At 71.9% G+C, this 41,936-nt stretch carries 37 protein-coding genes; 27 read left to right on the forward strand and 10 right to left on the reverse strand.

Annotated elements, in window-relative coordinates; genetic code table 11:
• From QM638_RS19900 to QM638_RS19940, 9 genes are all read left to right on the forward strand, one after another.
• Positions 1–2,050: transglutaminase family protein (locus QM638_RS19900; RefSeq protein ID WP_415144867.1), on the forward strand; the 2,050-nt coding region annotated here is incomplete at its 5' end.
• Positions 2,047–4,635, forward strand: coding sequence for a circularly permuted type 2 ATP-grasp protein (locus QM638_RS19905; protein WP_415144869.1), 2,589 nt, complete (start codon positions 2,047–2,049; stop codon positions 4,633–4,635). The genes QM638_RS19900 and QM638_RS19905, both read left to right, overlap by 4 nt.
• The gene (locus QM638_RS19910; protein ID WP_415144871.1) at positions 4,632–5,552 is read left to right on the forward strand and encodes a transglutaminase family protein; all 921 of its coding nucleotides are present in this window, start codon (positions 4,632–4,634) and stop codon (positions 5,550–5,552) included. Before QM638_RS19905 ends, QM638_RS19910 begins: the two co-directional genes overlap by 4 nt.
• Positions 5,546–6,058 carry a hypothetical protein gene (locus QM638_RS19915; RefSeq protein WP_415144872.1) on the forward strand — a complete coding sequence of 171 codons (513 nt, stop codon included), beginning with the start codon at positions 5,546–5,548 and terminating at the stop codon, positions 6,056–6,058. The genes QM638_RS19910 and QM638_RS19915 overlap by 7 nt, the downstream gene beginning before the upstream one ends.
• A 22-nt stretch (positions 6,059–6,080) precedes the next feature.
• Positions 6,081–7,079, forward strand: a complete 999-nt coding sequence (locus QM638_RS19920; protein WP_415144874.1) for a putative zinc-binding metallopeptidase — start codon at positions 6,081–6,083, stop codon at positions 7,077–7,079.
• A gap of 46 nt (positions 7,080–7,125) precedes the next feature.
• A complete protein-coding gene (locus QM638_RS19925) occupies positions 7,126–8,088 on the forward strand; it encodes a glutathione S-transferase family protein (protein WP_415144876.1) in 963 nt (320 codons plus the stop codon).
• 132 nt (positions 8,089–8,220) lie between these two features.
• Complete coding sequence (gene pdhA, locus QM638_RS19930; protein ID WP_415144877.1) at positions 8,221–9,354, forward strand: pyruvate dehydrogenase (acetyl-transferring) E1 component subunit alpha; 1,134 nt, start codon at positions 8,221–8,223, stop codon at positions 9,352–9,354.
• A complete protein-coding gene (locus QM638_RS19935; protein ID WP_415144879.1) occupies positions 9,354–10,367 on the forward strand; it encodes an alpha-ketoacid dehydrogenase subunit beta in 1,014 nt (337 codons plus the stop codon). Before pdhA ends, QM638_RS19935 begins: the two co-directional genes overlap by 1 nt.
• Positions 10,361–11,722 (forward strand): dihydrolipoamide acetyltransferase family protein, encoded by a 1,362-nt coding sequence (locus QM638_RS19940; protein ID WP_415144881.1) that lies wholly within the window; start codon positions 10,361–10,363, stop codon positions 11,720–11,722. The genes QM638_RS19935 and QM638_RS19940 overlap by 7 nt, the downstream gene beginning before the upstream one ends.
• Before the next feature lie 9 nt (positions 11,723–11,731).
• Here QM638_RS19940 and QM638_RS19945 read toward each other — a convergent pair whose 3' ends face one another.
• On the reverse strand, positions 11,732–12,466 hold the full coding sequence (locus QM638_RS19945) for an IclR family transcriptional regulator (protein WP_415144883.1): 735 nt from the start codon (positions 12,464–12,466) through the stop codon (positions 11,732–11,734).
• A 301-nt stretch (positions 12,467–12,767) separates the two neighbouring features.
• On the opposite strand from QM638_RS19945, the gene QM638_RS19950 reads away from it, so the two are divergent.
• The 11 genes from QM638_RS19950 (at position 12,768) to QM638_RS20000 (ending at position 24,811) form a co-directional block, all read left to right on the forward strand.
• On the forward strand, positions 12,768–14,084 hold the full coding sequence (locus QM638_RS19950) for an LLM class flavin-dependent oxidoreductase (protein ID WP_415144885.1): 1,317 nt from the start codon (positions 12,768–12,770) through the stop codon (positions 14,082–14,084).
• Between the two features lie 74 nt (positions 14,085–14,158).
• A complete protein-coding gene (locus tag QM638_RS19955; protein ID WP_415144887.1) occupies positions 14,159–15,742 on the forward strand; it encodes an ABC transporter substrate-binding protein in 1,584 nt (527 codons plus the stop codon).
• Positions 15,742–16,785 (forward strand): ABC transporter permease, encoded by a 1,044-nt coding sequence (locus tag QM638_RS19960; protein WP_415144889.1) that lies wholly within the window; start codon positions 15,742–15,744, stop codon positions 16,783–16,785. The genes QM638_RS19955 and QM638_RS19960 overlap by 1 nt, the downstream gene beginning before the upstream one ends.
• Complete coding sequence (locus QM638_RS19965; protein ID WP_415144891.1) at positions 16,782–17,720, forward strand: ABC transporter permease; 939 nt, start codon at positions 16,782–16,784, stop codon at positions 17,718–17,720. Before QM638_RS19960 ends, QM638_RS19965 begins: the two co-directional genes overlap by 4 nt.
• A complete protein-coding gene (locus tag QM638_RS19970) occupies positions 17,704–18,828 on the forward strand; it encodes an ABC transporter ATP-binding protein (protein WP_415144893.1) in 1,125 nt (374 codons plus the stop codon). The genes QM638_RS19965 and QM638_RS19970 overlap by 17 nt, the downstream gene beginning before the upstream one ends.
• Positions 18,825–19,901: an ABC transporter ATP-binding protein gene (locus tag QM638_RS19975; RefSeq protein WP_415144895.1), complete on the forward strand. Its 1,077-nt coding sequence runs from the start codon at positions 18,825–18,827 to the stop codon at positions 19,899–19,901. Before QM638_RS19970 ends, QM638_RS19975 begins: the two co-directional genes overlap by 4 nt.
• Positions 19,898–21,022: an LLM class flavin-dependent oxidoreductase gene (locus tag QM638_RS19980; protein WP_415144897.1), complete on the forward strand. Its 1,125-nt coding sequence runs from the start codon at positions 19,898–19,900 to the stop codon at positions 21,020–21,022. The genes QM638_RS19975 and QM638_RS19980 overlap by 4 nt, the downstream gene beginning before the upstream one ends.
• A gap of 43 nt (positions 21,023–21,065) precedes the next feature.
• The gene (locus QM638_RS19985) at positions 21,066–22,229 is read left to right on the forward strand and encodes an LLM class flavin-dependent oxidoreductase (protein WP_415144899.1); all 1,164 of its coding nucleotides are present in this window, start codon (positions 21,066–21,068) and stop codon (positions 22,227–22,229) included.
• Positions 22,222–23,457 carry a CaiB/BaiF CoA transferase family protein gene (locus QM638_RS19990; protein WP_415144901.1) on the forward strand — a complete coding sequence of 412 codons (1,236 nt, stop codon included), beginning with the start codon at positions 22,222–22,224 and terminating at the stop codon, positions 23,455–23,457. Before QM638_RS19985 ends, QM638_RS19990 begins: the two co-directional genes overlap by 8 nt.
• On the forward strand, positions 23,454–24,221 hold the full coding sequence (locus QM638_RS19995) for an enoyl-CoA hydratase/isomerase family protein (RefSeq protein WP_415144903.1): 768 nt from the start codon (positions 23,454–23,456) through the stop codon (positions 24,219–24,221). The genes QM638_RS19990 and QM638_RS19995 overlap by 4 nt, the downstream gene beginning before the upstream one ends.
• Entirely contained in the window at positions 24,218–24,811 is a 594-nt protein-coding gene (locus QM638_RS20000) for a hypothetical protein (protein WP_415144905.1), read from the forward strand. The genes QM638_RS19995 and QM638_RS20000 overlap by 4 nt, the downstream gene beginning before the upstream one ends.
• A gap of 50 nt (positions 24,812–24,861) precedes the next feature.
• Here QM638_RS20000 and QM638_RS20005 read toward each other — a convergent pair whose 3' ends face one another.
• Complete coding sequence (locus QM638_RS20005) at positions 24,862–25,476, reverse strand: HdeD family acid-resistance protein (RefSeq protein WP_415144906.1); 615 nt, start codon at positions 25,474–25,476, stop codon at positions 24,862–24,864.
• Positions 25,477–25,536: 60 nt separating this feature from the next.
• Positions 25,537–26,100 (reverse strand): RNA polymerase sigma factor, encoded by a 564-nt coding sequence (locus QM638_RS20010; RefSeq protein ID WP_415144908.1) that lies wholly within the window; start codon positions 26,098–26,100, stop codon positions 25,537–25,539.
• A gap of 58 nt (positions 26,101–26,158) precedes the next feature.
• Here QM638_RS20010 and QM638_RS20015 point away from each other — a divergent pair, with 58 nt between their 5' ends.
• Positions 26,159–27,778 carry a serine/threonine-protein kinase gene (locus tag QM638_RS20015; RefSeq protein WP_415144935.1) on the forward strand — a complete coding sequence of 540 codons (1,620 nt, stop codon included), beginning with the start codon at positions 26,159–26,161 and terminating at the stop codon, positions 27,776–27,778.
• A 48-nt stretch (positions 27,779–27,826) separates the two neighbouring features.
• Here the strand turns inward: QM638_RS20015 and QM638_RS20020 are convergent, their stop codons facing one another.
• On the reverse strand, positions 27,827–28,513 hold the full coding sequence (locus tag QM638_RS20020) for a hypothetical protein (RefSeq protein ID WP_415144910.1): 687 nt from the start codon (positions 28,511–28,513) through the stop codon (positions 27,827–27,829).
• Between the two features lie 121 nt (positions 28,514–28,634).
• Between QM638_RS20020 and QM638_RS20025 the strand changes: the two genes are divergently transcribed.
• Positions 28,635–29,630: a cation diffusion facilitator family transporter gene (locus QM638_RS20025; RefSeq protein WP_415144912.1), complete on the forward strand. Its 996-nt coding sequence runs from the start codon at positions 28,635–28,637 to the stop codon at positions 29,628–29,630.
• Between the two features lie 52 nt (positions 29,631–29,682).
• Here the strand turns inward: QM638_RS20025 and QM638_RS20030 are convergent, their stop codons facing one another.
• Positions 29,683–30,846 carry a PucR family transcriptional regulator gene (locus QM638_RS20030; protein ID WP_415144914.1) on the reverse strand — a complete coding sequence of 388 codons (1,164 nt, stop codon included), beginning with the start codon at positions 30,844–30,846 and terminating at the stop codon, positions 29,683–29,685.
• A gap of 94 nt (positions 30,847–30,940) precedes the next feature.
• On the opposite strand from QM638_RS20030, the gene QM638_RS20035 reads away from it, so the two are divergent.
• Together QM638_RS20035 and QM638_RS20040 are read left to right on the forward strand one after the other, a co-directional pair.
• Positions 30,941–32,104, forward strand: a complete 1,164-nt coding sequence (locus tag QM638_RS20035) for a ferredoxin reductase (RefSeq protein ID WP_415144915.1) — start codon at positions 30,941–30,943, stop codon at positions 32,102–32,104.
• 21 nt (positions 32,105–32,125) lie between these two features.
• Entirely contained in the window at positions 32,126–33,352 is a 1,227-nt protein-coding gene (locus tag QM638_RS20040) for a fatty acid desaturase family protein (RefSeq protein WP_415144917.1), read from the forward strand.
• Positions 33,353–33,487: 135 nt separating this feature from the next.
• On the opposite strand, the gene pgm is transcribed toward QM638_RS20040, so the two are convergent.
• Positions 33,488–35,152, reverse strand: coding sequence for a phosphoglucomutase (alpha-D-glucose-1,6-bisphosphate-dependent) (gene pgm, locus QM638_RS20045; protein WP_415144919.1), 1,665 nt, complete (start codon positions 35,150–35,152; stop codon positions 33,488–33,490).
• 37 nt (positions 35,153–35,189) lie between these two features.
• Here pgm and QM638_RS20050 point away from each other — a divergent pair, with 37 nt between their 5' ends.
• Positions 35,190–35,984 carry a crotonase/enoyl-CoA hydratase family protein gene (locus QM638_RS20050; protein ID WP_415144921.1) on the forward strand — a complete coding sequence of 265 codons (795 nt, stop codon included), beginning with the start codon at positions 35,190–35,192 and terminating at the stop codon, positions 35,982–35,984.
• Positions 35,985–36,086: 102 nt separating this feature from the next.
• On the opposite strand, the gene QM638_RS20055 is transcribed toward QM638_RS20050, so the two are convergent.
• Together QM638_RS20055 and QM638_RS20060 are read right to left on the reverse strand one after the other, a co-directional pair.
• Complete coding sequence (locus QM638_RS20055) at positions 36,087–37,013, reverse strand: oxidoreductase (protein ID WP_415144923.1); 927 nt, start codon at positions 37,011–37,013, stop codon at positions 36,087–36,089.
• Positions 37,014–37,050: 37 nt separating this feature from the next.
• Entirely contained in the window at positions 37,051–37,662 is a 612-nt protein-coding gene (locus tag QM638_RS20060) for a LysE/ArgO family amino acid transporter (protein WP_415144925.1), read from the reverse strand.
• An 80-nt stretch (positions 37,663–37,742) separates the two neighbouring features.
• Between QM638_RS20060 and QM638_RS20065 the strand changes: the two genes are divergently transcribed.
• Positions 37,743–38,615, forward strand: coding sequence for a LysR family transcriptional regulator ArgP (locus QM638_RS20065; RefSeq protein WP_415144927.1), 873 nt, complete (start codon positions 37,743–37,745; stop codon positions 38,613–38,615).
• 58 nt (positions 38,616–38,673) lie between these two features.
• Here the strand turns inward: QM638_RS20065 and QM638_RS20070 are convergent, their stop codons facing one another.
• The gene (locus QM638_RS20070) at positions 38,674–40,530 is read right to left on the reverse strand and encodes an acyl-CoA dehydrogenase (protein WP_415144929.1); all 1,857 of its coding nucleotides are present in this window, start codon (positions 40,528–40,530) and stop codon (positions 38,674–38,676) included.
• Between the two features lie 136 nt (positions 40,531–40,666).
• Positions 40,667–41,239 carry a TetR-like C-terminal domain-containing protein gene (locus QM638_RS20075; protein WP_415144931.1) on the reverse strand — a complete coding sequence of 191 codons (573 nt, stop codon included), beginning with the start codon at positions 41,237–41,239 and terminating at the stop codon, positions 40,667–40,669.
• Positions 41,240–41,300: 61 nt separating this feature from the next.
• Here QM638_RS20075 and QM638_RS20080 point away from each other — a divergent pair, with 61 nt between their 5' ends.
• On the forward strand, positions 41,301–41,795 hold the full coding sequence (locus QM638_RS20080) for an FBP domain-containing protein (protein ID WP_415144933.1): 495 nt from the start codon (positions 41,301–41,303) through the stop codon (positions 41,793–41,795).
• Positions 41,796–41,936: the final 141 nt, after the last annotated feature.

Raw genomic sequence — 41,936 nt, forward strand, 5'->3', positions numbered from 1 at the left:
CGCAGATCCCTGCGCGCCGGACCCGGCGGCCGGCTCGCGGCGGGTCGGGGTGGCCGCCGAGCGGGTGGCCGCCGAGATCGCCCGCCTGCTCGGACTGCCGACCGAGCAGGTGCTGGCGGCGTACGAGGACCCGCTGATCGCCGTCGCCGACGACGTACGACGACCGTACGGTCCACCGCCGGCCGACGGTGTCGCCGAGCTGGACGACGCGACGGCGGTCGCCGCCCTGGACGCTGGCGTGGACACCCCTACCGGCTGGGTGATCCCGATCAGCACCGCCGACGGCAGCTGGACCAGTGCGCGGTGGCGGTTCCGCCGTGGCCGGCTGGTGCTCACCGGCGGCACCAGTGCCGTCGGGTTGCGACTCCCGCTGGACAGCATCGCCTGGGTCGACCCGGAGCACCCGGGCGAGCCCTCCTACCTGGACGCCTCGGCGCCCTTGGTGGCGACCGTCCCGCAGGTGCGGGTGGTCGCCCCCGACGAGGCGGCCACCACCGCGCTCGCGGTCGAGGCCCGCGACGGCCTGGTGCACGTCTTCCTGCCGCCCACCGACCGGCTGGAGGACTACGCCGCGCTGCTCGGCGTCATCGAGGGGGCGGCGGCGCAGGTCGGCACCGGTGTGGTGCTGGAGGGCTACGGCCCGCCGCCGGACGCCCGGCTCACCCAGCTGGTGGTCACCCCCGACCCGGGGGTCATCGAGGTCAACGTCCAGCCGACCGGCAGCTGGGCCGAGCAACGCGACCTGACCACCACGCTGTACGCCGAGGCCCGCCGCTGCCGGCTCGCCTGCGAGAAGTTCGACCTCGACGGCCGGCACACCGGCACCGGTGGCGGCAACCATCTCACCCTCGGCGGTCCGACCCCGGCGCAGAGCCCGATCCTGCGCCGGCCGGACCTGCTGGCCAGCCTGGTCGCCTACTGGCAGCGACACCCCTCGCTCTCCTACCTCTTCTCCGGTCGTTTCATCGGCCCGACCAGCCAGGCGCCGCGGTTCGACGAGGGCCGGCCCGAGGCGGTCTACGAGATGGAGATCGCGCTCGCCCAGATCCGCCGGCTCACCCGGGAGCAGGCCGAGCACGACCTGGAGCCGCGGCCGTGGCTGGTCGACCGGGCGCTGCGACACCTGCTCACCGACCTGACCGGCAACACCCACCGGGCCGAGTTCTGCATCGACAAGCTGTACAGCCCCGACTCCTCCCGTGGCCGCCTGGGCCTGCTGGAGCTGCGCGGCTTCGAGATGCCGCCGCACCCGCAGATGGCGCTGTTGCAGGCGCTGCTGGTGCGCAGCCTGGTGGCGATGTTCGCCGAGCGGCCCTACCACGCTCCGCTGGTGCGCTGGGGTACGGCGCTGCACGAGGACTTCCTGGTGCCGCACGGCTGCCTGCGCGACATCGCCGAGGTGGTCGACGACCTGCAGGCCTTCGGGGTCGACTTCGATCCCGGCTGGCTCGCGCCGTACGCCGAGTTCCGCTTCCCCCGGATCGGGCGGACGGCGATCGGCCGGACCGGCGTCGAGCTCGAGCTGCGGCAGGCGATCGAGCCGTGGCACGTGCTCGGTGAGGAGGCCACCGCCGGTGGCACGGCGCGCTACGTGGACTCCAGCGTCGAGCGGATCCAGGTCTCGGTTCGGGGGTTGGACCCCCATCGGCAGCTGGTGACGTGTCAGGGTGTCCCTGTGCCACTGACCACCGCGACGCCGGGCTCTCCCGACGGGGAGCTCTACGCCGGCGTGCGCTACAAGGCCTGGGCACCGTGGTCGAGCCTGCACCCGAGCATCGACGTCCAGGCGCCGCTCCACTTCGACGTGGTCGACCTCGCCGACGAGGTCAGCCTGGGCGGGGCGACGTACCACGTGGTCCACCCGGGCGGCCGCTCCTACGACCATCCGCCGGTGAACGCCTCGGAGGCCGAGGCGCGCCGGGCCAGCCGGTTCGAGCCCCGCGGGCACACCCCCGGCCGGCTCGACGTGGCCGCGATGCGCTCGGCCGCGGCGCGGGCGGCCAGCGCCGACTATCCGCACACCCTCGACCTGCGTCGGCTGGTGACGTGAGCCTGCTGCGCGAGTACGCGATCTCCCAGGCCCAGGGCGAGCTGGGTGGCACCGGGACGCCGAGGTACGACGAGGTGGTCGGCCCCGACGGCACCCTTCGCGCTGCCTGGAAGCCGCTGGCCGAGGTCGCGGTGGGCCTGGACGCGACCGCGCTACGCCGGGTGGACGGAGACATCGCGCGTTTCCTCGCCGACGACGGGGTCACCTATGCGCGCCCCGGTGCCCGGCCGGGGCCATGGCGGCTGGACCCGGTGCCGCTGATCATCGACGCGGTCTCCTGGCGGCACCTGGAGGTCGGCCTGGCCCAGCGCGGCGAGCTGCTCAACGCGGTTCTCGCCGATCTGTACTCCGACCAGCGACTGCTCGCCGAGGGGATCATCCCGGCGCCGGTCGTCTTCGGTCACGCCGGGTTCAACCGGATGGTGGCCCGGGCCAGCGCCGTCGACCCGCGGCCGCTGGTGCTGGCCGCGACCGACCTGGGCCGAGGTGCGGACGGCGAGTGGCACGTCCTCGCCGACCGGGCGCAGGCGCCCTCGGGGATGGGCTACGCGATGGAGAACCGCCGGGTCATCTCCCGGGTGATGCCGGAGCTCTATCGCGAGGCCGGGTTGCACCGCATCGAGCCCTACTTCTGGGCGCTGCGCTCCGCGCTGTTGCAGTCGGCGCCCGGCGACCAGGCCGACCCGCGGGTGGTGGTGCTCTCGCCCGGCACGCACTCCGAGACCGCCTATGACCAGGCGTTCATCGCCTCCACCCTCGGCTTCCCGCTGGTCCAGGGATCCGACCTCACCGTCAAGGACGGCTGGGTCTACCTGCGCACCCCCACCCATCGTGCCCAGCGCACCCGCCTGGAGCGGGTGGACGTGATCCTGCGTCGGGTCGACGCCAGCTGGAGCGACCCGCTGGAGCTGCGCGGCGAGAGCCAGCTCGGGGTGGCCGGCCTGGTCGAGGCCGTCCGCCGTGGACGGGTGCGGGTGGTCAACGGCCTCGGCGCGGGAGTGCTGGAGAACCCCGCCCTGATGCCGTATCTGCCGGCCGCCTGCGAGGCGCTGCTCGGCGAGCCGCTGCGGCTGCCGCAGCTCGAGACCTGGTGGTGCGGCGATCGCCGGGACGACCGGTTGGCGTGGGTGCTCGACAGCCTCGACGACCTGCAGGTGCGCACCCTCGACGGCCCGTCCGACGGGCTCGCCGGACTCGGCCGCGACGAGCTGCGCGCCCGGCTGATCGCCGAGCCGCATCGCTACGTCGCCCAGCGACGCGTGCCGCTGTCCCAATCGCCGACCTGGAGCCGGCGCGACGGGGTGGTCCCACGGCCGCTCACGCTGCGCACCTTCACCCTGCGCTACGGCTCGGCCTACCGCCCGATGGTCGGTGGTCTGGCCAGCGTCCTGGACGGGGCGCCCGGGCGCACGCCGCAGCCCCGAGCCAAGGACGTCTGGGTGCTCAAGGAGTCCCCGAACGCGCCGGACCAGGGGCTGGCCGACGTACTGCCGCTGACCAATGCGCGCTCCGCGACGGTGTTGGTGCCGCGGGCGCTGGCGGACATGTACTGGTCCGGGCGGTACGCCGAACGGGTCGAGGCGATGCTGCGGCTGGTGATGGTCTCGCACGTGCTGGCCGAGGACTTCCGCACCCGCCCCGGCACCACCGGTGGCGCCAGTCTGACGGTGCTGCTCGGCGCCGTCCGCCGGCTCGCCGGCGGTCTGGGCGATGGCCCGGCCGGCGACTCGAGCGGTGACCTGGCACGCGCGCGGGGCGACGACCTGGACGCGGACTTCCGCTCGCTGTTGCTCGATGCGGGCCGCCCGGGCTCGGCGGCCCAGTCGTTGGAGGCCCTGCGCGAGGCGCTGACCGGGGTTCGCGACCAGCTCTCCGGGGACACCTGGCGCACCTTCGCCTCCACCGCCCGAGCCGCCGCGGAGCTGCGGGAGAGCCCCTACTCCCACCAGATCGACGAGTCCGCCGGCCGGATGCTGACCGCGATCCTGGCGCTCCAGGGCGTGACCGCCAGCATGGTCCGCGACGCCGGCTGGCACATGATCGGGATCGGTCGGTCGCTGGAGCGCGCGCTGCAGCTGTGCCACCTGCTGCGGGCCACCACGACCACCCGCCGCGGCATCGACATCGATCGCACCGTGCTCAACGCCGTGCTGACCGCCGCGGAGTCGGCCGTCACCCATCGTCGCCGCTACCGGGGCTACGTGCGACCGGCGGGCGTGCTCGACCTGCTGCTGATGGATCCGGACAACCCGCGCTCGCTGGCGTTCTGCTACGCCGAGCTGCGCACCCATCTGGCCGCGCTGCCGACCTCCACCGGCTCGTCGCGGCCGGAGCGGCTGCTGGACGACCTGGCCGAGGCGCTGCAGCGCACCGAGGTCGGCTCGCTGGTCGCGATCGGTGGCACCGACCGGCCGAACCTCGAGGCGTTCTTGGACCTCACCCTGGCCCAGCTGACCCAGCTGGCGCAGGCGATCGCGGAGATCCACCTGGCCGCCGGCCCGGTGCCCCGGCCGCTGGGCAGCCCGCTCGGCAGCCCGTTGGGCAGTCCGCTCCGCGTGCCCACCGGCGGCGAGGTCCGGGTATGACCGACTACCGGGTCACCCACCTGACCGTCTACACCTACGACGACGAGGTCACCGACAGCTTCGGGGTGGCTCATCTCATTCCCCGGGAGCTGCCCTGGCAGCGGGTGGGGCGCAGCGAGCTCACCCTCACCCCGGCGCCGAGCGACCTGAGCCAGGACCGCGACTACTACGCCAACGCGGTCACCTACTTCCAGGTGACCGAGCCGCACGAGCGGCTGGAGATCGAGGCCGTCTCCGAGCTCGGCGTGGAGCCGCCGGCGTACGACGAGCTCGCCCTCGCCCAGCCGTGGGAGTCCTGCCGGCCGCTGCTCACCGATCGCGCCGGCGCCTGGAGCGCCACCGACCTGGCGCTCGCCTCGCCGCTGGTGGAGCATGTGGCCGAGGCGACCGACTACGCCGCCGAGTCGTTGCGACCCGGCCGGGGGATCGGCGAGGCCGTCGAGGAGCTGATGCACCGCATCCATGCCGACTTCGGCTACGACGACCAGGCCACCACCGTCACCTCCACGGTGCCGGAGATCCTGGCCGCCCGAGGCGGGGTCTGCCAGGACTTCGCCCACCTGATGCTGGCCTGTCTGCGCGGGCACGGACTCGCGGCCCGCTACGTGTCGGGATACCTGGCCACCACCCCGCCACCGGGTCGGGAGCGGGTCGTCGGCGCCGACGCCTCGCACGCCTGGGTGGCCGTCTGGGTGCCCGCCCCGGTCCCGTCCGTGGGGCAGGAGCAGGCGCCGGGGTCGCCCGAGGGACAGTGGCTGGCGCTCGACCCGACCAACGACGCCCGGGTCGACGACCGCTACGTCACGCTGGCCTGGGGGCGTGACTACGGCGACGTGCCACCGGTCAAGGGCGTCATCTTCACCGAGGCCAAGAGCTCCACGCTCGAGGTCTCCGTCGACGTGGCGACGGCGTGGTGAACCACGGTGACCGGAGCGGAGCGGCCGATCGCCCCGGCCGGCGCTTCACCCTGCTCGACCGCAGCCGGCGCTGGCGGCTCGGCGCGCTGGCCGGCGCGGTGGTGGTCGTCCTCGCTGCGGTGGTGGTCGTGGTGGCGATCCTGACCCGCAACGCCGGGCCGTCCGCGGCCGAGGTCGCCGAGCAGTTCCTGACCGCCCGCTCCTGCGGCCGGCTCCGAGCGCTCGCGGACGGCAACGCCGAGGTCAGGCTGCGGCGTCCGCAGACCTGTCAGGCGCTGATCGACGCCGCGAACGGCGTACGGACCTACGGCGACCCGACCACCGGCCGGCGGCTGACCCGCACGCTGTCGGTGGGGACCAGTGCCGAGCGGGACGGCGTCACCCAGGTGCCGGTCACCGTCGGCTACGCTGAGAACGGCACCCGGCTGCCCACCGAGACCATGATCGTCGAGCTGATCAGCAGCGATGGCACCTGGCTGGTGGACGACTGGGGGTTGGCCCAGTGACCCGGGAGCGCAGGGGGTTGACGTGAAGAGGTTCGGCTGTCGGCTCTGCCACAACCCGTTGTTCTTCGAGAACTCGGTCTGCGTCGGCTGTGGGAGCGCGCTCGGCTACTCCCGAGCCGAGCGGGAGATCGTCCCGGTCGACGCCGACGGGCGCTACGTCGACGCCTCCGGCCTGGTCTGGTGGGTCTGCCACAACCTCAACACCTCCGGCTGCACCTGGCTGGCGCCGGTCGAGGGTGGCCAGTGCGCCGCCTGCGAGCTCACCCGGGTGCGGCCCGCCGACGAGAACCTCGAGGGGATGCGGCAGTACGCCGAGGCGGAGCAGGCCAAGCGGCACCTGGTCTTCGAGCTCGACCAGCTCGGCTTCCCGGTGGTCTCCAAGGTGACCGACGAGGTCAACGGGCTGGCCTTCGACCTGCTCGCCAGCGACGGCGTCGCCAGCGCGCCGGACGTCGTGATCGGCCATGCGAACGGCGTGATCACCATCGACCTGGCCGAGAGCGACGACGCCTACCGGGAGAAGGTCCGGGCGCAGTTGGACGAGCCCTACCGCACCATGCTCGGTCACTTCCGGCACGAGGTCGGGCACTACTACCAGTGGCAACTGGTCCGCGACCAGCAGCTGCTCGACCGCTACCGGGAGCTGTTCGGCGACGAGACCGTCGACTACCAGGAGGCGATCGATCGGCACTATGCCGAGGGGGCGCCGGCCGACTGGGAGCAGTCCCACATCTCGACGTACGCCACCATGCACCCGTTCGAGGACTTCGCCGAGACCTGGGCGCACTACCTGCACATCTGCGACACCCTCGAGTCCGCCTCCGCGCACGGGCTCGCCACGGTGGCGCCGGTGAGCGCCTTCAGCTCCTTCCGCGATGTGGTCACCGGGGTCTGGGTGCCGCTGGCGACCGCGCTCAACGTGATCAACCGCAGCATGGGCCGCGACGACCTCTACCCGTTCGTGATCCCGCCGCCGGTGCTCGACAAGCTGGACTTCGTCGCGGCGCTGCCGCGGGGATGAGCGCGCGGTGGGGGGCTGTTCAAAGTTGAACCAGTAGGTTGTCGCCATGGCCGAGCATTCGTACGTCGAGCCGGGCCGCGCCTACACCCGGGACATGAACTACATCGACGACCGGATCACCGAGGACGCCCGGACGCCTGAGTTCGGACCGAGGGACGTGCCGCTGTGGCCGGTCGAGCCGGGGCGCTACCGGCTGATCGCCGCGAAGGCCTGCCCCTGGGCCAACCGCGCCATCATCGTGCGCAACCTGCTCGGCCTGGGCGAGGTCCTCTCCTGGGGCGCCCCCGGTCCGGTGCACGACCAGCGGTCGTGGACCTTCGACCTCGATCCGGACGGCGTCGACCCGGTGCTCGGCATCGCCCGGCTGCAGGAGGCCTACTTCAAGCGGTACCCGGACTATCCGCGCGGCATCACCGTGCCGGCGATCGTCGACGTCCCCACCGGCGCGGTGGTCACCAACGACTTCGGTTGGATCACCCACGACCTCTGCCACGAGTGGCGCGAGTATCACGCCGCCGATGCTCCCGACCTGTGGCCGAGGCACCTCCGCGCGGAGATGGACGCGGTCAACAAACGGGTCTTCACCGAGGTGAACAACGGTGTCTACCGGTGTGGCTTCGCCGGCTCGCAGGAGGCCTACGACGCCGCCTACGACCGGCTGTGGACGGCGCTGGACTGGCTGGAGGAGCGCCTCGCGACCCGGCGCTACCTGGTCGGCGACCAGCTCACCGAGTCCGACATCCGGCTCTTCACCACCCTGGCCCGCTTCGACGCCGTCTATCACGGTCACTTCAAGTGCAACCGGGCGAAGCTCACCGAGCTGCCGAACCTGTGGGGATACGCCCGCGACCTGTACCAGACCCCCGGCATCGGCGAGACCATCGACTTCGACCAGATCAAGAGGCACTACTACGTGGTGCATCGCGACGTGAACCCGTCCGGCATCGTTCCGGCCGGCCCGGACCTCTCGGGCTGGACGGAGCCGCACGGGCGGGAGTCGCTGGCCTGATCGCCGACTCGGTGGTTTCCGCCGGGAGCCGGTAAGTTTGATCCACCGTCATGTGTCCCGGGTCACAAGCCCACGGGCGCTGGTCTGCCACGGTGGAGACCCCACGATGTGGCCGTCACGAAGGAGCACGCGATGAGCGAGTTGTTCGGTCCCAGTCCCAGTACGACGAGCCCCGATCTCGTCCAGCTGCTGACCCCCGAGGGACAGCGCCTCGAGCATCCGGAGTACCGGTTCACCGTGGACGGCGACGAGGCGGAGGCGGTCCGCGGGTTCTACCGTGACATGGTGCTGGTGCGCCGGCTCGACGTCGAGGCGACGGCGCTGCAACGGCACGGCGAGCTCGGCATCTGGGCCCAGCTGCTGGGCCAGGAGGCCGCGCAGGTGGGCGCCGGCCGGGCGACCCGTCCCCAGGACTTCGTCTTCCCGACCTACCGCGAGCACGGCGTCGCCTGGTGCCGCGGCGTGGACCCGCTCCGGCTGCTCGGTCTCTTCCGCGGCGTCGACCAGGGTGGCTGGGACCCCGAGGAGAACAACTTCGGCCTCTACACGATCGTCATCGGCGCGCAGACCCTGCACGCCACCGGCTACGCGATGGGGATGCAGCGCGACGGGGTGGTCGGCACCGGCGACCCGGCCCGGGACGCGGCGGTGATCGCCCACTTCGGTGACGGCGCCTCCTCCCAGGGCGACGTGAACGAGTCCTTCGTCTTCGCCGCCTCCTACAACGCGCCGGTGGTCTTCTTCTGCCAGAACAACCAGTGGGCGATCTCGGAGCCCATCGAGCGGCAGACCCGGATCCCGCTCTACCGGCGGGCCGAGGGCTTCGGCTTCCCGGGTGTCCGGGTGGACGGCAACGACGTGCTCGCGACGTACGCCGTGACCCAGGCCGCGCTGCAGCGGGCCCGCGAGGGGGGAGGCCCGACGCTGGTGGAGGCCTACACCTACCGGATGGGCGCCCACACCACCACCGACGACCCGACCCGCTACCGGCTCTCCGACGAGGTGGAGACCTGGAAGCTGCGCGACCCGATCGCCCGGGTGGAGGCCTACCTGCGCCGCAACGGGCTGGCCGAGGAGACGTTCTTCGCCGAGGTGGAGACCGAGGCCGAGGGGCTCGGCGCGCGGCTGCGCGCCGGCTGCAAGGCGCTGCCCGACCCCGACCCGGTGGCGCTGTTCGACAACGTCTACGCCGAGATGCCCGACGAGCTGCGTCGCCAGCGGGATGACTACCGGACCTACCTGGCCTCGTTCGAGGGGGTGGCCTGATGAGCACGCAGCTGCCGGTCCAGCCGGTCCAGCCGGTCCAGAAGGTGACCCTGGCCAAGGCGCTCAACGCCGGCCTGCGCAAGGCCATGGAGGACGACCCCAAGGTCTTGTTGATGGGCGAGGACATCGGTCAGCTCGGCGGGGTCTTCCGGATCACCGACGGGCTGCAGAAGGACTTCGGCGAGGACCGGGTGATCGACTCCCCGCTGGCCGAGTCCGGCATCGTCGGCACCGCCGTCGGACTGGCGCTGCGCGGCTACCGGCCGGTCGTCGAGATCCAGTTCGACGGATTCGTCTACCCGGCCTACGACCAGATCGTCAGCCAGGTCGCCAAGATGCACTATCGCTCCCAGGGGCGCTCGCCGATGCCGATGGTGATCCGGATCCCGTTCGGTGGCGGCATCGGCGCGGTCGAGCACCACAGCGAGTCGCCCGAGGCGCAGTTCGCGCACACCCCCGGTCTGAAGGTGGTCGCCTGCGCCAACCCGGTCGACGGCTACTGGATGATCCAGCAGGCCATCGCCAGCCCGGATCCGGTGATCTTCCTGGAGCCCAAGCGGCAATACCACGCCGAGAAGGCGGAGCTGGACACCACCGCGACGCCGGACCCGCTGTTCGTCTCCCGGGTGGCCCGCTCGGGCACCGACCTGACGGTGCTGGCCTACGGGCCGATGGTCAAGACGGCGCTGATGGCCGCCGAGGCCGCGGCCGGCGAGGGCAGGTCGCTGGAGGTGATCGACCTGCGCACGCTCTCGCCGCTGGACATGGCCCCGATCCACGAGTCGGTACGGCGCACCGGTCGCGCGGTCGTCGTACACGAGGCGCACACGAACCTCGGGCTCGGCGCCGAGCTGTCCGCCCGGATCACCGAGGAGTGCTTCTACTCCCTGGAGGCCCCCGTGCTGCGGGTCGGCGGGTTCGACACCCCGTACCCGCCCGCCCGGGTCGAGGAGCACTTCCTGCCCGACCTGGACCGGGTCCTCGACGCCGTCGATCGGAGCCTGGCATGGTGAGCACCGCCGCGACCGGCGAGTTCCGGCTTCCCGACGTGGGAGAGGGCCTCACCGAGGCCGAGATCGTCACCTGGCACGTCAAGGTCGGCGACACCATCAAGGTCAACGACGTCGTATGCGACATCGAGACCGCCAAGTCGGTGGTCGAGCTGCCCTCGCCGTACGCCGGCACCGTCGCCGCGCTGCTGGTCGCCGAGGGCGACACCGTCGCGGTCGGCACCCCCATCATCCGCATCGGCGCCCCCGCCGAGTCGGTCCCCAGAACCGCCGAGTCGGTCGTTGGAGCGGGCGAGTCGGTCCCTGGAGCGGGCGAGTCGGTCCCCGGAACGGGCGAATCGGCACCTTTGACGCTGGTCGGTCCGGGTCCGAAGGAGATGGCGGTCTCCCGGCGCCCACGAAGGACTGACTCGTATGCTCCAGCGACCGACTCGCCCGCTCCAACGACCGACTCGGCGGTTCTAGGGACCGATTCGGCCCGGGTGCTGGCCAAGCCGCCGGTGCGGAAGCTGGCCAAGGATCTCGGCGTGGACCTGGCCGCCCTCGTCCCCGGTCGGGCCGATGGGGTGATCACCCGGGCCGAGGTGGAGGCGGCGGCCGCCGAGCCGGTGGCGCCCGGTGCCCGTGAGACCCGCGGGACCCACGAGACTCGCGAGACCCGTGAGCCGATCAAGGGCGTGCGAAGGACGATGGGCCAGGCGATGGTGGACTCGGCGTTCACCCTGCCGCACGTCACGGTGTGGACCACCGTCGACGTCACCGTCACCACCAGGCTGGTGGAGCGGTTGCGTGCGCACCGCGACTTCCGTGACGTCAAGGTCAGCCCGCTGCTGGTGGTGGCCAAGGCGTGCCTGCTCGCCCTGCGTCGTACGCCGATCCTCAACTCGGTCTGGGACGAGGCGGCCCAGGAGATCGTCTTCAAGCACTACGTCAATCTCGGCATCGCGGCCGCCACCCCACGCGGACTGGTGGTGCCCAACATCAAGGACGCCGGCGCGATGCCGCTGGTCGATCTGGGCCGCGCGATCAACGCGCTGACGGCCACCGCGCGGGAGGGCCGGACCCTGCCGGCGGACCAGGCCGGAGGCACCTTCACCATCACCAACGTCGGACCGTTCGGGATGGACGGCGGCACCCCGATCATCAATCCCGGCGAGTCGGCGATCCTGTGCCTCGGTGCGATCAAGCGGCAGCCGTGGGTGGTCGACGAGGGCGCCGGTGAGCGGATCGAGCCGCGCGACGTGTGCACGCTGGCGGTCAGCTTCGACCACCGGCACATCGACGGCGAGGCGGGCTCGGCATTCCTGGCCGACGTGGCGGCGGTGGTGGAGGACCCGGCGAACGCGCTGCTGCTCTGAGTCAGCGCCTCAGGCGGCCAGCCCCACCGCGCCCCGCAATGCGGCGACCAGCTCGTCGAGCCGGCTCAGGACCCGGTTGCTCGGCCCGGAGAAGCCGATCGCCGCGACCACCTCGTTGAACGGCGAGCGCACCGGGACGGCGACCCCGGCGACCCCGAGACGCCACTCGCCGCGATTGACCGCGTAGCCGTCCCGGTGGACCTGGGCGAGCTCGAAGCGGAGCGCGGCCGGTTCGGTGACGGTGAGCGGTGAGTGCCGCTCCAGGCCGGCCGCGATCACCTCGTCCACCACGTTCGCCTCGGCGAAGGCGAGCAGGAGCTTCCCGGTCGCCACGCAGTACGCCGGCGCGCGGCCGCCGAGGGTGGTGTAGCTGCCGACCGGGTGCGACCCGTCGGCCTTGTCGATGTAGACCACCGAGCCGCTGTCGTAGACGGCCAGATGGACCGACTCGCCGTACGTCTGGGCGAGCTGCCGCAGGGTCTCGGCGTGCGCGTCGCGCAGCCCGACGAAGGAGAACGACTGCGCCGCCAGCGACCAGATCCGCGGACTCGTGCGGTAGTGCTCGCCCTCCCGCTGCACCCAGCGTGCCGCCATCATGGTCGCCACGATCCGATAGGCGGTCTGCCGGGCCAGACCGGTCTCCTCGGACAGCTCGCGCACCGACATCGGCCGGGTCAGCAACCGCTCGAGCACCAACAGCCCGTTGGTCAACGTCCCCAACCTGTTTCCCTCGGCCACCACCATCGTCCCCTGCCTCTCGTCGGCTCGCCGTCGCGGCGAGATACACATTCCGAGCTGCCCTCTACGCATGTCGTAGCCATCGCCCGCAAGGGGTCCATCCGTGCCCTCGATGTCGTCTCGACATGCGGCGCGCGAACTTGATTCGACGGTTTTCACGCGTATCGTTCAATCTCGATTAACTAAGGTGACTTTAGAGACTACATCACGAAAAGTCACTATCCGATGACAGGCATCGCATGCCGTAGCGGCACAGAGAGGACGGGACCGGATGGCGCTGAAGGCCCAACACGCTCCGAGGAGACAGATGCACCTGGGGGCGGTGCCGTACGGCGCGGGCGGTCCGGGCCAGCACCGGCTCTGGCTCGACCCGGAGATCCCCGGCGACGCAAGCGTGAACATCGACTGGTTCATCACGATCGCGCAGCTGGCCGAGCAGGGCCGCTTCGACCTGATGTTCATCGTCGACAGCCAGTTCATCACCCCCGACAGCCCACCCCACTACCTGAACCGGCTCGAGCCACTCACCCTGCTCTCCGCGGTGGCCACCCACACCCGCCACCTCGGCCTGGTCGGCACCGCCACCACCAGCTTCAACTCGCCGTACAACCTGATCCGTCGGCTCGCCTCGCTCGACCTGATCAGCCACGGCCGCGCCGGCTGGAACGTGGTCACCACCGGCGACGCCGGCACCGCGACCAACTACGGCCTGGACGAGCACTACGACTACGACACCCGCTACGGCCGGGCGAGCGAGTACGTCGAGCTCGCCCGTGCGCTGTGGGACTCCTACGAGGACGACGCCTTCCCGCGCGACCGCGCCACCGGCCGGTTCCTCGACCCGGCCAAGCAGCATGCGCTGCACCACCAGGGCACCTACTTCAAGGTCGCCGGACCGCTCAACATCGAGCGCAGCCCGCAGGGTCAGCCGGTGATCTTCCAGGCCGGCGCCTCCGACCAGGGCCGCGACCTCGGCGCCCGCCTCGGGGAGGGGATCTTCACCCACGCGCCGGACATCCCGTCGGGGCAGGCCTTCTACGCCGACCTCAAGAACCGGGCCCGTCGGTTCGGTCGCGACCCCGACGAGGTGGTGATCATGCCCGGCATCGAGGTGGTGATCGGCGACACCGACGAGGAGGCCCGCGAACTGGAGGCCTACCGCGCGGAGCACGACCACAACTTCGACGACGCGCTCGCCGAGTTCGGTCGGCCGTTCGGCTGGCACGACTTCCGGGTCTACGACCCCGACGCGCCCTTCCCGACCGCCGCGCTGGAGCACGCTCAGCGCTCCTTCTACACCCGGGCTAGCCAGATCACCCGGCGCGCCGAGGAGAACGGCTGGACGCTGCGCCAGGCCGTGGAGGCCACCCGCGCCCGCCGCAAGGGCGAGTTCGTCGGCACCCCGGAGACGGTCGCCACCAAGCTCATCGAGTGGTGGGAGGCGCGGGCCTGCGACGGCTTCAACATCGGGGTCTCCCACCCGTCGACCTTCCGCCGCATGGTCGAGGAGGTGGTGCCGATCCTGGCCGAGCGCGGTGCCTTCCGCGGCGAATACGAGTCCACCACCCTGCGGGGGAATCTCGGTCTCCCGATCCCGGCCAACCGGTACGCCGGCCGGTCCTGACCGCTCGTCGGTCCGTCCAGTCATCTCCGTCAGCTCAGTCATCCACGTCACCGCTCGAGAATTCCGAGGTTCCCATGCCCCGCGACCTGATCCGCACCCAGTCCTCCGCCAGCGCCACCCCACTCCGGATGAGCCGCCGCAGCCTGTTCGGGCTCGGCGTCGGCGCCGGTCTCGTCTTCGCCCTGGACGCCTGCGGCGGCGGCAGCACCACCCCGGCCACCGGCGGTAGCGACGGCGCTGCCGGTGGCACCATCACCTGGGCCTGGCAGCTGCCCACCACCTGGGACCCGATCACCTCCTCGGCCGGCTCCGACGTGCAGATGCTGGCCCTCGTCTACGACCCCCTCACCGCCCTGGACGACAAGGGCAACGCGGTCGGCTGGCTGGCGCAGAAGTGGTCGTACAACGCCAAGGGCACCGAGGTGACCTTCACCCTGCGCAAGGGCCTGTCCTTCTCCGACGGCACCACCCTCGACGCCACCGCGGTCGCGGCCTCCCTGGAGCGGGCCCGCACCGACAAGGACTCGCTGGTCTCGGCGCAGATGACCGACATCACCAAGATCGCCGCGAAGGGCGAGACCGAGGTGGTCATCACGCTCTCCGACGTCAACTACCAGATCCCGCTGCTGCTCGCCGGCAAGACCGGGATGGTGGTCAACCCGACCGTCTTCAAGAAGGACGCCTCCTCGCTGGCCACCCAGCCGGCCGGCTCGGGACCGTTCGCGGTCACGTCGTACGTCCAGAACGACCACGCCGAGATGACGAAGAACGCCCACTACTACCTCGCCGACCAGATCAAGGTCGACGCCTTCAAGCTCTACCCCCAGCCGGACTCGGCCACCGCGGTCGCCTCGGCCTCCTCGGGGCAGTACAACGTGGTCCGCATCCCGGCCTCCGACATCGCCGCCGCCAAGGCCGCGGGTCTCGAGGTCCAGGTGCTCGACTCGATGTTCGTCAACGTCCTCGACGTCAACGCCACCATGGCGCCGTTCGACCACCCCGCCGTGGTGGAGGCGATGAAGTACGCGATCGACCGCGAGAAGATCAAGAAGGTCTCCAACTTCGGGGTGGGCGACGTCAACTACCAGCCCTTCCCGAAGGGGTACGTCGGCTACAACGACGATCTCGACGACCTCTACGCCTACGACCCCGCCAAGGCCAAGAAGATCCTCGCCGCCGCAGGCCTCTCCGGTGGGGTGAAGGGCACCTTCACCGCACCCGCGCCGACCGCGGCGGCGGTCGAGCAGATCCAGGCCCAGCTCAAGGAGGTCGGGATCAACCTCACCATCGAGACGATCCCGGCGACGCAGTGGACCCAGCTGGTCTACATCGACCACTCCAAGGCGCTGGGCTATGACGGCTTCGCCGGCCGGGAGTCGCCGGTGCAGGCCTTCCAGGTGCTCTTCAGCGACACCGGCCTGATGAACCCGGCGCGCAACGCCAACGCCAAGCTCCAGGCACAGCTGGCGAAGGTCAAGGCCACCCCGACCGACGACCCGACGTACGCCGGCCTGCTGCAGGAGGCGACCAAGATCGCCGTCACCTCCTTCCCCAACACCTTCCTGTACGACGCACCGTCGATCATCGTCCGGCAGTCCTCGGTCTCGGCGCTCCCGTCCCGGCCGAGCCTGCAGCGCTTCGAGGGGGTCACGGCCTGATGTCCGCCGCGATCGCGATCCCGGCCGACCGTGCCCCCGCGGCCCGGGGGCAGCGGGTCCTGGCCCGGGGGCGCGCGCTGGCCCGGCCCTTCGGGCGGCTGTTGCTGACCACGGTGAGCGTGCTCTTCCTGGCCTCGGTGATCACCTTCGGGCTGGGGGCGCTGAGCAAGTCCAACCCCGCGGCCGCGGTGCTCGGCGAGACCGCCACCTCGGCCGACATCGCCCGGATGAACCACCAGTTCGGGCTCGACCGGCCGTTGGTCGTGCGCTATCTCGACTGGGTCTGGGACGCGCTGCACGGCGATCTCGGCACCTCCTGGTTCACCACGGTCCCGGTCGGTCAGTCCATCCGGCAGGCCCTCCCGGTGGACCTCTCGATCGCGGCCCTCGCGCTCGCCCTGGCGATCGTGATCGGGGTGGCCGCCGGCGTGGGCGCCGCGCTCAGCAACGGCGGCATCCTCGACCGTGCGGTGACGGTGGTCTGCTCCCTGCTCGCGACCCTGCCGCCGTTCGTGATCGGCATCGCGCTGATCGTGCTGCTCTCGGTCAAGGCGGGACTGCTGCCCGCCGGCGGCTACGTCGCCTTCGGCGCCGACCCGGTGCAGTGGCTGCGCTTCGCGATCCTGCCGGCGCTGGCACTCAGCCTGGAGGTGGCGGCCAACATCGCCCGCCAGCTGCGCACCTCCCTGGTCGGCGCGCTGCGGGAGAACTACGCGATCGGTGCCGAGATGCGCGGCTACTCGCGGCGCCGGGTGCTCTTCGGTCACGTGCTGCGCAACGCGGTGGCGCCGACACTGGCGGTGATCGGGATGGCGATCCCGCTCATCATCGGCGGCGCGGTGATGACCGAGAAGCTCTTCAACCTGCCGGGCATCGCCCAGCTCGCGTTGCAGTCCACCCAGCGCGGCGACGTCCCCGTCGTGCTCGGCACCCTGCTGGTGACGGCGGTGATCGTGCTCATCGGCAGCCTGGCGATCAACGCCCTCCAGACCCTGCTCGATCCCGCCGCCCGCCGCGGCTCGACCGCCGGAGGCACCCGATGACGACGTTCCGCAACCTGCTGCGCATCCCGAGCGCCCGGGTGGCGCTGGCGATCCTGGCCGTGATCGCGTTCCTGGTCGTCTTCGGCCGGGCGATCTCCCCGCACGATCCGCTGCGACAGTTCTCCGAGGTGCTCTCCGGTCCGAGCAGCCGGCACCTGCTCGGCACCGACTACGTCGGCCGCGACGTGCTCAGCCGACTGCTCTCCGGCACCCGGCTCTCGGTGATCGGGGCCCTGGAGGCGGTCGTCGTGGGCGTCGTGATCGGCGTCCCGGCCGGGCTGGCCTCGGCTTGGGCGGGACGGCGCGGGGAGTGGCTCCTGCTGCGCGTCTTCGAGACCCTGATGATCCTGCCGTTCACCGTCTTCGCGATCGCCGTGGCCGGCACGCTCGGCAACGGACTGCAGCAGGCGATGCTCGCGGTCGGCTTCCTGACAAGTCCCGCCTTCTTCCGGATCACCCGGTCGGTCGCGCTGGGCCTGCGCACCACCCAGTACGTCGAGGCCGCCGAACTGGTGGGCGCCTCGCGGTGGTGGACGCTGCGGACGCACATCTGGAGCAAGGTGCTGCCCAACGTCGCGGTCGCCGCCGCCCATGCGATGGGCGCGGCGCTGCTGGTGGTGGCCTCGTTGGCCTTCCTCGGTCTGGGCATCGTCCAGCCGACCCCGACCTGGGGCGGAATGCTCTCCTCCGATCTGGCCTACCTCACCCAGCAGTCCTGGGCACCGCTCTTCCCCGGGCTGCTGATGATGCTCACCGTCGGCTCGCTCAACGTGCTCGCCGACTGCATCCGGGAGGCCGCCGGCGGCCAGGTCCGCCGTCGCCGCGGCCTGCTCGCCCGCGCCCTCGGTCGCCGCGACCGGACCGTGATCGGGACGGTCCCCGAGACCGCCACCCCCACCCCCGCGAAGGAGTCGCGTCATGCGGCAGCTGCCTGAGACCCCGCCTGAGACCCTGTCGGAGACCCCGCCTGAGACCCTGCCGGAGAACTCGGCCGAGACCACCGCCTCCGAGCCCGGCGCGGCGGCCGCCGTCGCGGGGCCGGAGGGTCGGCGAGACGCTGCGACGACACTGCGGGTCGACGACCTGCACGTCACCGTCGGTGACCGGCTGCACGCCGTCCGCGGGGTCTCGCTGACCATCCGCCGCGGCGAGGCGGTCGGCCTGGTCGGCGAGTCCGGCTCGGGCAAGACCCTCACCTGTCGGGCCGTCCTCGGGCTGCTGCCCGAGACGGGCGCGGTGGAGGCCGGCCGGATCGTGCTGGGCGAGGAGCCGCGGGCCGTCGAGCTCACCCGGGCTCGGCGCGGCACCTGGAACCAGGTGCGTGGCACGCGACTGGCCGCCGTCTTCCAGGACCCGGCCTCCTACCTCAACCCCTCGCTGACCATCGGCCACCAGGTCGTCGAGCAGCTGCGGGTACGGGCCGGGCTGGCCCGGGTCGAGGCCAGAGCCCGGGCGCAGGAGCTGCTCACCGAGGTGGGCATCCACAATGCCGAGACCGTCTACCACCAGTACCCCTTCCAGCTCTCCGGCGGCATGCTCCAGCGGGTGCTGATCGCGATCGCGGTCTCCTGCCACCCCGAGCTGCTGATCGCCGACGAGGCCACCACGGCGCTCGACACCGTGGTGCAGTCGGAGATCCTCGAGCTCATCCGCCGGCTGCGGCGTACTCACCGGCTCAGCCTGCTGCTGGTGACCCACGACCTCGCGGTGGTCGCCGAGACCTGTGATCGGGTGCTCGTGATGTACGCCGGCGAGATCGTCGAGAGCGGCCCGACCGAGCAGATCCTGCACGATCCGCGGCACCCCTACACCCAGGCTCTGATGCGAGTCGCCTCGGTCGGCGACTGGTCGCGGCGCTCGCTGGAGATCATCCCCGGTCAGCCGCCGTCCGCCGGGGAGTCGATGCCGGGCTGCCGGTTCGCCCCGCGCTGCGCGGTCGCCGGCGCGGACTGCCTGACCGGGCCGGTGGAGCTCACCGATCTCGGCGGCGGCCGGGCCGCGCGCTGCGTGCGTCTCGAGCAGCGGCAGGAGGTGCCGGCATGACCGGCATGACCGGGACGACCGGGACGACGGCAGGAGCCGGCGCCGCGCCGCTGCTGCGCGCCACCGACCTGTCGGTCTCGTACGCGAAGCCTCGCAAGGGCACCAACCTCGGCACCGGCGCCGCGCTCACCGAGGCGAGCCTGGAGGTCCGGCCCGGCGAGATCGTCGGCGTCGTCGGGGAGACCGGCTCCGGGAAGACGACGCTGGCCCGGGCCACCGTCGGCCTGGTCGCTCCGGTCGGCGGCACCATCGAGTTCGACGGCCGCGACATCGGCGCGCTCAAGGGCCGGGCGCTGCGTGAGTTCCGTCGCACGGGTCAGATCCAGCTTGTCTTCCAGGATCCGCTGCGCTCCCTCGACTCCGACCTGAGCGTCGGCCGGCTGGTCGCGGAGCCGCTCGACGTCGCCGGCGGGATCTCCGGCAAGGAGCGCTCGGCCCGGGTGGATGAGGCCCTGGCCGAGGTCGGCCTCGACCCGGCCACGATCCGCGACCGCCGTCCACGTCAGCTCTCCGGCGGCCAACGGCAGCGGGTCTCCCTGGCCCGGGCGATCGTGACCCGTCCGAAGCTGCTCTTCTGCGACGAGCCGGTCAGCGCGCTGGACGTCTCCAACCGCAACCTGGTGCTCAACCTGCTCGACCGGCTGCGCACCGACCTCGGCGTCGCGATCGTCATCATCGCGCACGACCTCTCCTCGCTGGCCGGGATCGCCGACCGGGTGGCGGTCTTCTACCGCAGCCGGCTGGTCGAGCAGGGACCGATCCGGGAGGTGCTGGAGGATCCGGCGCATCCCTACACCGCGTTGCTGGTCGCCTCGGCGCCGAGCGTCGAGCGGGACCACCAGCTCCGGCCCGGGGACGTGCGCGCCGAGACGGGAGCCACCGCCGAGAGGGCCGACTGGGTGGCGGCCGGCGGCTGTGTCTTCGCCGCCCGCTGCCGTTTCGCCGCCGACGACTGCCGTCGGCAGCCGCCCCTCACCGCGCTCGAGGGCCGCACCGACCGGCGGGCGGCCTGCCACTTCACCCGGACCTGGAAGGACCAGGCCCTCGCTCTGTCTGTTCGGGAGTCAGCATGACCATCGAGTTCATCGGCATCACCGCCACCCAACGGGTCAGCACCGCCGGCGGTGCTGCCGCCGTGACGGCGGGCTTCGCCACCCAGTCCGAGTCGGGTACGCCGGTCGGCCCGATCGTGGACAAGGAGTATGCCCACGAGCTCGCCCGGGCGCACGAGGCGGCCGGGTTCGACCGGGTGCTGATCGCACACTCCTCCTCGATGCCGGACGGGTTCGTCGTCGCCGATCAGGTGCTGCAGGCCACCGACCGGCTCGGCGTACTGCTCGCCCATCGGCCCGGGTTCGTCTCGCCGACGGTCGCCGCGCGTGCCTACGCCACCCTCGACGCCTTCCATCCGGGACGGGTGGCGATGCATGTCATCACCGGTGGCGACGACGCCGACCAGCGGCGCGACGGCGACCATCTGACCAAGTCGGCGCGCTACCGGCGGACCGACGACTTCCTCACCGTCGTACGCCGGGAGTGGGAGTCGAGCACGCCGTTCTCCCATGAGGGCCCGTTCTACCGGGTCGCCGAGGCCTGGTCCTCGGTCCGGCCCGACGGCCGCATCCCGATCTACTTCGGCGGCGCCTCCGCCGACGCGATCAGGGTGGGTGGCAAGCACGCCGACGCGTACGCGTTCTGGGGCGAGCCGCTGGACGGCATCCGGGCACGGATCGCCGAGGTGCGCGCCGCCGCGGCGCCGTACGGGCGCGACCCGAGATTCTCGGTGAGCCTGCGGCCGATCGTCGCCGACACCGAGGACGAGGCATGGGCCCGTGCCGAGGACGTCCTGGCCCGTGCCAGGGCCCGGGTCGACGGCGTCGACCCCGGCCAGGTCAGGGCGATGGGCTCGACCGCCGTCGGCTCCCGACGCCTCGTCGCCGCGGCCGAGCAGCAGGAGGTGCACGACACCCGGCTGTGGACCGCGCTGGCCAAGGTCACCGGCGGCGCCGGCAATTCGACCTCGTTGGTCGGCACCTACGAGCAGGTCGCCGACGCCCTGCTCGACTACGTCGACCTCGGGGTCACCACCCTGCTCATCCGCGGCTTCGACCCGCTCGAGGACGCCAGGTCCTATGCCCGGGTGGTCGACCTGGTGCGCGCCGGCGCCGAGAACCGGCCGGCGCTGGCCGGCTGAGCCCACCCGAACCCCCACCTTCCCCATCGAGACCAGGAGAGTCATGTCCCATCAGCACAGTCCCGCCTCCGCCTCCGCCTACGACGACGTCGAGATCCTCGGCATGATCGGCACCGCCGACGCCTCCGAGGTGCGTCCCGGCGACGGCACCGTGATCGATCCCGACTACACCCGACGCTTCGCCCAGGCGCACGAGGAGGGCGGTTTCGACCGAGTCCTGATCGGCTACGGCTCGAGCTGGGCGGAGGGCAACCAGGTCGCGGCCTACGCCGCCGCGCACACCGAGCGCCTCGGCCTGCTGATCGCGCATCGTCCCGGGGTGGTCCACCCGACCCTCGCTGCGCGCACCTTCACCACGCTCGACCAGTTCAGCTCGGGCCGGGTCGCGCTCAACATCGTGACCGGCGGCAGCGACACCGAGCAGCGCCGCGAGGGCGACTACGTGCCGCACGACGAGCGCTACGCCCGCACCGACGAGTATCTGACCGTGCTGCGCCGGCTCTGGGACCAGCCCGGGCCGCACGACTTCGCGGGCAGCTACTACCGGTTCGAGGGCACGGATCCCCAGGTCCGGCCCTACCGGGACCGTCATCTGGAGCTCTTCTTCGGCGGCAGCTCCGAGGCGGCGTACGGCGTGGGCGCGAGGCATGCCGACACCTACATGCTGTGGGGCGAGCCGATGGCCGAGACCGGCGAGCAGATCGCCACCATCACGGCCAGGGCCCGGGAGGCCGGACGGGTGCGCCGGCCGCGGATCTCGGTCTCCTTCCGGCCGATCCTCGGCCGCACCGACGCGGAGGCCTGGGAGCGGGCGCACCGGATCCTGGCGACCATCAACGGCGCGACCGGGGCCGCGTTCAAGCAGCGGAAGGTGAACCAGCTGCATCCCCAGGGTCGGGAGCCGGAGAACGCCGGCTCACGGCGGCTCCTCGCCGCGGCCGCGAAGGGCGACGTGCACGACCGGTGCCTGTGGACGCCGACCACCGCCGCGGTGGGCGGAGGCGGCAACTCCACCGCCCTGGTCGGCTCGCCGGAGACGGTCGCCGCGGCCATCCTCGACTACGTCGAGATCGGCGTCGACACGGTGCTGATCCGCGGCTACGAGCCGCTCGCCGACGCCATCGACTACGGCGACCGGCTGCTGCCGCTGGTGCGCCAGGAGCTCGCGCACCGCCGCGCCACGCGCCGCGAGGTCGCCGGTGTCTGAGCCCGAGTCCACGGTCGAGCCCGGATCCACGGCCCCGCCGGGGGAGGCCTCGGTGACCGGCCGGCCGCTGGCCGGCGTGCGGGTGGTCGAGCTCGCCCACGTGGCGGCCGGCCCGTTCGCCGGCATGCTGTTGGCCGACCTCGGCGCCGACGTGGCCAAGATCGAGCCGCCCGGCGGGGACCAGATGCGGTCCTGGCCGCCGCTCGCGACCAGCGCGGACGGGGCCGAGCGGTTCAGCCACAACTTCGCCTCGGTCAACCGCAACAAGCGCTCGGTGGTGGCCGACCTCAAGGATGCCGGCGACCTGGCGCGTGCCCGTGACCTGATCGCCGCCGCCGACGTGGTGGTGGAGAACTACCGTCCCGGCGTGCTGGAGCGGCTCGGCCTGGGCTACGCGCAGGTCAGCGCCGGCCACCGCGGACTGGTGTACTGCTCGATCTCCGGATACGGGCGGCAGAGCCCGTACGCCGCCGACGGCGCCTACGACGTGGTCATCCAGGGGATGTCGGGGCTGATGAGCGTCACCGGCGAGCCGGCCGGGGAGCCGGTCAAGTCGGGGGTCCCGGTCGGCGACTTCACCGCCGGCCTGTACGCCGCCTACACCATCGCCGCGCTGCTGCCGCAGGTGCGCGGCACCGGCCGGTCGGTCCATGTCGACTGCCCGATGCTCGACTGTCTGCTCGGCGTCTCCGCGCTGCAGACCAGCGAGTACTGGGGGAGCGGGCAGGAGCCGCGGCCGCTCGGCAGCGCGCATCCGCGGAACGCGCCGTACCAGGCCTTCGCCGCCGCCGACGCCGGGTTCACCGTGGCGGCCGGCAACGACCGGCTGTGGGCCGAGGTGGCCGAGGTGGTGGCGCTGCCGGAGCTGATCACGGACCCGCGCTTCGCCGACCAGTCCGCCCGGGTGCGACACCAGCGCGAGCTGGCCGAGCTCCTGCAACAGCGGTTCGGCGAGGAGAAGCGCGACCACTGGCTGGCCGCTCTGCGCGCGCGTGGCGTGCCGTGCGGGCCGATCAACACCTACGGCCAGATCCTCGCCGACGAGCACGTCGAACGCTCCGGGCTGCTCGGCGGACAGGATCTTCCGGTGGCCGGGCCGACGCCGACGCTGCTCTTCCCCGCCCGTATCGACGGTCGCACGACGCCGGTCGAGCGGGCCGCACCGGCGTTGGGCGCGGACACCGACGAGGTGCTGGCCCAGTGGCGTGCCCCGGCGGACCCGACGTGACCCTGGCCGTTCGCGGTGGCGCCGCCTGGGAGCTGGTGCTCGACCGCCCCGAGTCCGCCAACGCGCTCGACGAGGAGCTCGTCGAGGCTCTGCTCGCCGCCCTGGACGAGGCGAGCGCGGCCGGAGCCGCCGCGATCGTGCTGCGCGGCAACCCGCGGCACTTCGCCGCCGGGTTCGACCTCGGCGGGCTGGCCGAGGAGACCGACGCCGGCCTGGCCCTGCGCCTGCTACGGATCGGGGTGCTGCTGGAGCGGCTGCGCACCGGCCCCTGGCTCACCGTCGCGCTGGTCGAGGGTACGGCGGTCGGCGCCGGTGCCGACCTGGCCCTGGCCTGCGATCACCGGATCGGCACCCGTGCCGCCGGCTTCGCCTTCCCGGGTGCCCGGTTCGGGCTGGTGCTGGGCACCGCGCGGCTCGCCGGTCTGGCCGGGGCCGACCGTGCCCTCGACGGCTCCCGTCCGCTGGATGCCGAGCGCGCCGCGGCCGCCGGCCTGTTGACCGAGCTGACCGACCGTCCCGAGCAGGCCGCCGCGGCCGTCCTGGAGCGGTGGTCGGCGACGGCGCCGGTGGCGCGTACGGCGCTCCTGCGTCAGAGTCGACAGCACGACACCGATGGCGAGCTCGCCGCCCTGGCCAGATCCGTGGCGGTCCCGGGGTTGCGATCCCGGATCCTCGCCTATGCGGCCGGCCGCGGGCTCGGCTCCGCACCGACCGACGACACCGATCACACCGATCACACCCACGACACCGAGGAGAACCGATGACCCTGCCACCCACCCGCACCGAGCCGATCGTCCCGGTCACCAGCGAGGTGCCCGAGGTGGCCGCCTTCGCCGAGACCGTGGCCCGGCTGGTCGCCGACGGCCTGGACGAGCCGACGCTCACCGGCGCCGTGCAGCGCGAGCTCACCGCCCTGCTCGCGGCCGGGTTCGACCTGCCCGAGGCCAAGACCCGGCCCGACCCGGACCGCTACGTCATGTATCCCCTGCACGTCGCGGCCGACGGATCCTTCTCCATCGCCAGCGCGGTCTGGAACGTCGGCCAGGGGACGCCGGTGCACGGCCACGAGACCTGGGGCGTGGTCGGCATCTACTCGGGTGTCGAGGTGGAGACCCGTTACCGCAAGCCCACCACCCCCGACGTACCGCTCGTCGACGAGGGCACCGACGCCTGGGGTGCCGGCCAGGTGACGGTCTGCTGCACCACCGACGACGACGTCCATCAGGTCCGCTGCGGTGGCGACGTCCCGGTGGTGGGCATCCACGTCTACGGCGCCGACATCGGCACCCTGCCGCGCCGTTCCTACGACCCGGCGACCGGAGCGGTGAGCTGGTTCACCTCACGCTGGGCCTGAGGAGCGTCGCGGCGCCCGCCCGGGCCCCCGGGGCGAGCCGGACGGGCATCTCATCGAGGGAGCGCCGGCTCGTCCGGAAGGCTCTTCAGCCGGCTGCGCACCATCGCCCCACCGACCAGGAACACGATGCCCCAGCACAGGGCGATCAGCCCGAGGAGCCAGGCGATGCCCACCGCGCTGTGACCGGGGTGGGAGACGAACAGGAGGCCCAGCACCACGTCGAGGACCGCGGAGAGCAGGATCAGCCCGCGCGCACCTCCGGCGGTGGCGCTGAGGGCGCCGCCGAGCTCGAAGACGCCGCGGACGATCAGCCAGATGCCGAGGATCCAGATCAGGGTGGCGGCGGCCAGGGCGGGATGGATGATCGCGAAGAAGGCGGCGATCATCGAGATGGCGCCGAGAAGGATCAACAGCACCTGGGAGCCCGCGGTGGTGCCCGGGGCGAAGACCTGGGTGAAGGTGCCGATCGCATCCACCAGGGCCCACACGCCCCACAGCACCGCCAGCGCGAGCGCGGTGTCCAGTGGCCAGGCCATCGCCGCGATGCCGAACAGGATGCCGATCAGGCCACGCACCACCAGCAGCTTCCACGACACGCTCAACAGGTCCTTGATCATCTGGTCACGTCCTTCGGTGGGGATGCCTGCCTCGGGGAGATCCCGCACCCTCTCTACCAGAACCCGACCGCGAATGTGACGCCGCGCCGGGACCGGCCCGGATCCGCCTCAGGACTGCTCGCGGAGCAACGGCCGGGTCAGCTGCCGGCCGTGGTGGATCTGCGCCTTCACCGTGCCCAGCGGCACCCCGAGCAGACCGGCGATCTCGTCGTACGCCATGCCGTAGACGTCGCGCAGCAACAGCGGCTCGACGAACTTGGGGTGCTCCCGCTCCAGCTTCTCCATCGCCTCCAGCAGGTCCAGCCGGGTGCCGGCGATGACGGAGGTGGTGCGCGGATCGGGACGCTCCAACGGGCCGTGCTCCTGCGGGTCGGCCGCGATGGCCTGGTTGCGCATCCGGCGGTACGCCGACCGGGCCGCGTTGAGCGCGACCACGTGCATCCAGGTGGTGAACCGGCCGCGCCCGTTCCAGGTGCCGATCTTGTTGGCGATGTTGATCAGCGCCTCCTGGCAGGCGTCCTCGGCGTCGGGCAGGTACGGGAGGACTCCGCGACAGACGTTGAGCGCGCGCGGACGCACCGCGGCGAGCAGCGTCTCCAGGGCCTCGCGGTCTCCGCTCGCGGCCCGATGTGCGGCCTCGTCGATCTCGTCGGGGGTCAGTGCGGTGGCCATGACAGCCATCATGCCGTGTTTCCCTCCTGGGTTCGTTGACCATAATGCGGGGGTGTCCATGTCCAGCCACTTCGGCCGCTACGCCGTCCAGCGCCGCATCGGTGCCGGCGGATTCGCAACGGTGTGGCTCGCCTATGACGCGCAGCTGGACTCGCCGGTTGCGGTCAAGGTGCTGGCCGACAACTGGGCCGGCGACGGACACGTCCGTCGTCGTTTCCTGGAGGAGGGTCGCTACCTGCGGCGGGTCGAATCGCCCCATGTGGTGACCGTGTACGACGCCGGTGAGCTCGACGACGGCCGGCCCTACCTGGTGATGACCTATGCGGACCAGGGCACGCTCGCCGACCGGGTGGACATCGGCGCCGGGCCGGGTGAGGCGAGCGGGCTGACCCTGCCGCAGTCGATGGTCGTCGTACGGCAGATCGCCGACGGGCTGCAGGCGCTGCACGACCGCGACGTCCTGCACCGCGACGTGAAGCCGGCGAACGTGCTGTTCCGCTCGATCAACAGCGGCACCGACGTGCGCGCCATGCTCGGGGATCTGGGACTGGGCAAGGCGCTCGACATGTCGTCGCGGCTGACCATGGTCGGCGGTACGCCGTCCTACGTCGCGCCCGAGCAGGCCGCTGCCGAGCCGGTCGACGCGCGGGCCGACCAGTACTCCCTGGCCGCGCTCGCCTACCTGCTGCTGGCCGGCCGGCCGGCCTTCCGGCACAACGACCTCGCCGCCGCCGCGGAGCCGGGTCCGGTGCCGGCCCTGTCCACCGAGGAACGCCCGTTCGCGGACGCGGTCGAGGAGGTGCTGCGGCGAGGGCTCAGCGTCGACCGGGAGGAGCGCTACCCCAGCGTCACCGTGTTCGCCGACGCGCTCTCCACGGCCCTGCAGGAGACCACCGGGGAGCTGCCGGCGGTCACCCGGCCGGGTCGGCCGTGGCTGCCGATCGACTCCGACCTCACCCTGCCGGGCGTCGGGCCGACCCGGCCACCGCTGCCACCGGCGGCAGCGGGGCCATCGGGGCCGGACAGGCCCGCCACCCCGAACCTCGCCGGCATCGGCGCGTGCGGGCCGGGCGGTTCCGGCGATTCGGGCGGTCCGGAGCCCGAGCGGGCGAAGACCCGGCGCCCCCGGCGCGGACGCCGGATCGCGTTGGGCGCCGGCATCGTGCTGCTCGGCGTCGCGGCCGGTACCGGTGCCTATGCGCTGACGCCGAAGGACGCCGCCAAGCCGCCCGACCAGCGGGTGCACGACGCGACCGGGGTGCTGTCCATCACCGTGCCGTCGGGATGGGACACCTACGAGTCGGTCAGCGGCTGGCGGCCACCGAACAACCTGAAGTCGACGGATCCGTATCCGGCCATCTCGGTGGGCACCAGCCAGGACTGGAACAACGCGAGCATGGTGGCCAGCGGGGCGTTCCTCACCCTGATCCCGGGCGTCACCCTGCCCGCCCGGCTGCCCGGCCACCCGGCCTGTACCGCGGCGGCGCCGGTCAGCGACACCGACGACGCCGGGCACGCCCGGCTCACCGGGCTCTACACCGACTGCCCGGGCGGGGTGGTGATCGAGCGGATGGTGCAGGTCAACTCCGGCGAGCTGCTCTGGGTGCAGGTGCACGCCGAGGACGAGGCCGAGGCCGAGGCCGAGGAGGTCCTCGGCAGCATCACCGTCGCCGAGTAGCGGATCCTGCCGGTCGCCGTCACCACCGGGAGGCTCGGGCTATCGGGCTCAGCGGACCATCCGCACGCTCTCCTGCACCCTCTTGAGCAGGTCAGCCAGACCGTTGCGGTCCTCGACCCGGCCGGAGACCGACAGCTCGAAGCCGGCGTACGGCGAGTCCGGGATCCGCACCCAGGCGAAGTAGTTGAGCCGGTGGTAGTTGTCCTCGCTGCGGAAGGAGTACCAGGCGCTGTCGCTGGTCTCGCGGATCAGCTGGAAGTCGGTCAGCTGACGCATGGTCTCGGTCTGGGAGTCGCGCAGGGTGGTGATCGTGACGCGGTCGGTGATCGGCAGCACCCGGAGCGCGTAGCCGTGCAGGACCGGCTCGTCGCGCGGGCGCCACCGCAGCGTGCCCGCGGGGTCGGTGCCGGTCCCCTGGTAGCGCTTCCAGCCCGCGGGCACCTGATAGCTCCACACGTGGCGGACCGTCGGGGTCCCGGTCTTGGCCGTCCGGGTGACGTAGCGCAGGTCGGTGGCGAGCTCGGGATAGGAGATGTCGTCGGCGTAGGCGCGTGCCTTGGCGATCGGCAGCGCCGGCGCCGCCGGCATCGGGTTCGGCGAGGTGAAGGTGACCGGGTTGCGCACCGTCTCGGCGGCCGGCCGGCTCTGCTGTGCGATCACCCACCCGGTGACCGCCCCGAGGGCGATCACCAGCAGCCCGATGCCTGTGGCCAGGCTGGCCCCCCGGATGCCCATACGTCCCACCTTATCGAGCCGGGTCGAGCAGGGGCGGACCACGGGTGGAGCGCGAGTCGAGCCGGGTCGAGCCGGGGCGATGCGCCGGTCGTCCGCCACCCACGGCGACTACCGTTCGACCATGACCATCCAGCAGCCGACCCAGCAGCCGGCGGAGGAGCGCAACCAGAGCGAGTCGACCCTGACGGTGCTGGTCGCGCTGGTCGCCAACGCGCTGCTGGCGGTGGCCAAGAGCGTGGCGGCGGCCCTGACCGGATCCGCGGCGATGGTGGCCGAGGCGGCGCACTCCTGGGCCGACACCGGCAACGAGGTCTTCCTGCTGATCGCGGACCGTTCCGGGAGCCGGCCGCGGGACGCGGCCCATCCTCGCGGCTACGGCCGGTCGACGTACATCTGGTCGCTGGTGGCCGCGTTCGGCCTCTTCTCCGCGGGCGCGATGGTCTCGATCTGGCACGGTCTGACCTCGCTCGGCAGCGCCGGCGAGGACTCCGGCTTCGGCGTCAACTACGTCATCCTGGCCATCGCATTCGTGCTCGAGGGCAGCTCCTTCCTGCAGGCCACCCGGCAGGTGCGCGGCAAGGCGGTGCGCTTCGGCCTGCACCCGCTGCGGTACGTCGCCCGCACCTCCGACACCACCCTGCGTGCGGTCTTCTTCGAGGACTCCTCGGCTCTCGTCGGACTGGTGATCGCCGGTGGCGGGATCGCGCTGCACCAGGCCACCGGCGATCCGGTGTGGGATGCCGTGGCCTCGATCCTGGTCGGCGTGCTGCTCGCCTTCGTCGCGGTGTTCCTGATGCGGCGCAACATGGAGTACCTGCTGGGTGAGGGCGCGATGCAGCAGGTCTACGCCCAGGTCCTGCGGCTGCTGCTCGACCACCCGCAGATCGATCGGGTGACCTACCTGCACGTGGAGTACGTCGGGCCGGAGCGGCTCTTCGTGGTCGCCGCCGTCGACCTGATCGGCGACGAGGTGGAGAGCCATCTCGCGCTCCGGCTGCGCAAGGTCGAGTCCGACATCGAGACCAGTCCGATCATCGAGGACGCGGTGCTCACGCTGGCCTTGCCGGGTCTGCCGTCGCTGAGCCTCGACGATCCCGGGCCCACCGCCCGACGTTGAGCCCGGAACGGCAACGGTTCGGGCGCTGGTGCCAAAGACGGGCCGGCCGAGGTCACCCCAGCGCCACGGTGAGCGCCAGCAGCGTCGCCGGATCCTCCAGCCGGTCGCCGTACACGTCGCGCAGCTGGCCCATCCGGTAGCGCACCGTCTGCGGGTGCACGAACAGCTCCTCGGCGACCTCCTCGCGCCGGCCCTGGTGCAGCAGCCAGGAGCGGAGCGTCTCGGTGAGCTTCTCCGCGGTGGCTGGCCGCAGCGCCGCCAGCGGTGCCAACACCTCGGCGCGCAGGTCGGCGCGAGCGTCGGGATCGGCGGCGAGCACGAGCTCGACCAGGTGCTGCTCGGTGTCCGATCCCAGGCCGGCGAGCATCGCGCGGCGCGCCCGCTCGTAGGAGACCCGTGCCTCACGCCAGGGCTTGGCCGGTCCGGTCACCGCGCCGCGACCGTCCAGGGTGCGCAGCAGCGGGCGGCGGCGCCGGCCGCCGGCGTCGGGCACCAGCAGCAGCGTCGACTCCTCCAGGTCGGGCAGGTCCTCCAACTCGAGCGTGGCCGGGCCGACCTGGGCGAGCACCGGGCCGACCTGCGACTTGGGCAGCAGGACGGCGGTGAGCGACTCCGCCGGGATCCAGCCGGCCCGCGCCGCCGCGTCGTCCAGCACGTCGGCCGCCGCACCCTCGAGCAGTCGCCGTGCCAGCCGCTCCCGCAGCTGACGCTGCACCCGGCCGGTGCTGGCCAGCTCGTCGGTGTGGCCGGCCACCGAGGCGTCGGAGACCTCGTCGATCCAGGCGAAGACCAGGGCGGCGAACTCCACCATCGCCTCCGGTCGCAGTCCGCCCTCCACCGCGGTCGTGGACAGCTCCCGCCAGGCCACCCGCGCCCCGATCCGGTAGGCGGCCAGCAGCGCCTCGGTGCTCCGGCCGCTGCGGGCCTCACCCCGGCCGAGCTCGTATGCGCCCTCCAGGGCCGGCGGTGAGGCGGGCGCCACCTCGCCGCGCTCGTGCGAGACGATGGAGAGGAATCCGCCCAGCGCCACCCGTACGGCGGTCCTGATGGTCTCGCCCATCGGGCCCGCCAGGGCATCCTTGTAGGAGGGCACCTCGGCGATGATCGAGGCGACCACGTCCTCGCCGACGCGGGGGAGGATCTCCCGCATCCGGGCCACGATCTGTGGTGTCAACTCGACCCGATAGGTGTTCAACCGGGCGGTGCGTCGCGCCATCTCCGCATCCTTTGTCGTCTGCGAACAATTGTGAAGCCGATATTCACGTCGACGGCACAGGAGTTTACATCTGGTGCGTAGCATCCTTGAGTGCATGGTGTCAGTACCGTTGTCGCCCCGGGGCCGGGCCTTCCGCCCGGGGTATGACGCGCCCTCCTGGCGGGAGGCGGTGCGCGGCCGGTTCTGGAAGGTCGCCGAGGCGGCGACCACGCCGTTCACGCCGGCCGACTACCTCGATCTGTTCCACCCGCTGCGGCCCGGCGCCGACCTGCGTGGCCGGGTGGTCTCGGTCGTCCCCGAGACCGCCGACGCCGCCACCATCGTGATCAAGCCGGGTGCGGACTGGGCCGGCCACACCCCCGGGCAGTATGTGCGGATCGGCATCGACATCGGCGGAGTGCGGCACTGGCGGGCCTACTCGCTGACCCATGGCCCGCGTGCCGACGGCCACATCTCGATCACCGTCAAGGCGGTCCCGGACGGGGTGGTGAGCACCCATCTGGTACGCCGCTCCCGGCCGGGCACCCTGGTCCATCTCGAGCAGGCAGCCGGTGACTTCGTGCTTCCGGCCGCGCCGGGCAAGCTGCTCTTCGTCACCGCCGGGGCCGGGGTCACGCCGATCGTCGGCATGCTGCGCAACCTGTTCCCGGTCACCGACGAGGGTGTCGTCAAGCTGCCCCGGAGCCGCGAGCTGGACATCGTGGTGCTCCATGTGGCCCCCTCGCGCCCCGACTCGATCTTCATCCGGAACCTGGAGGAGCTCGACCGCTCGGGCTCGGTCCGGCTCCTCACCCGCTACACCACGACCCACGGCCGACTGGATCTGGACGAGCTGGACGCCCTGGTGCCCGACCTGGCCGAGCGGTCGACGTACGCCTGTGGGCCGGCCGGCCTGCTGGATGCGCTCACCGAGCACCACCAGCGCCGCGGCCTGCCGCTGCAGACCGAGCAGTTCCGGGTGACCACCGTCGTGGCCGGTGAGGGCGGCACGGTCAGCTTCGCCGGCGGCAGCACGCTGGAGGCACCCGGCGACCGGCCGATCCTCGACGTGGCCGAGGAGGGCGGCGTGCTGATGCCGAGCGGGTGCCGGATGGGCATCTGCTTCGGCTGCGTGCTGCCGATGACCAGTGGCGCGGTCCGCGACCTGCGCAACGGCGAGATCACCGTCGCGGTGCCGGGCGAGACCGACGCCGCCGGCGTACCCATCCAGACGTGCATCAGCGCCGCGGCCGGCGCCTGCACCCTCGACCCCCGCTGACCCCAACCGACAGGACCGATCATGACCACGATGACGAAGAAGGCCGAGAGCCCGGTGGCCCACCTCACCGCCGAGGACATCGAGCAGATCGGCCTCGAGCTCGATGCGATCCGCCAGGAGGTCATCGACAGCCGCGGCGAGCGCGACGCGGCGTACATCCGCCGGGTGATCAAGGTGCAGCGCTCGCTCGAGCTGGGCAGCCGGGCGGTGCTGCTGGGCAGCATGTTCCCGCCAGCCTGGATCCTCGGCACCGCCGGCCTCTCGGTGGCCAAGATCCTCGACAACATGGAGATCGGGCACAACATCCTGCACGGGCAGTGGGACTGGATGCGCGACCCGAAGATCCACTCCACCACCTGGGAGTGGGACAGTGCGTCGACCGCCGAGGGCTGGAAGAAGACGCACAACGAGACCCATCACACCTACACCAACATCATCGGCAAGGACAATGACCTCGGCTGGGGCATCATGCGGGTCGACGAGGACCAGCCGTGGGCCCCGCGTTGCCTGTGGCAGCCGGTGATGAACTTCCTCAACATGTGCGTCTTCGAGTACGGGATCGCGATGTACGACCTGGACATGGGCGAGACGCTGCGCAAGCGCAAGCTCGGTCGTCCCGCCTCGCCGGAGTTCAAGAAGAACCTCAAGAACACCCTGGCCAAGATCCGCAAGCAGGCCACCAAGGACTACGTCGTCCACCCGTTGCTCTCCGGCCCGTCCGCGCTCAGCACGCTGACCGCGAACCTGACCGCCAACTTCGTGCGCAACGTGTGGAGCCACGCTGTCATCATGTGCGGACACTTCCCCGAGGGCGTGGAGACCTTCGAGCTCGCCGCGATCCCGGAGAAGGAGACCCGTGGAGAGTGGTACCTGCGACAGATGCTCGGCTCGGCGAACATCTCCGGCTCCACGCTGATGCACATCATGACCGGGAACCTCTCCCACCAGATCGAGCACCACATCTTCCCCGACCTGCCCTCGAACAGGTACGGCGAGATCGCCCCCAAGGTGCAGGCGCTCTTCGAGAAGTACGGCCTCAACTACCACTCGGCGCCGCTGCCGGTGCAGGTCGCCTCGGCCTGGCACAAGGTGTTGCGCCTCTCCCTGCCCAACGGCTGGCTGGCCGCCACCAACCGGCACAACCTGGTCCCACAGCTGCGCAAGCTCTACACCATGGCGACCGGCGACCGCCGCACCCGGCGTGCGCTGCAGAAGGAGCTCGACGCCTTCCTCGCCGAGGCGGCCTGAGGCGGGGGCGGAGGCGGAGGCGGGGGCAGTTTCGCCGGTGAACCGGTGAAACCGGCACTTCCTGCGTGATGCAACCCTCCAGAAGTGCCAGTTTCGCGCAGGAAGTCCGGGCCTGACCCCCGGCCGCCGGCGCCGTCAGCCCAATGCCGCGTCGACGACCGCCTTCGCCTCGGTCTGCACCTGCGCGAGGTGCTCGGGGCCGCGGAAGGACTCCGCGTAGATCTTGTAGACGTCCTCGGTGCCGGAGGGCCGTGCCGCGAACCAGGCCGAGGCGGTGGTGACCTTCAGCCCGCCGATGGGCGCGTCGTTGCCGGGGGCCTTGGTGAGCTTGGCGGTGATCTCCTCCCCGGCCAGGGTCGTCGCCGCCACGTCGGCGGGGGAGAGCGCGCCGAGCTTGGCCTTCTGCTCCCGCGAGGCCGGGGCGTCGATGCGGGCATAGGCGGGATCGCCGTACGCCGCCACCAGCTCGGCGTATCGCTGCGAGGGCGTCTTGCCGCTGACCGCCAGGATCTCCGAGGCGAGCAACGCCAGGATGATGCCGTCCTTGTCGGTCGTCCACACCGAGCCGTCCCGCCGCAGGAACGACGCCCCGGCGGACTCCTCGCCGCCGAAGCCGAACGAGCCGTCGATCAGCCCCGGCACGAACCACTTGAAGCCGACCGGGACCTCGACCAGAGGCTTCCCCCGGCCGCCGTCGAGGGCGCCGGCGACCCGGTCGATCATCGAGCTGGAGACGAGGGTCTTGCCGATCTGTGCGCTGCTCGGCCAGTCCGGGCGCGCGCCGCCGAAGAGGTGGTCGATGGCGACGGCCAGGAAGTGATTGGGGTTCATCAACCCGGCGTCGGGGGTGACGATGCCGTGCCGATCGGCGTCGGCGTCGTTCCCGGTGGCGATGTCGTACTCCCCGCGCCGCGAGATCAGCGACGCCATCGCGTACGGCGAGGAGCAGTCCATCCGGATCCTGGCGTCCCAGTCGAGCGTCATGAACCGCCAGGTCGGGTCGACCAGCGGGTTGACCACCGTCAGGTCGAGCCGGTGCCGCTCGGCGATGGCGCCCCAGTAGTCGACGCTGGCGCCACCCAGTGGGTCCGCCCCGATCCGCACCCCCGCGGTGCGGATCGCGTCCAGGTCGAGCACCGAGGGCAGCGCCTCGACGTAGCCGCCGAGGAAGTCGTACTCGTGCGTCTGCGCGCGTGCCCTGGTCCACGGCACCCGGCGCACCTCCCGCAGCCCGTCGCGGATGAGCTGGTTGGCCCGGTCGGCGATCCAACTGGTGGCGGCGGTGTCCGCGGGACCACCGTGCGGCGGGTTGTACTTGAACCCGCCGTCGGTCGGCGGGTTGTGCGACGGCGTCACCACGATGCCGTCGGCCAGTCCGGTGGAGCCGCCGGTCGAGCCCGTCGAGACCCGGCCCTTGTTCGCGGTCAGGATGGCCAGCGACACCGCGGGCGTCGGCTGGTAGCCGTCCTGGACCATCACCGTCACGTCGTTGCCGACCAGCACCTCCACCGCGGAGACGTACGCCGGCACCGACAGCGCATGCGTGTCCCGGCCCAGGAAGAGCGGGCCGTCGTAGCCCTGCTGCCGTCGGTACTCGCAGATCGCCTGGGTGGTGGCCACGATGTGGGCCTCGTTGAACGCGGTCCGCAGCGAGGAGCCTCGATGGCCGCTGGTGCCGAAGACGACCTGCTGGTCCGGATCGTCCGGATCGGGGGTCCGGGAGAAGTACGCCGTGACCAGCGCGGCGACGTCGACAAGGTCCTCGGGAGTGGCGGGAGTGCCCGCGCGGGGGTCGGCCATGGACCCATCATGCCCACTGGCGCCCTACCCTTGCGATATGCCCCTGGTGACGTGTGTGGTCGAGGATGGAATCGCGCAGGTGCGGCTCAACCGCCCGGAGAAGCTCAACGCGCTGACGCTGGAGCTGCTCGCCGAGCTCGGTACGACGGCCCGGTCGCTGCGTCGCGATCGGTCCCTGCGCGCGGTGGTGCTCGCCGGTGAGGGCGACGCCTTCACCGCGGGCCTCGACTTCGCCTCGGCGATGGGTGACCCGCGTCGACTGGCACTGGCGTTCATGCCGCGACCGTGGCGTGGCACCAACCTGTTCCAGGAGGCGTGCTGGGCCTGGCGCCGGCTGCCGGTCCCGGTGATCGCCGCCGTGCACGGGCACTGCCTGGGCGGCGGCGTGCAGATCGCGCTCTCCGCGGACTTCCGGTTCGCCACCGCGGACTCCGCCTGGTCGGTGCTGGAGGGCAAGTGGGGGATCATTCCGGACATGACCGGGGTCCGGGCACTGGCCGAGCTGGTCGGGATCGACACCGCCAAACGGCTCACCATGACCGCGGCCTCCTTCGACGGCGAGGAGGCCCGCAGACTCGGGCTGGTGACCGAGTTGGCCGCCGACCCGGTGATCGCCGCGACCGCCTTCGCCCGCGAGCTGAGCGCCAAGTCCCCGGATGCGCTGGCCGCGGCCAAGCGACTCTTCAACGACACCTGGCACCGTGGGCCGCGCGCGACCTTCGCCCGGGAGCGGATCGAGCAGCTGCGACTGCTCCTCGGCCGCAACGCCAAGATCGCGCAGAAGGCGGCGTTCAAGCGCCAGGCGCCGGTCTATCAGGATCGCGCCCGCTGATCGACCTCGACGGCGTCTGGTCCCCGCCGCGCCGCTGAACCTGGTCACCCGGTTCTCGGCGTGCCGCGGGGCGGGAGGTCAGGGGGCCGAGCGCGCCAGAGGTCAGGGATAGGCCAGGCCGGTGGTCTGCTCGGAGAGCCGCCACAGCGCGCGGGCGGCGGCGGGGTCGTGTGAGAGCCGGGTCGAGGCGGCCGGAGCCGGCGCCCCGCCGAGGCCGAAGGCGCCCGGTCCGACGTACGTGCCCGAGGCGAGGTCGGCGGTGGCGGCCATCAGGGTGGGCCAGGCGCCACGCTCGGCGGGTTGGGCGAACGCGGCGGAGACGCGGCGCCCCACCCGGGAGAACCGGCCGGTGGCCATCGGGCCGTTGGCGATCAGCTGCGTGTCGGCGTACCCCGGATGCGACGCCAGTGCGCGCGCCCGCAGCCCGGCCGCACGCGCTCGCCGGTCCAACTCGTAGGTGAACAGCAGGTTGGCCAGCTTCGACCGGGCGTAGACGCCCCAGCGGGAGTAGCGCCCGACGGCGACGGTCGGGTAGGTCAACGGCGCCTGCCGCGCCATCCGGTGCATCACGCTGGAGACGGTGACCACGCGGCCGTCGTGCTCGGCCAGGGAGCCGAACAGGAGGCCGGTGAGCAGGAACGGGCCGAAGTGGTTGGTGGCCAGCTGCAGGTCGAGGCCGTCGACGGTACGACGCTCCGGCGTGGCCATCACCCCGGCGTTGTTGATCAGGAGCCGCAGCGGTGCGCCGAGCTCGTACGCCGCGTCCTCGATCGCCTCGGCGGCCGCCCGGACCGACCGCAGGTCGGCCAGGTCGAGATGGACCCGCTCGATCGCGGCCTCCGGCACCTCGGCAGCGATGGCCTCGGCGGCGGTATCGAGCCTGCTCCACGACCGCCCGGCCAGGACCACCCGCGCACCGTGACCGGCCAGCTCACGGGCGGTGTGCCAGCCGATCCCGCCCAGACTGGGGCCGGTCACCACCGCTGTCGTCCCGCTCAGGTCACCGATGTCGTCGCAGGACCAGGTCATGGCCCCACCCTACGAGCAGCGGCCGGCGGCGCCTCGGTCAGCCGAGCGCCAGCCGGAGGGCCATCGCGATCATGATGGCGGCGATCACCACGTCCAGGGCGCGCCACGCGCCGGGGCGCGCCAGCAGCGGGGCGAGCAGCCGGGCGCCGTAGCCGAGTGCCACGAACCAGCACAGGCTGCCCAGGCCGGCGCCGAGCGCGAACCACCAGCGCCCATCGCCGTGGGCGTTGGCGAGCGAGCCGAGCAGCAGCACGGTGTCCAGGTAGACGTGCGGGTTCAGCCAGGTCAGCGCGACGGCCTTGAGCAGCACCGGCCCCCGGCGCTCCCGGTCGCCGCGGTCGGCGCGGTCGCTGGGGGAGAGCGACTCGGCCCGGGCCACCCGTCGTAGCGAGGCCGCCGCATAGCCGGCCAGGAAGACCACCCCCAGCCAGCGCACCACCTCCAGCACCCAGCCGGCGTGGTCGACGATCCCGCCGATCCCGCCGACCCCGGCGGAGATCAACACCAGGTCGGAGAAGGTGCAGATCGCGACGACGGCACCGACGTACGAGCCGAGCAGTCCCTGGCGGAGCACGAAGGCGTTCTGTGCGCCGATGGCGACGATCAGCGAGAGCCCGGCGGCCAGACCGGCGGCGACGGCGGTGATCACGGTGTGACGCTACGAGTCGACCGGGGTGAAGACCAGCGAATGTTTCTTCAGCTACTGAAGATCTGCTTAGGATCGGACTCGTGCGTCTCGATCCCGGACAGCTCGAGACCCTGCTGGTCATCACCGAGCAGGGCACCTTCGACGCCGCCGCGGGCGAGCTGCACCTGACCCCGAGCGCGGTCAGTCAGCGGATCCGGGCGCTGGAGCGGGCCACCGGTCAGGTCGTCGTACGCCGCACCACGCCGTGTACGGCGACGCCGGCCGGCGAGCCGTTGGTCCGGTTGGCACGCCAGCTGCGGCTGCTGCTCACCGAGACCGCCGCCGACCTGCCCGACGCCGCCGCGGCGGTGATCGAGTTGGCGGTCGCGGTCAACGCGGACTCGCTGGCCACCTGGTTCCGCGAGGTGCTCGACGAGGTGGCGACCTGGCCGGCGACGGCGCTCCGCCTCGACGTGGAGGATCAGGCCTACTCCCATGACCTGCTCCGCCGCGGCGACGTGGTCGGTGCCGTCACCAGTGAGCCGCGACCGGTGCAGGGGTGCACCGCGGAGCCGCTGGGGAGGCTGCGCTACACACCCGCCGCAACTCCCGAGCTGGTCGGACGCCACCGGCGTGGACGCGGGGTGGACTGGGCTCGGCTTCCGATGGTCGTCTTCAACGAGAAGGACCGCCTGCAGGACGACGTGCTGGCGGAGCGGGGGCTGGGCCGGCCGCCGGTGGTCCACCGGGTGCCCAGCAGCGCCGACTTCCACGAGGCGGTACGGCGCGGGCTCGGCTGGGGCGCGATCCCGCAGCCCCAGCTGTCACCCGACCTCGAGGCCGGCAGGCTGGTCGCGCTGCCGGGCGGCCACCCGGTCGACGTACCGCTCTACTGGCAGCGGTGGCGCCTGGACACGCCGGCGCTCAACCGTCTCACCGAGACCGTGCGACGCGCGGCCTCGGTGCTGAGTTGAGGACCGCCCGAGACGGTCACCGGGCGGCCCGGCCGGCCCGTCGTTCGGTGCCGGAGACTCAGAACGCCGACTCGGGCAGCTCCATGATCGAGTTGTCGACCGCTTCGGCGATCGCCCGCTCGGCGGTGATCCTCGGCAGCTGGTAGGCGGCGTAAAACTTGGCGGCGGCGACCTTGCCGTCGTAGAAGTCCTTCTCCTTGCCGCTGGCGCCCTCGGCGAGCTTGGTCAGCGCCACGTCGGCGCCGCGCAGCAGCAGCCAGCCGCACACGAGGTCGCCGACGGCGAGCAGCAGCCGGGAGGTGTTCTGGGCGACCTTGTAGAGGTTCTTCGGGTCGTCCTGGGAGGCCATCAGGTCGTTGAACATGTGGCCGACGATGGCGTTGACATCCTCCAGGGCGGTGGCCAACAGCGCCCGCGACTCCTTCAGCTCGCCGGTGCCCTCGGCGTCCAGAAAGGCCTTGATCTCACCGGCCAGGTGGCCCAGCGCCTGGCCCTGGTTCTTCACGATCTTGCGGAAGAAGAAGTCCTGGCCCTGGATCGCGGTGGTGCCCTCGTAGATCGAGTCGATCTTGGCGTCGCGGACGTACTGCTCGAGCGGGTACTCCTGCAGGAAGCCGGACCCGCCGAAGGTCTGCAGCGACTCGGTCCCCAGCGTCACCCAGGAGCGCTCCGAGCCGTAGCCCTTCACGATCGGGAGCAGCAGGTCGTTGACCGCCTCGGCCAGGGCGGAGTCGTCGCCAGCGGCCCTGGCGAGCTGGACCTGGTCCTGCCAGGAGGCGGCGTAGAGGACCAGCGCGCGCATCGCCTCGGCGTACGACTTCTGCACCAGCAGCGAACGGCGTACGTCGGGGTGGTGGGTGATGGTGACCCGCGGTGCCGTCTTCGCGGCGTTGGTCAGGTCCGCGCCCTGGACCCGCTCCTTGGCGTACTCGAGCGCGTTGAGATAGCCGCTGGACAGCGTCGCGATGGCCTTGGTGCCGACCATCATCCGGGCGTTCTCGATGACCTCGAACATCTGGGCGATGCCGTTGTGCACCTCGCCGAGCAGCCAGCCGCGAGCGGGCTCGCCGCCGCCGACCTGCGGGTCGCCGAAGGTGAGCTCGCAGGTGTTGGAGACCTTGATGCCCATCTTGTGCTCGACACCGGTGACGTAGACGCCGTTGCGCTCGCCGGTCAGCTCGCCGCTCTCCGGGTCGAAGTGCAGCTTGGGCACCAGGAACAGGCTCAGACCCTTGGTGCCCGGGCCGCCGGCTCCCTCGACGCCCTCGGGGCGCGCTAGCACCAGGTGCATGATGTTCTCCTGGAGATCGGACTCGGCGCTGGTGATGAAGCGCTTCACTCCGGTGATGTTCCAGGTGCCGTCGGGATTCGGGGTGGCCTTGGTGCGGCCGGCGCCGACGTCCGAGCCGGCGTCCGGCTCGGTGAGCACCATCGTGGCGCCCCACAGCCGCTCGACCATGATCTCGGCGATCCGCTTGTCGCGATCGGTGCCGTTGTTGTAGACGACCGCCGCGAAGGACGGGCCGGCGCCGTACATCCAGATCGGCGCGTTGGCGCCGAGGATCAGCTCGGCCGTCGCCCAGACCAGGGTCGGCGGTGCGGAGGTGCCGCCGATCGCCGGGTGGGTCTGCAGGCTCCAGAAGCCGGACTCCATCCAGGCGTCGTAGCTCTTCTTGAACGCGGCCGGCACCGGCGCGGTGTGGGTGGCCGGGTCGAAGACCGGCGGGTTGCGGTCACTCTCCTCATAGGAGGCGGCCAGATCCTCGCGGGAGATGCGCTCGACCTCGGCGAGGATCTCACGGGCGGTCTCGGCGTCGAGCTCGGCGTACGGCCCGGTGCCGAGGATCTTGTCGCGGCCGAGCACCTCGAACAGGTTGAACTCGATGTCGCGGAGGTTGCTCTTGTAGTGGCTCACTGCTCCACCTTCTCTGAAGGGTCCGGGTGACCGGCGGTACGCGCCTACCGACGCGTACTACTGGCTAGTAACAACGACTATAGGCAGCGCTTCCGGCTGTCGCAAGCGAGCCGCTCGCGCGTCGCACGGGTTGGTGTCACAGGCCACGCCGGAGGATGGCGTCCAGGGCGACCAGCAGGGCCTGCCAGGACTCCTCGCCCGCCGGTTCGCTGTGCTCGAAGGCGCCGGTGGCCTCGAGGTCGGTGAAGCCGTGCACCAGGCTGCCGAGGAGTCGGACGGCGTGGGTCTGCGCGGGCTCGGGCAGGTCGTAGCCGCGCAGGGTGGCTCGGGTCAGCTCGGTGTGACGACGGCCCGCGCGGATCGCGAGCTCGGCGGACGCGACATCCGGGTCGAGCCGGCGGCGGGCGGCCGCGTAGCGCCCGGGATGCTCGCGCGCGTAGGCACGGTAGGACCCGGCCAGGGCGGCCAGAGCGTCGGTTCCCGAGCGCCCCGCCAGGTCGGCCGCCGCACGGTCGGCGAGCTCGTCGAGGGCGAGTGCGGTCAGCCGGGCGTGCAGGTCGGCGGCGCCGTCGAGGTGGGCGTACAGGCTCGCCGGTCGTACGCCGCAGTGCCGGGCGAGCCGGGAGACGGTGACACTCTCGGCGCCCGCCTCGTCGGCCAGCTCGGCGGCGAGTGCCACCACCCGTTCGGTGCTGAGCCCGGCCCGCATGAATGCTCCTAAGATCAATAATGATTTGCCTACAATCTATAGGCAACCTAGTGTCGGCGGGATGAGACCGCTGACCGAGTCCGAGATTCGCGCCAGCTTCGCGAACTGCTCCCAGGGAGAGGCACGGCGGGCGAACCTGCCGCGTGACCTCGACACCCTGCCCTGGCCGGACCTGGACTATCTGGGCTGGCGCGACCCGAAGGCGCCTCAACGCGGCTACCTGGTGGCGCGCCACGCCGAGCGCTGGTGCGGCCTCGTCCTTCGTGGGACGTCGTCCGGGGCGGCCACCGGCCGCCGCAGCATGTGCTCGCTGTGCGCCACGGTGCGCTCCGGCGGGGTGGCCCTGATGGTGGCGCCGCGTGCGGGCCGGGCCGGGCAGCGGGGTCACACCGTCGGCACCTACATCTGCGCCGACCTGGCCTGCTCCCTCTACCTGCGCGGCCGGCTCGACACCGGCGGCCCGGTGCTACCGGAGACGCTCACCCTCGAGCAGCGGGTCGATCGGCTCGATGCCAACCTCGCCGACTTCCTGGCGCGGGTGCTGAGGTCGGAGTGAGCGTGCCGGCTCACGCCTGGGCGTGTTCGGCGATCCACTCCGACACCGGCCGGATCGCGCGCCAGTCGCGGCGTACCTCGGCCAGCAGGGCGGCGGTGTGGATGACCGGTTCGAAGCCGATCATGCGACCCAGCGTGAGCG

Source organism: Nocardioides sp. (genome assembly GCF_047606145.1).
Taxonomy (GTDB): domain Bacteria; phylum Actinomycetota; class Actinomycetes; order Propionibacteriales; family Nocardioidaceae; genus Nocardioides.

Coding starts and splice junctions, on each gene's coding strand:
- QM638_RS19910 (WP_415144871.1), top strand. CDS start 4,632: ATGACCGACTACCGGGTCACCCACCTGACCGTCTACACCTACGACGAC.
- QM638_RS19925 (WP_415144876.1), top strand. CDS start 7,126: ATGGCCGAGCATTCGTACGTCGAGCCGGGCCGCGCCTACACCCGGGAC.
- pdhA (WP_415144877.1), top strand. CDS start 8,221: ATGAGCGAGTTGTTCGGTCCCAGTCCCAGTACGACGAGCCCCGATCTC.
- QM638_RS19935 (WP_415144879.1), top strand. CDS start 9,354: ATGAGCACGCAGCTGCCGGTCCAGCCGGTCCAGCCGGTCCAGAAGGTG.
- QM638_RS19940 (WP_415144881.1), top strand. CDS start 10,361: ATGGTGAGCACCGCCGCGACCGGCGAGTTCCGGCTTCCCGACGTGGGA.
- QM638_RS19945 (WP_415144883.1), bottom strand. CDS start 12,466: ATGGTGGTGGCCGAGGGAAACAGGTTGGGGACGTTGACCAACGGGCTG.
- QM638_RS19950 (WP_415144885.1), top strand. CDS start 12,768: ATGCACCTGGGGGCGGTGCCGTACGGCGCGGGCGGTCCGGGCCAGCAC.
- QM638_RS19955 (WP_415144887.1), top strand. CDS start 14,159: ATGCCCCGCGACCTGATCCGCACCCAGTCCTCCGCCAGCGCCACCCCA.
- QM638_RS19960 (WP_415144889.1), top strand. CDS start 15,742: ATGTCCGCCGCGATCGCGATCCCGGCCGACCGTGCCCCCGCGGCCCGG.
- QM638_RS19965 (WP_415144891.1), top strand. CDS start 16,782: ATGACGACGTTCCGCAACCTGCTGCGCATCCCGAGCGCCCGGGTGGCG.
- QM638_RS19970 (WP_415144893.1), top strand. CDS start 17,704: ATGCGGCAGCTGCCTGAGACCCCGCCTGAGACCCTGTCGGAGACCCCG.
- QM638_RS19975 (WP_415144895.1), top strand. CDS start 18,825: ATGACCGGCATGACCGGGACGACCGGGACGACGGCAGGAGCCGGCGCC.
- QM638_RS19980 (WP_415144897.1), top strand. CDS start 19,898: ATGACCATCGAGTTCATCGGCATCACCGCCACCCAACGGGTCAGCACC.
- QM638_RS19985 (WP_415144899.1), top strand. CDS start 21,066: ATGTCCCATCAGCACAGTCCCGCCTCCGCCTCCGCCTACGACGACGTC.
- QM638_RS20000 (WP_415144905.1), top strand. CDS start 24,218: ATGACCCTGCCACCCACCCGCACCGAGCCGATCGTCCCGGTCACCAGC.
- QM638_RS20010 (WP_415144908.1), bottom strand. CDS start 26,100: ATGGCCACCGCACTGACCCCCGACGAGATCGACGAGGCCGCACATCGG.
- QM638_RS20015 (WP_415144935.1), top strand. CDS start 26,159: ATGTCCAGCCACTTCGGCCGCTACGCCGTCCAGCGCCGCATCGGTGCC.
- QM638_RS20020 (WP_415144910.1), bottom strand. CDS start 28,513: ATGGGCATCCGGGGGGCCAGCCTGGCCACAGGCATCGGGCTGCTGGTG.
- QM638_RS20025 (WP_415144912.1), top strand. CDS start 28,635: ATGACCATCCAGCAGCCGACCCAGCAGCCGGCGGAGGAGCGCAACCAG.
- QM638_RS20030 (WP_415144914.1), bottom strand. CDS start 30,846: ATGGCGCGACGCACCGCCCGGTTGAACACCTATCGGGTCGAGTTGACA.
- QM638_RS20035 (WP_415144915.1), top strand. CDS start 30,941: ATGGTGTCAGTACCGTTGTCGCCCCGGGGCCGGGCCTTCCGCCCGGGG.
- QM638_RS20040 (WP_415144917.1), top strand. CDS start 32,126: ATGACCACGATGACGAAGAAGGCCGAGAGCCCGGTGGCCCACCTCACC.
- pgm (WP_415144919.1), bottom strand. CDS start 35,152: ATGGCCGACCCCCGCGCGGGCACTCCCGCCACTCCCGAGGACCTTGTC.
- QM638_RS20050 (WP_415144921.1), top strand. CDS start 35,190: ATGCCCCTGGTGACGTGTGTGGTCGAGGATGGAATCGCGCAGGTGCGG.
- QM638_RS20055 (WP_415144923.1), bottom strand. CDS start 37,013: ATGACCTGGTCCTGCGACGACATCGGTGACCTGAGCGGGACGACAGCG.
- QM638_RS20075 (WP_415144931.1), bottom strand. CDS start 41,239: ATGCGGGCCGGGCTCAGCACCGAACGGGTGGTGGCACTCGCCGCCGAG.
- QM638_RS20080 (WP_415144933.1), top strand. CDS start 41,301: ATGAGACCGCTGACCGAGTCCGAGATTCGCGCCAGCTTCGCGAACTGC.